55 protein-coding genes and 1 tRNA gene (2 of these 56 only partly in view) are annotated in these 57095 nt (G+C 62.6%); 20 read left to right on the top strand and 36 right to left on the bottom strand.

From position 1 onward, the window contains the following. From ABHM97_RS08835 to argS, 24 genes are all read right to left on the bottom strand, one after another. Positions 1 to 769, bottom strand: partial view of an alpha/beta hydrolase gene (locus tag ABHM97_RS08835; protein ID WP_349470351.1) — the 5' portion only. 530 nt of this gene lie to the left of the window's left edge; the window shows 769 of its 1299 coding nt (coding positions 1-769); its start codon is at positions 767 to 769; the stop codon falls past the left edge of the window. Positions 770 to 774: 5 nt separating this feature from the next. Continuing rightward, positions 775 to 1206 (bottom strand): DUF2550 domain-containing protein, encoded by a 432-nt coding sequence (locus ABHM97_RS08830; protein WP_235521603.1) that lies wholly within the window; start codon positions 1204 to 1206, stop codon positions 775 to 777. 10 nt (positions 1207 to 1216) lie between these two features. Further along, positions 1217 to 1501 (bottom strand): F0F1 ATP synthase subunit epsilon, encoded by a 285-nt coding sequence (locus ABHM97_RS08825; protein ID WP_026540143.1) that lies wholly within the window; start codon positions 1499 to 1501, stop codon positions 1217 to 1219. 1 nt (position 1502) lies between these two features. Then, entirely contained in the window at positions 1503 to 2954 is a 1452-nt protein-coding gene (gene atpD, locus ABHM97_RS08820; RefSeq protein WP_014922173.1) for a F0F1 ATP synthase subunit beta, read from the bottom strand. Between the two features lie 84 nt (positions 2955 to 3038). Continuing rightward, positions 3039 to 3929: a F0F1 ATP synthase subunit gamma gene (locus ABHM97_RS08815; RefSeq protein WP_211711548.1), complete on the bottom strand. Its 891-nt coding sequence runs from the start codon at positions 3927 to 3929 to the stop codon at positions 3039 to 3041. Positions 3930 to 4005: 76 nt separating this feature from the next. Beyond that, complete coding sequence (gene atpA / locus ABHM97_RS08810; RefSeq protein WP_211711786.1) at positions 4006 to 5643, bottom strand: F0F1 ATP synthase subunit alpha; 1638 nt, start codon at positions 5641 to 5643, stop codon at positions 4006 to 4008. Between the two features lie 86 nt (positions 5644 to 5729). Next, complete coding sequence (locus ABHM97_RS08805) at positions 5730 to 6557, bottom strand: F0F1 ATP synthase subunit delta (protein WP_349470350.1); 828 nt, start codon at positions 6555 to 6557, stop codon at positions 5730 to 5732. Then, complete coding sequence (locus ABHM97_RS08800; protein WP_349470349.1) at positions 6557 to 7114, bottom strand: F0F1 ATP synthase subunit B; 558 nt, start codon at positions 7112 to 7114, stop codon at positions 6557 to 6559. The genes ABHM97_RS08805 and ABHM97_RS08800 overlap by 1 nt, the downstream gene beginning before the upstream one ends. 50 nt (positions 7115 to 7164) lie before the next feature. After that, positions 7165 to 7383 (bottom strand): ATP synthase F0 subunit C, encoded by a 219-nt coding sequence (gene atpE / locus ABHM97_RS08795; protein WP_011775261.1) that lies wholly within the window; start codon positions 7381 to 7383, stop codon positions 7165 to 7167. Positions 7384 to 7463: 80 nt separating this feature from the next. After that, entirely contained in the window at positions 7464 to 8264 is an 801-nt protein-coding gene (atpB, locus tag ABHM97_RS08790) for a F0F1 ATP synthase subunit A (protein WP_235521606.1), read from the bottom strand. Between the two features lie 81 nt (positions 8265 to 8345). Further along, on the bottom strand, positions 8346 to 8681 hold the full coding sequence (locus ABHM97_RS08785) for a hypothetical protein (protein ID WP_235521607.1): 336 nt from the start codon (positions 8679 to 8681) through the stop codon (positions 8346 to 8348). Then, positions 8668 to 9159 (bottom strand): Cg1360 family ATP-synthase-associated protein, encoded by a 492-nt coding sequence (locus tag ABHM97_RS08780; protein WP_235521608.1) that lies wholly within the window; start codon positions 9157 to 9159, stop codon positions 8668 to 8670. Before ABHM97_RS08780 ends, ABHM97_RS08785 begins: the two co-directional genes overlap by 14 nt. Before the next feature lie 118 nt (positions 9160 to 9277). Next, complete coding sequence (locus ABHM97_RS08775; protein WP_235521609.1) at positions 9278 to 10393, bottom strand: MraY family glycosyltransferase; 1116 nt, start codon at positions 10391 to 10393, stop codon at positions 9278 to 9280. A 279-nt stretch (positions 10394 to 10672) separates the two neighbouring features. After that, positions 10673 to 11632 (bottom strand): glycosyltransferase, encoded by a 960-nt coding sequence (locus ABHM97_RS08770; protein ID WP_349470348.1) that lies wholly within the window; start codon positions 11630 to 11632, stop codon positions 10673 to 10675. Continuing rightward, positions 11633 to 12418, bottom strand: coding sequence for a WecB/TagA/CpsF family glycosyltransferase (locus ABHM97_RS08765; protein ID WP_349470346.1), 786 nt, complete (start codon positions 12416 to 12418; stop codon positions 11633 to 11635). Then, a complete protein-coding gene (locus ABHM97_RS08760; RefSeq protein ID WP_349470345.1) occupies positions 12415 to 13230 on the bottom strand; it encodes an L-threonylcarbamoyladenylate synthase in 816 nt (271 codons plus the stop codon). The genes ABHM97_RS08765 and ABHM97_RS08760 overlap by 4 nt, the downstream gene beginning before the upstream one ends. A 12-nt stretch (positions 13231 to 13242) precedes the next feature. Next, the gene (gene prmC / locus ABHM97_RS08755) at positions 13243 to 14115 is read right to left on the bottom strand and encodes a peptide chain release factor N(5)-glutamine methyltransferase (RefSeq protein ID WP_349470344.1); all 873 of its coding nucleotides are present in this window, start codon (positions 14113 to 14115) and stop codon (positions 13243 to 13245) included. 33 nt (positions 14116 to 14148) lie between these two features. After that, a complete protein-coding gene (gene prfA / locus ABHM97_RS08750; RefSeq protein ID WP_235521614.1) occupies positions 14149 to 15222 on the bottom strand; it encodes a peptide chain release factor 1 in 1074 nt (357 codons plus the stop codon). Positions 15223 to 15475: 253 nt separating this feature from the next. Next, positions 15476 to 17620, bottom strand: a complete 2145-nt coding sequence (gene rho, locus ABHM97_RS08745; protein WP_349470342.1) for a transcription termination factor Rho — start codon at positions 17618 to 17620, stop codon at positions 15476 to 15478. Between the two features lie 300 nt (positions 17621 to 17920). Further along, on the bottom strand, positions 17921 to 18895 hold the full coding sequence (thrB, locus tag ABHM97_RS08740; protein WP_235521616.1) for a homoserine kinase: 975 nt from the start codon (positions 18893 to 18895) through the stop codon (positions 17921 to 17923). 2 nt (positions 18896 to 18897) lie between these two features. After that, the gene (gene thrC / locus ABHM97_RS08735) at positions 18898 to 20001 is read right to left on the bottom strand and encodes a threonine synthase (protein ID WP_235521617.1); all 1104 of its coding nucleotides are present in this window, start codon (positions 19999 to 20001) and stop codon (positions 18898 to 18900) included. Further along, positions 20002 to 21318 (bottom strand): homoserine dehydrogenase, encoded by a 1317-nt coding sequence (locus tag ABHM97_RS08730; RefSeq protein WP_235521618.1) that lies wholly within the window; start codon positions 21316 to 21318, stop codon positions 20002 to 20004. Continuing rightward, positions 21311 to 22783, bottom strand: a complete 1473-nt coding sequence (gene lysA, locus ABHM97_RS08725) for a diaminopimelate decarboxylase (protein WP_349470340.1) — start codon at positions 22781 to 22783, stop codon at positions 21311 to 21313. The genes ABHM97_RS08730 and lysA overlap by 8 nt, the downstream gene beginning before the upstream one ends. Positions 22784 to 22786: 3 nt before the next feature. After that, positions 22787 to 24436, bottom strand: coding sequence for an arginine--tRNA ligase (argS, locus tag ABHM97_RS08720; RefSeq protein WP_349470339.1), 1650 nt, complete (start codon positions 24434 to 24436; stop codon positions 22787 to 22789). 245 nt (positions 24437 to 24681) lie between these two features. Here argS and ABHM97_RS08715 point away from each other — a divergent pair, with 245 nt between their 5' ends. From ABHM97_RS08715 to ABHM97_RS08690, 6 genes are all read left to right on the top strand, one after another. Then, on the top strand, positions 24682 to 25158 hold the full coding sequence (locus tag ABHM97_RS08715; RefSeq protein WP_235521621.1) for an FMN-binding protein: 477 nt from the start codon (positions 24682 to 24684) through the stop codon (positions 25156 to 25158). 5 nt (positions 25159 to 25163) lie between these two features. Continuing rightward, complete coding sequence (locus ABHM97_RS08710) at positions 25164 to 26036, top strand: FAD:protein FMN transferase (protein ID WP_349470338.1); 873 nt, start codon at positions 25164 to 25166, stop codon at positions 26034 to 26036. Continuing rightward, positions 26033 to 27538, top strand: a complete 1506-nt coding sequence (locus tag ABHM97_RS08705; protein ID WP_349470336.1) for an FAD-dependent oxidoreductase — start codon at positions 26033 to 26035, stop codon at positions 27536 to 27538. The genes ABHM97_RS08710 and ABHM97_RS08705 overlap by 4 nt, the downstream gene beginning before the upstream one ends. A 108-nt stretch (positions 27539 to 27646) precedes the next feature. Next, positions 27647 to 27719 (top strand) — tRNA-Arg (locus ABHM97_RS08700). A 156-nt stretch (positions 27720 to 27875) separates the two neighbouring features. Further along, positions 27876 to 28919, top strand: coding sequence for a M4 family metallopeptidase (locus ABHM97_RS08695; RefSeq protein WP_349470335.1), 1044 nt, complete (start codon positions 27876 to 27878; stop codon positions 28917 to 28919). Between the two features lie 79 nt (positions 28920 to 28998). After that, positions 28999 to 29301: a protealysin inhibitor emfourin gene (locus tag ABHM97_RS08690; protein ID WP_235521624.1), complete on the top strand. Its 303-nt coding sequence runs from the start codon at positions 28999 to 29001 to the stop codon at positions 29299 to 29301. Between the two features lie 3 nt (positions 29302 to 29304). Here the strand turns inward: ABHM97_RS08690 and ABHM97_RS08685 are convergent, their stop codons facing one another. Beyond that, complete coding sequence (locus tag ABHM97_RS08685; protein WP_349470334.1) at positions 29305 to 30273, bottom strand: GlxA family transcriptional regulator; 969 nt, start codon at positions 30271 to 30273, stop codon at positions 29305 to 29307. A gap of 81 nt (positions 30274 to 30354) precedes the next feature. Between ABHM97_RS08685 and ABHM97_RS08680 the strand changes: the two genes are divergently transcribed. The 3 genes from ABHM97_RS08680 to hrpA are packed head-to-tail and all read left to right on the top strand — an operon-like array spanning position 30355 to position 35512. Beyond that, complete coding sequence (locus ABHM97_RS08680) at positions 30355 to 30525, top strand: hypothetical protein (protein WP_349470333.1); 171 nt, start codon at positions 30355 to 30357, stop codon at positions 30523 to 30525. 33 nt (positions 30526 to 30558) lie between these two features. Beyond that, positions 30559 to 31551: a helix-turn-helix transcriptional regulator gene (locus tag ABHM97_RS08675; protein ID WP_349470332.1), complete on the top strand. Its 993-nt coding sequence runs from the start codon at positions 30559 to 30561 to the stop codon at positions 31549 to 31551. 13 nt (positions 31552 to 31564) lie between these two features. Continuing rightward, positions 31565 to 35512, top strand: coding sequence for an ATP-dependent RNA helicase HrpA (gene hrpA / locus ABHM97_RS08670; RefSeq protein ID WP_349470331.1), 3948 nt, complete (start codon positions 31565 to 31567; stop codon positions 35510 to 35512). A gap of 61 nt (positions 35513 to 35573) precedes the next feature. Here the strand turns inward: hrpA and ABHM97_RS08665 are convergent, their stop codons facing one another. From ABHM97_RS08665 to ABHM97_RS08655, 3 genes are read right to left on the bottom strand one after another with little or no spacing between them, the layout of a single operon-like run. Then, positions 35574 to 36002 carry an HIT family protein gene (locus tag ABHM97_RS08665; RefSeq protein WP_257369159.1) on the bottom strand — a complete coding sequence of 143 codons (429 nt, stop codon included), beginning with the start codon at positions 36000 to 36002 and terminating at the stop codon, positions 35574 to 35576. Beyond that, the gene (locus tag ABHM97_RS08660) at positions 35999 to 37153 is read right to left on the bottom strand and encodes an NAD(P)-dependent alcohol dehydrogenase (protein WP_235520554.1); all 1155 of its coding nucleotides are present in this window, start codon (positions 37151 to 37153) and stop codon (positions 35999 to 36001) included. The genes ABHM97_RS08665 and ABHM97_RS08660 overlap by 4 nt, the downstream gene beginning before the upstream one ends. Then, positions 37150 to 38067 (bottom strand): sulfurtransferase, encoded by a 918-nt coding sequence (locus ABHM97_RS08655; protein ID WP_349470330.1) that lies wholly within the window; start codon positions 38065 to 38067, stop codon positions 37150 to 37152. Before ABHM97_RS08655 ends, ABHM97_RS08660 begins: the two co-directional genes overlap by 4 nt. A 71-nt stretch (positions 38068 to 38138) precedes the next feature. On the opposite strand from ABHM97_RS08655, the gene cds1 reads away from it, so the two are divergent. Next, a complete protein-coding gene (gene cds1, locus ABHM97_RS08650; protein ID WP_349470329.1) occupies positions 38139 to 39221 on the top strand; it encodes an L-cysteine desulfhydrase Cds1 in 1083 nt (360 codons plus the stop codon). On the opposite strand, the gene ABHM97_RS08645 is transcribed toward cds1, so the two are convergent. Beyond that, a complete protein-coding gene (locus ABHM97_RS08645) occupies positions 39218 to 39871 on the bottom strand; it encodes an MBL fold metallo-hydrolase (RefSeq protein ID WP_349470328.1) in 654 nt (217 codons plus the stop codon). The genes cds1 and ABHM97_RS08645 overlap by 4 nt on opposite strands. Before the next feature lie 94 nt (positions 39872 to 39965). Here ABHM97_RS08645 and ABHM97_RS08640 point away from each other — a divergent pair, with 94 nt between their 5' ends. Further along, positions 39966 to 40433, top strand: coding sequence for a Fur family transcriptional regulator (locus ABHM97_RS08640; protein WP_349470536.1), 468 nt, complete (start codon positions 39966 to 39968; stop codon positions 40431 to 40433). On the opposite strand, the gene ABHM97_RS08635 is transcribed toward ABHM97_RS08640, so the two are convergent. From ABHM97_RS08635 to ABHM97_RS08615, 5 genes are all read right to left on the bottom strand, one after another. Beyond that, complete coding sequence (locus tag ABHM97_RS08635) at positions 40430 to 41320, bottom strand: metal ABC transporter permease (RefSeq protein ID WP_349470327.1); 891 nt, start codon at positions 41318 to 41320, stop codon at positions 40430 to 40432. The two genes, ABHM97_RS08640 and ABHM97_RS08635, sit on opposite strands and share 4 nt — an antisense overlap. After that, positions 41321 to 42136, bottom strand: a complete 816-nt coding sequence (locus tag ABHM97_RS08630; RefSeq protein ID WP_349470326.1) for a metal ABC transporter ATP-binding protein — start codon at positions 42134 to 42136, stop codon at positions 41321 to 41323. It abuts the gene before it with no gap. 141 nt (positions 42137 to 42277) lie between these two features. Continuing rightward, positions 42278 to 43279 carry a metal ABC transporter solute-binding protein, Zn/Mn family gene (locus tag ABHM97_RS08625; protein WP_349470325.1) on the bottom strand — a complete coding sequence of 334 codons (1002 nt, stop codon included), beginning with the start codon at positions 43277 to 43279 and terminating at the stop codon, positions 42278 to 42280. Positions 43280 to 43395: 116 nt separating this feature from the next. Beyond that, entirely contained in the window at positions 43396 to 44457 is a 1062-nt protein-coding gene (locus ABHM97_RS08620; protein ID WP_235520561.1) for a hemolysin family protein, read from the bottom strand. Continuing rightward, the gene (locus tag ABHM97_RS08615) at positions 44454 to 45806 is read right to left on the bottom strand and encodes a hemolysin family protein (RefSeq protein ID WP_235520562.1); all 1353 of its coding nucleotides are present in this window, start codon (positions 45804 to 45806) and stop codon (positions 44454 to 44456) included. Before ABHM97_RS08615 ends, ABHM97_RS08620 begins: the two co-directional genes overlap by 4 nt. Before the next feature lie 483 nt (positions 45807 to 46289). Here ABHM97_RS08615 and ABHM97_RS08610 point away from each other — a divergent pair, with 483 nt between their 5' ends. From ABHM97_RS08610 to ABHM97_RS21475, 5 genes are all read left to right on the top strand, one after another. Then, a complete protein-coding gene (locus tag ABHM97_RS08610; protein ID WP_284987016.1) occupies positions 46290 to 50084 on the top strand; it encodes a multifunctional oxoglutarate decarboxylase/oxoglutarate dehydrogenase thiamine pyrophosphate-binding subunit/dihydrolipoyllysine-residue succinyltransferase subunit in 3795 nt (1264 codons plus the stop codon). Between the two features lie 138 nt (positions 50085 to 50222). Next, the gene (locus ABHM97_RS08605) at positions 50223 to 50822 is read left to right on the top strand and encodes a GDSL-type esterase/lipase family protein (protein WP_014922202.1); all 600 of its coding nucleotides are present in this window, start codon (positions 50223 to 50225) and stop codon (positions 50820 to 50822) included. A 108-nt stretch (positions 50823 to 50930) separates the two neighbouring features. Then, positions 50931 to 51779 (top strand): DUF4097 family beta strand repeat-containing protein, encoded by an 849-nt coding sequence (locus ABHM97_RS08600; protein ID WP_349470323.1) that lies wholly within the window; start codon positions 50931 to 50933, stop codon positions 51777 to 51779. Beyond that, entirely contained in the window at positions 51779 to 52393 is a 615-nt protein-coding gene (locus ABHM97_RS08595) for a PadR family transcriptional regulator (protein WP_349470322.1), read from the top strand. The genes ABHM97_RS08600 and ABHM97_RS08595 overlap by 1 nt, the downstream gene beginning before the upstream one ends. Positions 52394 to 52496: 103 nt before the next feature. Beyond that, on the top strand, positions 52497 to 52571 hold the full coding sequence (locus ABHM97_RS21475; RefSeq protein WP_369299106.1) for a 50S ribosomal protein bL37: 75 nt from the start codon (positions 52497 to 52499) through the stop codon (positions 52569 to 52571). Between the two features lie 95 nt (positions 52572 to 52666). On the opposite strand, the gene rsrA is transcribed toward ABHM97_RS21475, so the two are convergent. Together rsrA and ABHM97_RS08585 are read right to left on the bottom strand one after the other, a co-directional pair. Then, entirely contained in the window at positions 52667 to 52927 is a 261-nt protein-coding gene (gene rsrA / locus ABHM97_RS08590; RefSeq protein WP_235520566.1) for a mycothiol system anti-sigma-R factor, read from the bottom strand. Continuing rightward, a complete protein-coding gene (locus ABHM97_RS08585; protein WP_235520567.1) occupies positions 52924 to 53727 on the bottom strand; it encodes a sigma-70 family RNA polymerase sigma factor in 804 nt (267 codons plus the stop codon). The genes rsrA and ABHM97_RS08585 overlap by 4 nt, the downstream gene beginning before the upstream one ends. A gap of 180 nt (positions 53728 to 53907) precedes the next feature. On the opposite strand from ABHM97_RS08585, the gene ABHM97_RS08580 reads away from it, so the two are divergent. The 4 genes in view from ABHM97_RS08580 to hisN are tightly spaced (at most 54 nt apart) and all read left to right on the top strand, a layout consistent with a single transcriptional unit that may run on beyond the window. Further along, positions 53908 to 54423: a DoxX family membrane protein gene (locus ABHM97_RS08580; RefSeq protein WP_235520568.1), complete on the top strand. Its 516-nt coding sequence runs from the start codon at positions 53908 to 53910 to the stop codon at positions 54421 to 54423. 6 nt (positions 54424 to 54429) lie between these two features. Continuing rightward, positions 54430 to 55800 (top strand): 3-phosphoshikimate 1-carboxyvinyltransferase, encoded by a 1371-nt coding sequence (gene aroA / locus ABHM97_RS08575; RefSeq protein WP_235520569.1) that lies wholly within the window; start codon positions 54430 to 54432, stop codon positions 55798 to 55800. Positions 55801 to 55802: 2 nt separating this feature from the next. Then, on the top strand, positions 55803 to 56918 hold the full coding sequence (gene rsgA / locus ABHM97_RS08570) for a ribosome small subunit-dependent GTPase A (protein WP_235520570.1): 1116 nt from the start codon (positions 55803 to 55805) through the stop codon (positions 56916 to 56918). 54 nt (positions 56919 to 56972) lie between these two features. Further along, positions 56973 to 57095, top strand: partial view of a histidinol-phosphatase gene (gene hisN / locus ABHM97_RS08565; RefSeq protein WP_211711505.1) — the start only. The gene runs 690 nt beyond the window's last position; the window shows 123 of its 813 coding nt (coding positions 1-123); the start codon lies at positions 56973 to 56975; its stop codon lies off the right edge, out of view.

Below are 57095 nucleotides of genomic sequence, written 5' to 3'. Positions count from 1 at the left end.
CGTTGGCCGACCCATTGGGATCCACCACTACCGTCACGGGCGCCAATCCCCCGTGGTCCTCGGCGAAGCGGTCCAGGAGCGCCCGGAGCCGCCCGCCACTCAGCCAGTCGGTAGGACCACCGGGCTGTCCCGCATAAAGAATGAGAACAGGCAGACTGGGCCGCGGCGTCGACAAGTAGGCAGGCGGAAGATAAATGTAAGCGTCCCGGGCATCGAAGCCTGAAGCCGTACCGGGAATGTGGGCTTTGCGGAGGACTCCGCCTCCAGGCAGGGAATCAGGAGCTTTCCATGCACTCAGCGACGGGCCGGGCACACTGCCCGCTGACCGTTGGAGACTTGGCTCCAGCGGCTGTATCCGCGCCACGGCCGTGCCTAGCAAATCGGCCACAGTCTTGTTGAGTCCAAAGTAAAGATTTACCTGGGCAACGCACAGGAGAACCACGCCCAACATCGCCACACAACCCAGCAAGCGACTTTTGGCGCCGTTTCGTGGAAGGCGCGCAATACTCAGGAGCAGGGCTGTGACTGCAATGACAGACCAGACCAACGTCTCAAATGGCAGGTTCTCCGAGAACGATGCCATGAGGTCAATCAGGATCCAATGGACCAGGGCCACTACACCTACGGACAGGAGAAGGCAGGCCAGGACTACGACAGGCCAGGACCGCTGGCGGCGCCACAGCAGGTACAAGCCCCCAACAGCCCCGAATCCGACGCAGAACCACATGAAGGGCCCATCAACCAGGCTGACATCCGAAAGGAAGTCCATGTCGCCTATCGCCAGGTTCCCACGCCGATGACCGGACCGGCCTCCAGCCAGGACGAAAGTCCTGCATAGGCATCAAAGTTCATGGCAAGCATGAACTTGGTGCCTTCATACTGCAGTTCGACGACCACGACGCCGGGTTGAACCCTCACGAGTTCGTCCTCAGTCGGCTGGCGCCGCCCGAGCAGCTCCAGTGAGCTGCGGGTGAACTTGTACTTGGGAATCACACTGAGCGACATTAAGCGGAACCACTCAAGCTCATTGTCCTGATAACGACAAACCCCCATCTGCCAGCTGTTTCCAGCCATGCAAATGGAGGCGTCTACCGTGCCGAGGGCACGCCGCAGATTGAAGCGGCGCACCCCCAGAAGGCACAGTGAAATGATCAGCAACGTAAACGCTGTTGCCAGGGCGATGAACGGAAAAAGGGAATCGTCCATCAAGGTCGTGCTATCGGATCCCCGCTGTAGCCGCTTCGCCCAGTTTGGCGTTGTCAGCAACAATGACCACGCGATCGTTGTCCACGGAGAAGAATCCACCGTCAACAACTACAGCGATCCGGTCACCGGAAACCGGCTGGATTGCCAGCTCGCCCTCGGCCAGGATGGCCAGAAGGGGCGAGTGGCCCGGCAGGATTCCGATTTCACCATCGCTGGTGCGGGCCTTCACCATCTTGGCCGCCCCGGACCACACGAAGTGGTCCGCTGCGACAATCTCAACCTCGAGCTCAGCCATACTACTTGGTCTGTTCCTGGATCTTGGCCCAGTTGCGCTCGACATCATCCAGGCCGCCGACGTTGAAGAACGCCTGCTCTGCGATGTGGTCCAGCTCGCCGTCGCAGATAGCGGTGAAGCCTTCAACAGTGTCCTTGATGGACACGGTGGAGCCTTCGACGCCGGTGAACTGCTTGGCGGTGTAGGTGTTCTGGGAGAGGAACTGCTGGATACGACGTGCACGCGACACGACGATCTTGTCCTCTTCGGACAGTTCGTCAACACCAAGGATGGCGATGATGTCCTGGAGTTCCTTGTTCTTCTGCAGGATCTGCTTAACACGGACAGCCGTGTTGTAGTGGTCCTTACCGATGTACTGGGGGTCCAGGATGCGGGAGGTCGACGTCAGCGGGTCAACGGCCGGGTACAGACCACGGGATGCGATTTCACGGGAAAGTTCCGTGGTCGCGTCGAGGTGTGCGAAGGTCGTTGCCGGAGCCGGGTCGGTGTAGTCATCAGCGGGCACGTAGATGGCCTGCATCGACGTGATGGAGTGACCCTTGGTGGAGGTGATGCGCTCCTGGAGCAGACCCATCTCATCAGCAAGGTTCGGCTGGTAACCCACAGCGGACGGCATGCGGCCGAGCAGCGTGGAAACTTCCGAACCTGCCTGCGTGAAGCGGAAGATGTTGTCAATGAAGAGCAGCACGTCCTGGTTCTGGACATCGCGGAAGTACTCCGCCATGGTCAGGGCGGACAGGGCCACGCGCAGACGCGTTCCCGGCGGCTCATCCATCTGGCCGAATACAAGGGCGGTGTCCTTAAGAACGCCTGCCTCTTCCATTTCAACCCAGAGGTCGTTACCTTCACGGGTACGCTCGCCGACACCGGCGAAAACGGAAGTACCACCGAAGTTGCGGGCAACACGTGTGATCATTTCCTGGATCAGAACGGTCTTGCCGACGCCGGCGCCACCGAACAGACCGATCTTTCCACCCTTGATGTACGGGGTGAGAAGGTCGATGACCTTGATGCCGGTCTCGAGCATCTCCGTGGAGCCCTCGAGGGAAGCGAAGGACGGAGCCTTGCGGTGGATCGGCCAGTAAGCGTCAGCCTTGATCTCGGACTCTTCAACGTCGAGGGGCTTGCCCAACACGTTGAAGATGTGGCCCTTGACGCCGTCGCCAACAGGAACGGAGATCGGAGCGCCGGAGTCCTGCACGGTGGTACCGCGGACAAGTCCGTCGGTAGCCTGCAGGGAGATGGCGCGAACGAGGTTGTCACCCAGGTGCTGGGAGGTCTCGAACGTGATGGTCTTGGTCTGCCCATTGAGGGTGATCTCAGTGGTCAGAGCGTTGTAAATCGACGGGATTGCGTCAGCCGGGAATTCGACGTCGACAACCGGACCAATAACACGGGCAATGCGGCCGGTGGCACCGGCCGTTGCTACGTGTTCGGTAGCAGTGGCAGTCATCTCTCTCACTTCACTCAGTAGATGGCGTGGGGTTAAGTTTATCTGTTGTTGCAGGTAAGGCTTTACAACCGAAACAGCTGCGGGCTAGGACGCGAGAGCGTCGGCGCCGGCCACGATTTCGGAAAGCTCCTGCGTAATTTCGGCCTGGCGGGCCGTGTTGCGAAGGCGCGTGTACTTCTTGATCAGATCCGTAGCGTTGTCACCGGCCGACTTCATGGCACGCTGGCGGGCAGCGAGCTCGGAAGCTGCAGCCTGCAGCATTGCTGCGAAGATGCGGGATTCGATGTAACGCGGGAGCAGTGCATCAAGCACCTGCTCGGTTTCCGGTTCGAATTCGTACAGCGGCAACAGCTCCGACTCCGAGGCTGCTTCCTCTTCGACGACCTCCAGCGGGAGCAAACGGATAACCGTGGGTTCCTGCGTCACCATGGACTTGAAGCGGGTGTAGACGACGTGGATCTCGTCCACGCCTCCCTCTTCGAAGTCTGTGGAGAAGTCTTCCAAAAGTGCAGCGCCGACTTCCTGGGCGGTTTCGAATTCCGGTGCGTCCGTGCCGCCGGTCCATACGCGGGAGTATGACCGGTTGCGGAAATCGAAGTACGCCTGCGCCTTGCGGCCAACCAGGTACGCTTTGACTTCCTTGCCTTCTGCGTGAAGAAGCTCGAAGAGACCTTCAGCCTGCTTGAGCACGCTGGCCGAGTAGGATCCTGCAAGGCCGCGGTCTGAAGTAATAATCAGGACAGCGGCACGGCGGATCTGCTCCGGTTCCGTGGTCAGAGGGTGATCGATTTCGCTCTGAGTTGCGACAGCAGAAACGGCGCGGGTAATCGCGTTCGCGTAAGGCAGTGAAGCTGCTACGCGTGCGCGGGCCTTACCGATGCGCGAGGTAGCGATCAGTTCCATCGCCTTGAAGATCTTGCGCATCGACGTCGTCGAGCTGATCTTCTGACGGTAGACCCGAATCTGGGCTCCCATACTTATCCTTTCCTATGTTCCCGATGTGCTGCCCTGCCGGGGCCCTTGCGGACCCCGGCAGGGCAGGTTATCGAAACTAGCGCTTCTGCTTGACGATCTTTTCCTGGTCGACGTCGCCGCCGGCGATCGCTGCGTGCTCTTCGTGGCCTGCGCCAACCAAGTGGTTGTCGCCCTGGCCGAAGAAGCCCTTCTTGAAGGAAACGATGGCTTCCTTCAGTGCAGCAGCGGTGTCGTCATCCAGGACGTTGGTCTGGGCCAGCGTGGTCAGGATGGAGGACTGGTGCTTGAGGTGCTCCAGGAACTCGGACTCGAAACGGCTGATGTCCTCAACCGGAACGTCATCCAGGTAGCCGTTGGTACCAGCCCAGATGGACACAACCTGGTTCTCGACCGGGAACGGCGAGTACTGGCCCTGCTTGAGCAGTTCCATCAGGCGGGCACCACGGGTCAGCTGCTGACGGGAAGCAGCGTCAAGGTCGGATGCGAACATGGCGAAGGCCTGCATGTCGCGGTACTGGGCCAGGTCCAGCTTCAAAGTACCGGAGACCTTCTTCATGGACTTGACCTGTGCGGCACCACCAACGCGGGACACAGACACACCAACGTCAACAGCAGGACGCTGGTTGGCGTTGAAGAGGTCCGACTGGAGGAAGATCTGGCCATCGGTGATGGAGATCACGTTGGTCGGGATGTAGGCGGAAACGTCGTTCGCCTTCGTCTCAACGATCGGAAGACCGGTCATCGAACCCGCGCCGAGCTCGTCGGAGAGCTTTGCACAACGCTCCAGCAGGCGGGAGTGCAAGTAGAAGACGTCGCCCGGGTAGGCTTCGCGTCCCGGCGGACGGCGCAGCAACAGGGACACGGCGCGGTAAGCCTCGGCCTGCTTGGACAGGTCATCGAAGATCACCAGGACGTGCTTGCCGCCGTACATCCAGTGCTGGCCGATGGCAGAACCTGCGTAAGGTGCCAGGTACTTGAAGCCAGCGGGGTCGGATGCCGGGGACGCCACGATGGTGGTGTACTCCAGTGCGCCGTGGTCCTCAAGGGTCTGGCGTACGGCTGCGATGGTGGAAGCCTTCTGGCCAACACCAACGTAGACACAACGGACCTGCTTGGTGACATCTCCCGAAGCCCAGTTGGCCTTCTGGTTGATGATGGTGTCCACTGCGATTGCGGTCTTACCGGTCTGGCGGTCACCAATGATCAGCTGACGCTGGCCACGGCCGATCGGGATCATGGCGTCGATAGCCTTGAGGCCGGTCTGCATCGGTTCGTGAACCGACTTGCGCTCGGTAACGCCCGGTGCCTGGAGTTCCAGTGCACGGGTGCCCTCTGCCTTGATCTCGCCAAGGTCGTCGATCGGCTGGCCCAGGGGGTCGACAACGCGACCCAGGAAGGCATCGCCAACCGGAACGGACAGGATTTCACCGGTGCGGTGAACTTCCTGGCCTTCTTCAATACCGGTGAAGTCACCGAGGATAATGACACCGATCTCGCGGACGTCGAGGTTCTGGGCGAGGCCCAGCGTGCCATCTTCGAAGCGAAGCAGCTCGTTCGCCATGACCGAGGGAAGACCCTCAACACGGGCGATGCCGTCACTTGCGGTGGTCACACGACCAACCTCTACGCGCTCTGCGTTACCGGGTTCGTAGGACGCCGCGAACTCGTTCAACGCATTACGGACGTCGTCGGCGTTGATGGTCAATTCGGCCATCTGCAGTCCCTGCTCTCCTGTTTTCGTGATCATCGTTGCTCACGATGACCGGGATTTATATCAGTTAAGTTGTGCTTTGTCTTTGCTTAGCCAGCGAGCTGGCGGCGAAGTTCGGTCAGGCGGGCTATGACCGAAGCGTCAAGCACTTCGTCACCTACCTGGACGCGGACTCCGCCGATCAGTGCCGGTTCGACATTGACGTTGACCTTCAGTTCGCGGCCGTAAAGGGCGTTCAGCCCGGCCTGCAGACGGCTGGCCTGCGTTTCCGTCAACGGACGGGTAACGCTGACGGTTGCAATCCAGCGCTGCTGGCGCTTGGCTGCAAGCTTGGCGAAGGACTCGACAAGCTTGCTCGGCTTGACACCCCGCGGATGCGTCACTGCCTGGCTGATGAGAACCTTGGCTTCCTCGCTGATGCCAGGAACAAGCTTCTCGACCAGTGCGATCTTTGCCGCGGGCGACGCCTGCGGCTCAGACAAAGCACGTTGTACTTCGTGGCTGGAAGCGACGGCCTGGTTGAAAGCAAACAGATCGTTTTCCAGCTCTTCCAGCCCCGTGATACCAGAGGCAGAAACGGCCGACTTGTTTTCAGCTACAGCAATGACCACCGTGGCGGCAAGGGTCTCGAGTGCATCGCCGATATCGCGTGCAGATGCCCAGCGTGAGCCAGCCAACCCGCCCGCAATCTCAGCAGCATCAGCGGAGACTTTCCCGCCAACCAGCTGCTTGACCAGCGCCGACTTCTCGTCTCCGGTACGGGACGGGTCAGTCAGGGCGCGGCGCAAGCCAGCCGAGCTGTCCACCGTTCCCAGGATTCCGAAGAGGTCCTTAGCCAACTGCAGCGAGGCGAAGGGAAGCTTGGCTTCCAACTGCGCCAGCGCTGTGGTCAGCGATTCGCTCGATATACCTGCCATTACTTAGCTGCACCTGCGCTCTGGGTCTCCAGATCTGCAAGGAAGCGGTCCACAACGCGTGCAGCGCGCTCCTCATCGGTGAGTGCTTCACCAACGATGCGGCCGGCAAGCGTCGTTGCCAGGGTGCCAACCTCGGAGCGGAGCGAGACAACTGCTGCCTGGCGCTCCGATTCGATAGCGGCGTGTGCCTGCTCGGTGATCCTGGCAGACTCGGCAGCGGCCTTGGCCTTCAGGTCCGCGAGGATCTGGGCGCCTTCGGCACGTGCTTCTTCGCGGATGCGGTTGGCTTCGGCGCGGGCATCGGTGAGCTGCTGCTTGTACTCTTCGAGTGCTGCAGATGCTTCCGCCTGTGCCGCCTCGGCCTTGGCAATGCCACCTTCGATCGCTTCGGCGCGCTCCGCGAAGGTCTTCTCGAACATCGGGACAACAAACTTGACCACGATGTACAGGAGGACTGCGAAGCCAACGAGGACGACACCCATTTCCCAGATATTGGGAACGAGCGGGTTGGTGCCCTTTTCGCCTTCAGTGGCGGCTGAGATGATCAGCTGATTCATATTTCACCCGTCCTATCTACTCGTGCTTGGGATTCGCTTGGTTCTAAGGACTAGGAAAGAACGAAAGCGAAGACCAGGCCGAGGATGGCAAGAGCTTCAGTCAGTGCCAGACCAAGGAACGCGATCGGCTGCAGCACACGCTGAGCTTCCGGCTGACGTGCAACACCGTTGATGTAAGCGGCGAACACGAGACCCACACCGATACCACCGCCGATGGCCGAAAGACCGTAGCCGATGAGGTTGAGGGAGCCGTTGATGGTGCCTTCCATTTTTTCTTCCTTTCAAGATGCCGCCCGTGCGGCAGGTTGTTTGGGTTGCTTCATCCCCGCAAGGGGAAGTGTTGTGAGCCTTAGTGGCTGTCGGCGTGCAGGGCGCCTTCGATGTAGATCGCGGTCAGCAAAGTGAACACGTATGCCTGCAGGGCCATGATCAGGGCCTCGAGCATGTACATGGCGATCGCACCAACCAGAACCAGGACCGATGCACCCTTGAGCAGTACGTTCTCCTGCATGACAAGGAACTCGATGCCGGAACCGGCAAGCATCACGATCAGGTGGCCGGCCAGCATGGTCGCGAACAGACGGAGGCTGTGCGTGACGGGGCGGACCAGGAAGTTGGAGATGATTTCGATCGGTACGACGATCAGCAGGATGTACCACGGGATTCCCGACGGCACGGTTGCGAGCTTGAAGTATTTCAGGCCGTTCTTCTTGACACCGATTGCGATCCAGGTGAAGAAGACGATGCCTGCCAGCACGTACGCTCCACCAACGTGGGAGAAGCTTGGCAGCTGGATGACGGGGATCGCGCCATAGATGTTGTTGACCAAAATGAAGAAGAACAAGCTGAACAACAGCGGGACATACTTGATGAAGTCCTTGCCGCCGATGATGTCCTTGGCGATGCTGTTGCGGACGAAGCCGTAGGCCATCTCGCCTGCGAACTGCAGCTTGCCGGGAACCAGCTGCTGCTTACGTGCAGCGAGGATAAAGAATGTAGCAATAATGACGACCGATAGGATCACCAGCAGCATCTGCTTGGAGAAGCCATCGTGCGCACCCCAAGGCAGGATTGCCGGCAGGTGCATTTCGTCGATTCCGGGTGGGGTGAAGGACCCCGAATCCTGGGCGGGGAGCGCAAGCGCGATCAACGCGTTTCCTCTCTGCTGTGTCCATCATTGGGCATTGGTTGGAGTCCGGACGCGTTGGACGCATTCGTCATCCGTGTGAAATTATTTGGCATTACTGTCCCCGTCCGTGGACGGACCGCTGTCTGCGTTACTCTCGCCAGGAGTGGTGCTTTGCCTGGTGAGGCCATGCATATGGGAAAGATAGAACCCTCCTGCGGCTCCCAGCAGAGCGCCAAGGAGCACAATCCAGCGGGTCCCCCACAGATTATCCAGACCCCAGCCTACCAAACTCCAGACAATGATCCCGCCAATGATGTAGCTGAAGACAGCCATACCGGCGTTATATCCGCCGTCGTTTCCGTCGTTGCCGGTTTCGTTGCCGCTGGCAGGCTGCTGGGCAGTAAGGGACGGGCGTGAATAGCGCTTACGCGGAGACATCCGGACCATCCTTCTGCTCGGCTGGGTCGTTGTAGATCTGGAGGCGGGCCTTGCTGAAGCCGTAGATTTCTGCAGCCTGCCAGAAGACAACGGCAACCACAGCACCAATCAGGAACCAGCGGTGGTGGAGCCAGTCCGGAGCGCCGAGCACAAAGAGCACCACGGCGAATCCGATCACTTTGATGAAATACGTGGCAACAAAGAGCCCGACTGCGCCGGAAGGGTTGTCACGGCCAACAAAATGGCCGATCAGGAGGCTGATTCCGAAGAAGAGCATGACCAAGGCGGAGCCAAACGCTGCTGAAAGAGCGCCCTGCCCGCCGTTCATGAAGGCCGCGATGACGCAGGTTATGGCTGTTGCTGCCACCGCTGCTGCGGCACTGAGCATGAGCAACCGGAGCCACAACGAAGACTGGCCGCCAACAGATCCAACACCACGTTTACCGGACGGTCGTCCGGTTTCGGCGTTGGATGTCATGGGGATACCAATCCTTGTGGCACAGGTGCCATCTTCTCAAAGGGGGATTTACGGGCGAGTGACTGTCCGCAGTAAGAATTCTACATGAGATAGAACTGTGACTCTAACCAGACTTCATCTACTGCTCCCCCGGCCGCGTCGAGTTCCGGGTGAAGTAGGGCCACGCCGTGACTGCCGCCATGACGAGCGCTGCCGCGATGACAACGATGAGTACCACCTGCCACGGGAAGACCGCGAAGGCGACGCCGCCGAACGCAAGGATGCAGGTCCACACATACAGCATGACGACGGCGGTGCGGTGCGAGTACCCCAGGTCGACCAGCTTGTGATGGAGGTGCCCACGGTCGGCGGACCATGGTGACTGTCCCCTTGCCGTCCTCCGGATCACCGCCATTCCCAGATCCAGGAGTGGAAGGGACAGGACCGCGAAGGGCAGGAGGATGGGAACCACTGTGGGGATACCGTTGGCGCGGTCGTAGAGGCCGGACCCGATCTGTCCCGTCGCCACGACGCCGGCGGATGCCATGAGCAGCCCGATCAGCATGGCTCCCGAATCCCCCATGAAGATCTTTGCCGGGAACCAGTTATGGGGCAGGAAGCCGATGCAGCTGCCGACCAGGATGGCCATCAGGAGTGTCGCCAGGTCTGAATTGTCGGTGGAGGGGTTGTTGCGGTGGACCCAGTAGGCGGTGAGGAAGAACGCTCCCCCGCCAATGGTTGCGACCCCTGCTGCCAGTCCATCGAGCCCGTCGATAAAGTTCACAGCGTTCATGGTGGTGACAATCAGGCCCGCGGTGAGGACAATCTGGACCACCTCGGAGCCCAGGAAGATCGGTTCGGGGATGAACGGGACGACGGACATCCGGACTCCCCAGACAGCCACAATGAGCGCAGCCGCTCCTTGTCCCAGCAGTTTGATCCACCAGCGAATGTCCAGGATGTCGTCCGCAACTCCAACCGCCACGATGACGACGGCGCCCGCGAGAATCCCCCATGGAGCATCGTTGTGCCTGAAAATGTCCCTGACGAAGAAGGAATTGCTGGCAACAACCAACGCGACGAAGAAGCCGGCGAAAATGCCCAGGCCGCCCAGCTTGGAAATCAGCACGGAGTGCATGTCGCGGCTCCGGATGGGCCGGTAGAGCCGCAGCTTGTTCCCTGCCACGCGTGCGCCCCACGTCCCCGCGTAGGACACCACGGCAGCCGTAAGCGCCATCAGCAGATACATGATCATGCTGCGGCTCCCGGAAGTTGTCCGCCGGTTGGATCGGAAGCGCTTGTCAGCGAACGTGGCCGGATCCCCGCCTGGATGCCGGGGAATCCCGGGCAGCTCAAGGTGTGGAATTCTGTCTGTGGATAAATGGAACTACTCCGTCGCCATGCCTGCACCGGCTCTGCCGAATGTTGCGGGATTTTCGTGGACTCTTGTCACGATACTAATGCCATCGGCCGTGACCAGCCTGTGACGCAGCCGCAGTACCCCAAGTTGTTTAGCTGCCTTAGCACCGCTTTTTTACTGCCGGACGGGCTGCCGGACATCACGCAGCGCGTAGATACCGGCCAACACTTCGGCGTTGGGTCGCGGGGCCTTAAGGCCGTCCCGGAGGCCATTGAAAAGTCCTGCCAACAGTACTTTCCGGTTCTTGGAAGCGATGATCGTCCGGGTCCAGTTTCTCAGTGAAGCACCGGTGAAGAGCACCTTTTCCCACGGCGCCAGTGCGTTGGACCGCGTGTAGACCCACACCTTGTTGCGCACCTCGTAATAGAAGCGGGGGCCCGGGTCGGCGCCGGCGTCACCAAAGACTTTCGTGTGGTGGTTGGCAACCGACGCGTTGGTGCTCAGTGCGATGCCCTTGCGGGAAACCCTGGCGGTGTACTCCAGGTCATCGTTCCAGATGAAGTAGTCCGCTATGGGCAGTCCGTGGCGCCTGATTTCCGCTGCTTGGATGAGGACCGAAACGAACGAAGCGCTGCGGATTTGCGTGGCACCGAGTCGGGCAGCGGCGCTTCGGGATTCTTCGCTTGCGCCCATCCGGGGGCGCATGCGGTTCATGGGATGGTCGCGACCATCAGTCCACACCACGCGGCTGGCGATGAAACCAGGGACGTCTCCTGTGTCCTGCCCATATGCCTGGGCAAGGTCCAGTGCTTCCTGCAGCGCCGGGCGCTGGGGCTCAGTGTCGTCATCCATGATCCACACGTGGTCTGCGCGATGGTCAAGGACTGCGCGTTCCATGCCGACTGCGAAGCCTCCTGCGCCGCCTACGTTGGTATTCAACGTCACCACGTCCGTGGTCACCGGCCCCTGGTAGGTCCGCAGGAACTCCGCTGTTCCGTCCGTGGAGGCGTTGTCGACGACGACGACGACGTCCGGCACCCGGGTGCCAGAGGCGATCCCCGCCAAGGTTGTCAGGAGAAGTTCACGCCGGTTATAGGTCACCACGACGGCGACCACAATGGGTTGGGAGGTCATTCACTGGCCTTCGGTCTTGGATGGTTGGAAGCGGCGGCGAATCAAGAGGCCTGCCAGCTTCCACGGTTCAACAAATACCCTGTAGGCAACCCGCCCCGGATGGAGCAGCAGTCGCCAGGCCCATTCCAGGCCCAGGCGCCCCAGCCAGCGCGGAGCAAGTTTCTGGACGCCTGCAACCTGTTCAATGGCCCCTCCAACTGCGCAGTACACAGCCGGTGGCAACTCCGCGAGTCGTCGCCGGAGGACAGCTTCCTGAAGGGGCATCCCCAAACCCAGGAGCACCAGCTGGGGACGGAAGTCGCTGAGCCAGTTCACTACGGCGGCCTCCGTGGCGCCATCCCAGTCTTCACCCGGCATTCCGTCAACGGTTACGCCGCGCGCAATGGACCGCAACCGCATGACGGCCTTCGTGTTGGCCTCACGACCAGCACCAACCACTGCCACGCGCTGCAAGCCGGGCACTTTCCCGAGGTCAGGAATCCAATCCATTGACCCAAGCCGGTAGGCCATGGCTCCTTGGCCGAGTGGATGTAATTGCTTCCTGTGGGCCAGGCCCCACAGCAAGGCCACGGGCGCGCCGTCCAGCAGGACAATGGAACTGTCCCGGTAGAGGGAGCGGAACTCCGGGCAGGAGTGGAAAAGCGTAATGCTGTGGAGGTTGTGACCCAGCACCGTGGCGGTGGTGCCCGCTGCAATGAGGCCGCCCATGGCATTGATGAGCTCATCAACGCGCAGCGGAGTGGCGTCGACGTCAAGGACGGGGACGCGTTGGCGGTCGGGAATCATTCGGGCTTGGATTGGACTGGAGCGCCTGGTTCCGCGATGTCGGCCGCAGGTCCCTGTTCGACGGCGGCAGGTTCCGATACGTCCGCCTGCGCGTCACCGGAGGCGGTTTCCTCGGGTTCGGCCTGCGGTCCCGGGACCTCAGCCCCGAGGGTTTCCCCAAAACCAAGGATGGACGGAACGATTTCGCGCAGGCGTTCGAGCTCGATGGCGCCTTGGCGAACCACACGGAATGGCGTGGACGTGGCATCGACGATCGTGGACGGCAGCGCTGCGGTGCCCTTGACGGGCCGGAACCCGCCTTCCAGGTAGACCTCCACCGATTCAGCCAGCTGGAGGCGGGCCTCGGAAGCTGTCTGGGCCGCCTCCTGGCCTGTGCGGTTGGCGGAGGAGACTGCGAGCGGGCCGGTCAGGCTCAGGAGGTCCAATGCGATCTCGTCGTCTGGCATCCTGAGGGCTACGGTGCCTTTGGTATCGCCCAAATCCCAGTCCAGGGATGGCTGGGCGTGCAGAATGAGGGTCAGTCCACCGGGCCAGAAAGCCTGCGCGAGTGCCCGGGCATCCGCCGGTACATCGGTGGCCAGCCCATCCAGGGCATTGATCCGGGGAATCAGCACCGGCGGAGGCATCTGGCGGCTGCGGCCCTTGGAAGCGAGCAGCAGGGTGACGGCCAGGGGTGAAAAGGCGTCCGCACCAATGCCGTAAACAGTGTCAGTGGGAAGCACGATGCACTTCTTTTCGCTGATGGCGCGCTGGGCGTGCTGAAGGCCTTCAGTCCGCTGGTCATCGGAAGTGCAATTGTAGGTTGTGGTCACAGCCCTATTCTTTCACTCATCAGGAGCGGCGCTTGCCAGCACTGCGCTGGTGGCACGTTCCTTGCCGTTCAGGTCAAAGTGCGTGGTGACGTCATTCCAACGTCCCGTTCCCCGGAGCATCCCCGCGATCCACGCCGCCTGGACTTCAGCGTGTTCCATCACAAAGTAGCCGCCTGGTTTCAGGAGCCGCGCCGCAGAGGCTGCTGCCGCCGTCGGGAGTTCCATGCCGTCCGCTCCCCCACCGTACAGTGCCTCGGGTGGATCGTGGAGTGCAACTTCCGGTTCTGTGGGTATCGCCTCCGCCGGGATGTACGGGGGGTTGGAAACGACGACGTCGAAGGTTCCGTTATGTTCGGGCAGCGCATCTCTGAGATCACCCTGCAGGAGCGTGACCCCCAAGGGTTCCAGGTTCTTCGCGGCCCACGCGTGCGCAAAAGTACTGAACTCAACCGCGTGGACTTCGGCACCCGGGACCTCGTGGGCAATCGAGCCGGCGATCGCGCCGGATCCGGTGCCAAGGTCCACTACTTTGGGATGTGGCATTCCTGCCAGGTGGTCGATGACCAACTGGACCACCGATTCCGTTTCAGGCCGGGGTATGAACACACCGGGGCCAACGCGCAGTTCAAGGTACCGGAAATACGCGACGCCGGTGATGTGCTGCAACGGCACCCGCCCGGCACGTTCGGCCACCAGGTCCGCATAGCCTTCAGGCGCAGGATCCCTGCCGAGGAGCATCGCGCGAAGACGGCCAAGGCCGACTCCCAGGAGGTGCTCCGCGAGAAGTTCCGCGTCCACGCGCGGCGTGGGCACGCCCGCCTCGGTAAGAATGGCAGTAGCCTCGCGAACTGCGTCCGCGAGGCTCTGGCCTGGGTAAAACGTCATGGATCTACTCTGCTGTTGGAGTGCGGCAGGGTGCTATTCGCCGATGGCGTCCAGGCGCGCCTGTTCGTCAGCCTCAATGGCCGACTGGATGACGGGCTCAAGATCGCCGTTCATCACGGCATCTAGGTTGTAGGCCTTATAACCCGTGCGGTGGTCCGCAATCCGGTTTTCCGGGAAGTTGTACGTGCGGATGCGCTCCGAACGGTCCATGGTGCGGATCTGCGACTTGCGCTGTTCCGAGTTGGCGGCGTCGATCTGCTCCTGCTGGTGGGCAAGGAGCCGGGCACGAAGAACGCGCATGCCGGCTTCACGGTTCTGCAGCTGCGACTTCTCGTTCTGCATCGCCACAACAATGCCCGTGGGCAAGTGGGTGATGCGGACGGCGGAGTCAGTGGTGTTCACGGACTGGCCACCGGGACCTGAAGAACGGTAAACGTCGATCTTGAGGTCGTTCTGGTTGATTTCAAGCTCTTCGGGCTCATCCACTTCGGGAAGAACCAGGACACCTGCAGCGGAGGTGTGGATACGACCCTGCGATTCGGTCACGGGAACGCGCTGCACACGGTGGACGCCGCCCTCAAACTTCAACCTGGCGAAGACACCTTCAGCGGGATCGTTGGAGTTTCCCTTGATCGCGACGGAGACGTCCTTGTAACCACCGAGGTCAGATTCGGTGGCCGAGATCATTTCGGTCTTCCAGCCACGGGATTCGGCGTAGCGCATGTACATGCGCAGGAGGTCGCCGGCGAACAACGCAGCTTCATCGCCACCTTCGCCACCCTTGACTTCCAGGATCACGTTGCGGGCATCATCAGGATCACGCGGGATCAGCAGCCGGCGAAGACGCTCCTCAGCGGCGGGGATCTGCTCTTCCAACTGCACTACTTCAGCGGCGAACTCGGGATCCTCGTCAGCCATCTCCTTGGCAGCCTCAAGATCATCGTTGAGCCCGCGCCACTTGTTGTAAGCCTCCACAATGCCCTGAAGCTGAGCAGACCGCCGCCCCAACTTCCTGGCCGCAGACTGATCAGCGTAAACGGCAGGATCACTCAACTGCGCCTGAATAGCAGCATGCTCATCAAGCAATCCCTGTACGGACTCAAACATTCTCAAACCTCTTTCGACTTCTACAAGTCTAATAACTGCATCGTGTGGTCACGCACAGCCCATTTGGGGGCCCACTGGGCCGTCTCTGACCTCACGTGGTGTCGGGCCAAGGATTCCTTAAACAAAGACCGCTCAAAATATGCCGGCCAGGGAGTGGCTTCGGGCCTGCCGGAGCCGGGTAGCTTCCGATCGCAGATCGGAAGCTACCCGGCGTAGGGGCGGGGCCGGCATATTTTGAGCGGTTAGAGCACAGCTACTTGTCGTTATCCGACTTCGCTCCGAGCGTCGTCTTCTGAACCTGCATGAGGAACTCGACGTTGCTCTGTGTCTCCCGGATCTTGTTGGTCAGCAGCTCAAGGCTCTGCTGCTGCTCCAGTCCGGAGAGGACGCGGCGCAGCTTCCACATGATCTTGACTTCTTCAGGCGAGAGCAGGTTCTCTTCGCGGCGCGTGCCGGACGCGTTGACGTCCACAGCCGGGAAGATTCGCTTGTCAGCCAGCTGGCGGGACAGGCGGAGCTCCATGTTGCCGGTGCCCTTGAACTCTTCGAAGATCACTTCGTCCATCTTGGAGCCGGTCTCCACGAGAGCCGTTGCCAGGATGGTGAGCGAGCCGCCGTTTTCGATGTTGCGGGCAGCACCGAAGAAGCGCTTGGGCGGGTACAGAGCTGCGGAGTCGACACCACCGGACAGGATGCGGCCGGAGGCCGGTGCTGCCAGGTTGTAGGCGCGGCCCAGGCGGGTCATGGAGTCCAGGAGGACTACCACGTCCATGCCCATTTCCACGAGGCGCTTGGCGCGCTCGATGGAGAGCTCGGCAACGGTGGTGTGGTCGTCTGCGGGACGGTCGAAGGTGGAGGCAATGACCTCACCCTTGACTGTGCGCTGCATGTCCGTGACTTCTTCGGGACGTTCGTCAACGAGCACCATCATGAGGTGGACCTCAGGATTGTTGGTGGTGATGGCGTTGGCGATGGACTGCAGGATGAGGGTCTTACCAGCCTTGGGCGGGGAGACAATCAGGCCACGCTGGCCCTTGCCGATCGGAGCCACGAGGTCGATGACACGCGGGCCGATCTTCTTGGGGTCGGTTTCCAGGCGGAGGCGCTCGGACGGGTACAGCGGAACGAGCTTTGCGAACTCGACGCGGTCCTTGAGCTCTTCGGGAGTCTTGCCGTTGACGGAAGTGACGCGGACAAGCGCGTTGAACTTCTGGCGGGCGGACTGCTGGCTGCGGTCTTCGCCATCACGCGGTGCGCGGATGGCACCCACGACGGCGTCGCCCTTACGGAGGTTGTACTTCTTGACCTGTGCCAGCGAAACGTAGACGTCGTTGGCACCGGGGAGGTAACCGGACGTACGGATGAACGCGTAGTTCTCCAGGACGTCCAGGATGCCGGCTACGGGCAGCAGCACATCGTCCTCGGTGACCTCGACGTCGTCAACGTCCGGTCCCTGGGCGCGGCCACGGCGGCGTTCGTTGCGGTCACGGAAACGGTCGCTGCGGGTGTTCCCGTCACGACTGTCCTGACCGCCGCGGCGATCGCTGCGGTCGTTCTGGTCGTTGCGGTCACGACGGTTCCGGCGGTTACGACGGTTGCCCGTGTCTTCGCCGTCGTTGTTGTCATCGCGGCGGCCACGGGTGTTGTCGCGGCGGTCGCGCTGCTCGCCGGAATCGGACTGCTCGCGCTGTTCAGTGCGCTGCTCCCGCTGTTCGGTGCGGTCGCCGCGCTGTTCGCGCTGCTCGGTGCGGTCGCCGCGCTGTTCGCGCTGCTCGGTGCGGTCGGCACGCTGTTCGCGCTGATCGGTGCGCTGCTCAGCGGCCGGAGCCTCCGGTGCCTCAGCGGGGGCTGCGGCTGCTTCGCCACGGCGGCGGTTACGGGTGCGCGGCTGGCGGCGTTCAGTGCCTGCCTCCGGCGTTTCCACTGAAGCAGGTGCATCAGCAACCGGTGCAGCTACGGGCTCGGCCGGAGCCGATGCGGCTTCAGCCGCCGCTACGACGCCGTCACTGGTGGCGCGGCGGCTTCGACCACGTCCACGGGCACGCGGGGCTTCCTGGGCCGGGGCTTCAGCCGACTCGGCAGAGGCGCCGTTGTCCGAGGCCTTGACCTCCGCAGCCGGAGCTTCCTTGGCTACGGCAGCGTTGGCCTTGACCGGGGCTGAGGCCTTGGCGGGAGCCTTCGTGGTGGAAGTACCTGCGCGGTGGGCCGAAATGGCCGTGACCAAGTCCCCCTTGCGCATGCGCGATCCCCCGGAAATGCCCAGCTGGCTCGCGAGAGCCTGAAGCTGGGCAAGCTTAAGGCCCGCAAGCCCGCTGCTCTTGGTGGTTGCTGCCGTTGACGACTCGGCAGCAGAAGATGTTGTGTCCACAGCTGAAGACAGCTCAGTGGTTTCTGTCACGAAGGATCCTTCCCCCTCGACGGCGTCCAGAGCGAGAGCTGGACGCGATGATTTGTTCTGGGCTGCAGTTCAGATCTGCAGCCTGCGATTTGGCCGTGCCTGATGGATTGTGGCCACCAGGGCCGGATACTGATCGTCATCACTGGATCCAGTTACCCGGACAGCCGGCCAATTGATCAGGAACAGAGAAAGATCTGCGGCACCTGAGGCCGGAAAGAGACGGCACCACCAACGTTGGCACAGTTGACGAAAGGTACGGCAAAGGTGCCGCAATCCAAAATCAGGGAACTGCCCGCGGTTTTACCGGCGGTGCACTTCCACTCTAGCACCTTGAACGTCTACAGCCAGCGTCATCACACGCCAACCGACGTCGGGTGTGTTGGACGCCGTGTACGCCTCGATGAATTCAGTAACAACCGCGGCTTCTTGTTCGCCATGGGCCAGCACCATCACGGTGGGTCCGGCGCCCGAGACGACAGCTGCATGTCCGGCGGAACGGAGCGCCGCAATGAGGTCCGCACTGGGACGCATGGCCTGGGCCCGGTAACTCTGGTGAAGGTAGTCTTCGGTGCCCGGCAGCAACAACTCAGGCTGCGCTGTCAGAGCGTGGATGAGCAGGGCTGCGCGTCCGGAGTTCATGGCTGCCGCGTGATGGCCAACGGATGCAGGAAGCAGTCCGCGGGCAGTTTCCGTGGACAGCTCGTAGTCGGGCACAGCCACCACGGGGATAACCTCGGGCGCCACATCGGCGCGGGTGCTGCTGTACTGCTCGCTGTCCTGCCATGACAGCGCCAGTCCGCCGAAAATCGCCGGTGCGACGTTGTCCGGGTGACCTTCGATCTCACTGGTCAACTGGAGGACCCAGTCGAGGCCCTGCCGGGATTCCTCCGGAACCAAGGCGTTGGCAGCAGTAACTGCCGCCACAACAGCCGACGCGGACGAACCGAGCCCCCGGCCATGGGGATTGACGTTTTCAGCCGTAATTTTCAGGCCCGAGCGCTGAAAGCCAAGGCGATCCAGCGCCAGGTCGATCGCCCGCACCACCAAATGGCTGGCATCGCGGGGGAGGGTATCTGCCCCCTCACCGGAGAGCTCGAACTCGAGCTCTCCGGTGCCAAGGGTTTCAACCGTCAAAGTGTCATAGATGGACAGGGCCAAGCCAAGGCTGTCGTAACCGGGGCCCAGGTTGGCACTCGTACCGGGGACCTTGACGGTCAGCCGCTGGCCTGCCGCGACGAGTGCACGATCGGTCGCGGTGGGCTGCGTTGATTCCACTCTTAGTTTTCTTCCAGTCCCAGTTCCGCGGCAACGGTGACGACGTCGTTCGGCACCTTGACGGGCTGGACATCACTGCCATCTTCGGTGCGAAGTGCCCACTGCGGATCCTTGAGGCCATGTCCGGTGACCGTGATGACGATGGTCTTTCCCGAAGGAACCTCGCCGGCCGCGTGCTTCTTGATGAGGCCGGCAACACCAGCGGCTGAGCCGGGCTCGACGAAGACACCCTCCTTGGCGGACAACCAACGGTGGGCCGCCAGGATCTCGTCATCGGTGACTGCCTCGATCAGTCCGCCTGATTCGTCACGGGCCGCGACAGCGGTATCCCACGATGCCGGGTTGCCGATGCGGATGGCAGTGGCGATGGTGTCAGGCTCGGTGATGGGGTGCCCTGCCACGAAGGGCGCGGCACCTGCTGCCTGGAAGCCCCACATGATCGGGGTCTTGGTGGAGACGGCGGGAAGCGTTCCGTTGGCACTCTCAAACGGTGCGGAGTACTCCTTGTAGCCCTTCCAGTAGGCGCTGATGTTGCCGGCGTTGCCGACGGGCAGCACGTGGATGTCGGGAGCGTCACCCAGCGAGTCAACAACTTCGAAAGCACCGGTCTTCTGGCCTTGGATACGTGCCGGATTGACGGAGTTCACCAGGAACACCGGGTAAGCCTCGCCGAGCTTGCGGGCGATGTCCAGGCAGTTGTCGAAGTTGCCATCCACCTGAAGCAAGGTGGCGCCATGCGCGATGGCCTGGCTCAGCTTGCCCATGGAAATTTTACCTTCGGGGACAAGCACTGCGCACTTGAGTCCCGCCGCGGTTGCGTAGGCAGCCGCAGAAGCGGAGGTGTTGCCGGTGGAGGCACAGACAACGGCCTTCGCGCCGGCTTCCACGGCCGCAGTCATGGCCATGGTCATGCCACGGTCCTTGAAGGAACCCGTGGGGTTCATGCCCTCCACCTTGAGGTATACCTCGGAGCCCGTGAGCTCGGAGAGCTTCTGCGCGTGGACGAGCGGCGTACCGCCCTCGCCGAGGGTGATGACCTTGGTGGCTTCCGTTACGGGCAAACGATCAGCGTATTCGCGGATTACTCCGCGCCATTGGTGAGCCACTTAGACCCCTTCTACCCGCAGTACGGATGTCACAGAATTGATGACGTCAAGGCCCTTCACGGCCTCGACGGTTGCTGCGAGTGCAGCTTCGGATGCACGGTGCGTCACGATTTTCAGCTCCGCCGACTCGACCTTGGAGGCAGCGTCGCGGTGGATTGTCTGGCGCATTGTCTCGATGGACACGGCGTGCTCGGCAAAGATGTGCGCGATGCGGGCCAGGACGCCGGCCTGGTCGGCGACGTCCAGGCCAATGTAGTAGCTCGTGTTGGATGCATCGACGGGCAGCGCAGGGACATGGCCTGTGGTGGTTTCCGTACGACCCGGGCCGCCCAGCACGAGTCGGCGGGCCGCGGAGACCAGATCGCCCAAAACGGCAGAGGCTGTGGGGGTACCCCCCGCACCCTGGCCGTAGAACATCAGTTCCCCAGCGTTTTCGGCCTCAATGAACACCGCGTTGAAGGCACCGCGAACTGCAGCCAGCGGGTGCTCGCGGGGCAGGAGGGTGGGGTGGACCCGCACCGAAATGCCGCTGCCGTTATCCGAAGATTCGATCTTTTCGGCAATGGCGAGCAACTTGATGACAAAGCCCGCTTCCTTGGCCGAAGCGATGTCCGCAGCGCTGACCTTCGTGATGCCTTCGCAGTAGACGTCGTCCAGGGAGAAGCGCGTGTGGAAGGAAAGGGACGCGAGGATGGCAGCCTTGGCCGCGGCGTCGTGTCCTTCGATGTCGGCAGTAGGATCCGCTTCTGCGTACCCGAGCCGCTGGGCTTCGGCGAGGGCGTCAGCGAACTGTGCGCCTGTGGTGTCCATCTGGTCGAGGATGAAGTTGGTGGTGCCATTGACGATGCCCAGGACACGGGTGATGCGGTCGCCTGACAGGCTGTCGCGGATGGGACGCAGGATGGGAATCGCTCCCGCAACGGCCGCTTCATACGAGAGCTGGACGCCTGCCTTGTCAGCCTCTTCATAAAGAGTGGGGCCGTCCTGGGCGAGCAATGCCTTGTTGCCGGTAACCACGCAGGCACCGTTCTGGATGGCCGTCAGGATCAAGGAGCGGGCGGGCTCGATGCCGCCCATGAGCTCGATGACGAGGTCCGCATCCTTGACCAGGGTGTCGGCATCGGTAGTGAACAGTTCGCGGGGCAGCTCGACGTCGCGGGGTGCATCGATGGTGCGCACGGCAATGCCCGAAAGTTCCAGACGGGCTCCGGTGCGGGCAGCCAAAGCTTCGGCGTCGTCAATCAGAATCCGCGCAACCTGGGCCCCAACGTTGCCACAGCCCAGCAGGGCCACCTTCAAGGTTTGCACTTCAGACATTCGCCACTCCCATGTCGCGGTTCAAGAGATCTTCTTCGGTTTCCCCGCGGACAATCAGCCGGGCGGCTCCGTCGCGTACAGCGACAACGCCAGGCCGGGCCAGGTAGTTGTAGTTGCTGGAGAGGGCCCAGCAGTAGGCGCCGGTACCCGGTACTGCGAGCAAATCACCGGCTGCCACATCCGCGGGCAGATATACATCTCTAACAACTATGTCGCCGCTCTCGCAATGTTTGCCCACTACGCGGGACAGCTGCGGAACGGCCGTGGAGTCGCGTGAAGCCAAAATTGCCGAATAATCCGCGTCGTACAGCACCGGACGGGCGTTGTCGCTCATCCCGCCGTCCACCGACACATAGCGCCGCGGATACGTAACGTTCTTGTCCTCCGTTTCGCCCTCCGGGACGTCGACGCGGACCGTTTTGAGCGTGCCAACCTCGTAGAGGGTGAAGGTGCTGCTCCCCACGATCGCGCGGCCTGGTTCGATGGAGATCCGGGGTGCGGTGATGCCCAGTGCGGCACACGTGGAACGAACGACGTCGGCCATGGCTTGCGCGATCTCGGCAGGCGGCCGGGGAGTGTCCACCGGCGTGTAGGCGATGCCGTAACCGCCGCCGAGGTCCAGCTCGGGAAGGTTGATGGAGTATTTCGCCTGCATGGCAGCAAGGAATCCCAGGAGTTTCTCCGCTGCCAAGGCAAAGCCGTCAGGCTCGAAAATCTGTGAGCCGATATGGCAGTGCAAGCCCAGCAGTTCGATGCTGTCGTAGGCGGTGGCAGCAGCCACGGCCTCTTCTGCTGCCGAGAGCCCGGCTTCGTCGGTGGAATCGCCTGCCATCGAGAGGCCGAACTTCTGGTCCTCGTGGGCCGTGGCGATGAATTCGTGGGTGTGGGCGTGAACGCCAGGGGTCAGCCGCAACATGACTTTGGCTGTTTCGCCCCGGCTGGAGGCGATCTTTGCCACCCGTTCCAGTTCGTCGAGGCTGTCCACCACGATCCGGCCAAGGGACATATCCAAGGCACGGTTGATTTCCGCGTCGGATTTGTTGTTGCCGTGCAGGCCAAGGTTGGCACCCGGGATCCCCGCACGTGCAGCGACCGCAAGTTCACCGCCGGAGCAGGTGTCCAGGCGGAGGCCCTCGTCGGCCACCCAGCTGGCCACTGCGGTGCACAGGAAGGACTTACCTGCGTAGTAGACGTCCACTCCCCCGCAGATGTCCGCGAAAGCTTCGTCGAACGCGTCCTTGAACGCCCGGGCGCGGGACCGGAAGTCCGACTCGCTCATGACAAAGAGCGGCGTTCCGTATTGTTCCTTCAGCTCACTGACAGTAATGCCGTCAATGGCGACCTCACCGGCGTCGTTCTTCCCAACGCCGGCGGCCCACATGGGCGACTGCAGGGCGTTGAGGTTCTCGGGAACTGCCAGCCAATCAGGAGCGAGCGGAGAAGCATGTGCTGCGTTGGTGTTCATGGCCTACATCCGTTCCGGCGCTGACACGCCCAGCAGTTCGAGTCCGTTGGCGAGCACCTGGCTGGTGGCGTCGTTCAGCCACAGGCGGGTGCGGTTAACGTCCTGGACGGGTTCCTCACCCTGGGGCGAGACCCGGCAGGCGTCGTACCAACGGTGGTAAGCACCGGCGATGACCTCAAGGTGGCGGGCCACCCGGTGGGGTTCCCGCAGCTCGGCAGCTTTGGCAACGATGGACGGGTAGCTGCCCAAATAGGAGAGCAACTCGTTTTCCGTGGGGTGATCCAGCAGCGACGCATCGAAGACTGAACGGTCCACGCCGGCCTCTTCGGCGTTCCGTGCAGTGCCGCGGGAACGGGCATGCGCGTACTGCACGTAGAACACAGGGTTCTCGTTGCTGTGCTTTTTCAACAGTTCCGGGTCCAGGGTCAGCGGGGAATCTGCGGGGAAGCGGGCCAACGAGTAACGGACAGCGTCCTTGCCGAGCCAGGAAATCAGGTCCTTGAGCTCGATGATGTTGCCCGCGCGCTTGGACAGCTTGGCACCGTTGACCGACACCAGCTGACCGATCAGGACCTCAATGTTGACCTCGGGATCGTCACCGGCACACGCGGCAATGGCCTTCAGGCGGTTGATGTAGCCGTGGTGGTCCGCGCCGAGGAGGTAGATCTTCTCAGTGAATCCGCGGTCCTTCTTGGACAAGTAATAGGCGGCATCCGCTGCAAAGTAGGTCGGTTCGCCGTTTGCACGGATCATGACGCGGTCTTTATCGTCGCCGAAGTCGGTAGTGCGCAACCAGACAGCACCGCCGTCGTCGAACACGTGGCCCTGCTCGCGGAGGCGGGCGACGGCAGATTCGATCGCACCGGCGTCGTGCAGTTCCTTCTCGGAGAAGAAGACATCAAACTCCACGCCAAATCCGGCCAGCGTGGCCTTGATGTCAGCCATCTGGGCCTCGTAGGCTGCCGCACGGATGACCGGCAGCGCTGCCTCGTCCGTCAGTTCGCGGACATCCGGGTGGGCCCTCAGGACTTCGTCGCCGAGTTCCCGGATGTACTCGCCCGGGTACCCGCCTTCGGGGACTCCCCGTCCATGCAGCCGCGACAGCACGGAGTTGGCGAAGACGTTCATCTGCGAACCGGCGTCGTTGATGTAGTACTCAGCAGTGACGTCTGCGCCCGAAGCACGCAGGACGCGGGCAATCGAATCACCCAGGGCAGCCCAGCGCGTGTGCCCGATGTGCAGCGGACCGGTGGGGTTGGCGGAAACGAATTCCATGTTGACCACGCGGCCAGCGAGGGCCTGGTTTGTACCGTAGCTGGAACCGGCTTCGACAATGGCCTTGGCCAGGGCGCCGGCTGCAGCAGCATCGACTGTGATGTTCAGGAAGCCGGGACCGGCGATATCCACGCCCGTGACACCGGGAATGGCCTGCAACCGGTTACTGAGGATACCGGCGAATTCGCGGGGATTCATGCCTGCTTGCTTGGACAACTGCAAGGCAATATTGGTGGCCCAGTCTCCGTGGTCCCGGTTCTTGGGTCGCTCCACGCGCACGGCGTCTGGCACGGACGTTTCCGTCAACGCGATTTCGCCGGCAGAGACGGCGTCCATGAGGCAGGCGGATATGGCAGCAGAGAGTTCTTCGGGAGTCACGGATCTAGCCTACCGGGGGCCCGCAAAGTCGCGGAATTGAGGCTGCCGTATGTGGATACTTTTGACACAGCCCCTGCACAGGCCCGGCTGGCGGCCGGCACAGCCTGAACCATTAGGCTCATTTCAACGTTATGAACACGTAAGGGGACGGCATGAGCGGCCACCCCGGACAGGCAAGGACTTTGCAGTCATTGCCCCTAATGCAAACCGGTCCCGTCGAACGCCCAGTTGAAACGAGCAGAACCATGACTACGCCACTCCGCAAGAGCCTCTACGTTGGATTTGCCGGCCTCTCCATCATCGGGACGGCTGCGGCCTGCGCCCCCAAGGCCGAATCGCCGGCCGTGGAGACTCCCGCTGCCCAGAACGGTGGCCAGGTCTCCACCACCGCTCCCTCGTCCCAGGGATCCGCAGCCAACGGGGCATCCGGTTACAAGGACGGCACCTACAGCGCTGACGGCACCTACACCTCGCCCAACGGCCAGGAAACGGTAGGCGTAGAGCTGACGTTGGCTGCGGATAAGGTCACTGCGGTCAACATCACAACCCATCCCTCCAATCCGAACACCAAGAAGTTCCAAGGCGAATTTGCCAGTGGCATCGCAGCCCAGATTGTCGGCAAGGACATCGATGAGCTGAACGTCTCGAAAGTGGCTGGCTCCTCGCTGACGTCCGGCGGTTTCAACGATGCCGTGCAACAGATCAAGTCCCAGGCCAAGTAGCAGCCATGCCGCACCCTGGCTGGAGCCTGTTCGACTTCGAGGGGATCGGTACACGGTGGGAAATTTCGACGCCGGACACCCTGGGTGCTGGGCTCCGGGGCCAACTGCTTGACACCGTGTCCGCGTACGACAAGGCGTGGTCGCGGTTCCGGATGGACTCGTTGGTGGCCACCCTGTCGCGCGGCCCCGGGCACATCACCCTTCCGGACCACGCACCTGACCTGCAAAAGATCTATGCGGCCCTGTACCGACTCAGCGGTGGAAGGATGACGCCACTGATCGGGAGCAGCCTCGAGCGGCTCGGCTACGACGCAAACTACGCCTTGGCCAGCCAGGGCAGCCCGGAGGCGCCACCCCCGTGGGAAGGCACCCTTGAGTGGACAGGCACGGAGCTGATGGTTACCAAAGCGGTGGTCCTGGATATCGGCGCCGCCGGGAAAGGCCAGTTGGTTGACCTTCTGGGCGACGTCCTGCGGGCTGCCGAACACACCGATTTCCTGGTGGACGGCAGCGGCGACATGCTGCATTCCGGTACGCATCCGATCGTTGTCGCCTTGGAACACCCCTACAACCCGAAGCAGGCCATTGGCACCGTGGAACTGGCCAACTCCGCGCTGTGTGCCTCGGCATCCAACCGGCGAGCCTGGGGCGATGGGCTGCACCATGTACTCGATGGCGCCACCGGCCAGCCCATCGAAACCACTGTTGCCACCTGGACCATGGCTGCGAGCGCCTTGGAGGCCGATGCGCTGGCCACGGCATTGTTCATGATGGATCCGGGGCCGTTGGAGGATGAGTTCGAGTTCTCGTGGCTCAAGGTGTCATCGGCTGGTGCTGCCACGTATTCGGCGGCATTTGAGGGGAGACTGTTTTCATGATTGCCGTTAAGTCCCGTCTGGATACCTGGCTGGGCCGCTTCACGATGTACCGCCTGATTCTCTGGGTCCTTGCCATCCTGGTGGCCTACAGCATGGTTCTCGACGTGCTGGGTTGGCTGACGTTCGGTATCCCGGAGATGCTGGTGCACCTGGCGCTCTGCGTTGGCTTGACGTACTTGTCGAGCCGCTTGCTGGCCCTGGTGTTCCGGGTCAGGCCGCACTCGGAGTCTTCGCTCATTACGGGGCTGCTGCTCTACTTCCTGTTCTGGCCGGCGTTCGGGGCGGCTGACATGGCCGGCGTGGCACTGGCCTGCGTGTTGGCGAGCGTTTCCAAGTACGCGCTGGCGTTCCGTGGCCGGCACATCTTCAACCCGGCCGCGGCCGGGGCTTTCCTGACTGGCCTGACGGGCCTGAACATTGCGACCTGGTGGGCTGCGACACCGGCGATGCTGTGGCTGCTGGTGCCCGGGGTGCTGGTTGTCCTTTACCGCACCCGGAAGATGCTCATGGCAGCGGTGTTCATGGTAACCGCCACCGGCATCATCACCACCGAACTCCTGAACCGGGGCATGACGTTCGGACAGGCCCTGTGGCAGCCCCTGGCCCAGCGTCCTTTGCTCTTTTTTGTCGGCTTCATGCTTTCCGAGCCGCTCACCCTGCCTCCCCGGCGCTGGCAGCAGTTGGCGCTTGCCGCCGTCGTCGGTGTTGTCTTCGCTGTCCCCTATAACCTCGGATTCGTCGCGAATTCCCCGGAACTGGCGCTGCTGCTTGGCAACCTGATTGCGTTCTTCCTTGGCCAGCGGGGTGGTGTGGAGCTGGTCTTCAAGGGCTCCCGGCCTTTGACACCTGGAAGTACGGAGTTCAGGTTCGAACCACAGCGTCCTGTCCGGTTCGCGGCCGGCCAGTTCATGGAGTTGAACCTGCCGCATTCCGGCTCCGATGGGAAGGGCCGCCGTCGTGTCTTCAGCATGACCAATCCGCCCGGTGCGGCGGAGGTGACGTTCGGAGTCGGCACGGCAGAGCCGCTGTCCACTGCCAAGAGGGCATTGTTGGCGCTCCACCCCGGGGATACCGTCTCGGCCACCGCGGTGGGCGGTGATTTCCTGCTCCCGCACGACGCCGGCAAACCCGTCCTGCTGATAGCGGCTGGAATCGGCATCACGCCTTTCCTGTCGCAGCTTGCGTCCGACTCCCGCGGGAGTCGGGACACGGTGGTGCTGTACCTCGCCAAAAGCCGCACCGAGCTGGCCGGAACAGGCGAGTTGGAAGCCTCACGGGCGAAAGTCATTGCCCGGCTCGCGGACGGCTCCACTCCCCCGGACTTCATGCACGACGCCGGAAAGTCGCGGATCGATGCAGGGCGCCTGAAGGAGTTGGTGCCGGATATTGCCGAACGTGAGGTGTTTGTCTCCGGTTCGCCCTCCAGCGTGGACTCCTTGCGGGCGGCAGCCCGAGGCGCAGGTGCACGACGGGTTCATGTGGACTCTTTCGCGGGGTACTGAACAACCTGCTGAACAACCTGCTGAAGGAAGTGTGTTGCAGTTTTCATTTGCGGCTCAGTGGCTGCTAAGCTCTAGGACGTCCCACCGGCAACGGAGGGATCCCTGGATGCCCTCGTAGCTCAGGGGATAGAGCGTCTGCCTCCGGAGCAGAAGGCCGTAGGTTCGAATCCTATCGAGGGCACAATGAAATACCCCGCCAGCCTTGCTGGCGGGGTATTTTTGTCTCCTGGTCAGCCGCTATCACTTCGGGGCTTGCCGGGCCTCCAACACTATTTTGTCCGCCCCTGCTCCTAGGCTGATCCCAAAGGGTCCTCGTCCGTAGCCAAAGGGGTTTGCCGTGATTTGCTCAATCGTCCCGCCGTACATGCTCCGCAGGATTGCTGCCCAGAATGAACCGCGCCTGCGGGCAGTTGCCAGGGCGGCCAAGGAATCCTTGCTGCACGTCAAAGGCCTGCAGGCCCTTCGGACGGCACCCCTTCCAGAAGCACCGCCCAGCGCGCGGCAGGCCAAGCCGGGCCCTCCGAAGCGGACCATCTACGATGCCGGGAGCCTGGAAACGCTGCCGGGCCGTCTCGTCCGGAAAGAAGGCGCCCCCGCCGTCGGGGATCCCGCAGCGGATGAGGCCTATGACGGCTTGGGGAACACCCACCGGCTGTACGGCGAGATCTTCGGCCGGGACTCCATCGATGGCGCCGGTCTCCCCCTCGACGCGTCCGTTCATTACGGCAAGCTGTATGACAACGCCTTCTGGGACGGAAGCCAAATGGTCTTCGGCGACGGAGACGGCCAGATCTTCCAGCGCTTCACCAAGTCCGTGAGCGTCATCGGCCACGAACTGGCCCACGGCGTGACCCAATACACCGCCAATCTCGCCTACCGCAACCAAGCGGGGGCCCTCAATGAGTCGATGTCGGACGTCTTCGGAGTCCTCGTGGAGCAGTACGCGAAACAGGAATCGGTTGAGCAGGCGAGCTGGCTGATCGGCGAAGGACTCTTCACCGATCAGGTCCAGGGCGCCGCCCTTCGCTCCATGAAAGCCCCCGGAACCGCGTACGACGACGACGTCCTGGGCAAAGACCCCCAGCCCGATTCCTTGGACACCTACGTCAGGACCAGTGCCGACAACGGCGGTGTGCACATCAACTCGGGTATCCCCAACAGGGCCTTCTACCTGGTCAGCGCCACCCTGGGCGGCAATGCCTGGGAGGCTCCGGGACAGATCTGGTACGGCACCCTGACCAGTGGGGCCTTGCCCGCGGCCTGCACCTTTGGGAAGTTCGCCAGGACCACGGTTGCTACGGCCGAAGAACTGTACGGTGCGGGCTCCGCGGAGCATGACGCCGTCCTGAAGGCGTGGGACACTGTGAAGGTCAAGGTTTAGTCAGTTGGCGGGACCCACGGCCGTGTTCGGACCCGCCGGGTGACTGGCATCCGAGGGTGGAACGAGAAACAGCCGGGTCATGAAGATCACCGTCCAACGCAGTGGAGGAATCGCAGCGATGACGCGCGTTTGGATCGTCGAAGCCATCTCTTCCGAGGAGAAGGAACGTTGGGTTCCCATCGTTGAGGCGTGCCCGTGGGACGAGGCACAGGGCATGGACCGCACGCTGAACGAACCGGATCGCTTCATGTACTCAATCCGGGCCGGCCAACGCCGCGCAACACTTCCCGAGCGGGCCATTACAGGTCCGTGGCAGGAACTGGTGGAGTGCGCCAAGGCGGAGGGCTCGGAGTTGCGGGGAAAATCGGGCAGTCGGCGCTGACGCCTAGATTGCCTCGGCCAGCTGTCCGCGGAACGCCCGGCGATAGCTCTGTGGGCTGGTAGAGAGGACCTTGGTGAAGTGGTGCCGAAGGAGCACTGAATGCCCAAAACCTGCCTCGCGGGCAATTTCGTCGATGTTCAGTTCCGTACTCTCCAAGAGTTCCTGGGCCCTTATTACCCGCTGCGAGTTCAGCCATGCGGCGGGTGTTGTTCCGGTTTCAGCACGGAATCGGCGCGCGAACGTCCGGGGGGACATGTGCAGCCGGGCCGCCAGCTCGTTGACGCTGTGCTCCTGGTCAAGGTGCTGCACCATCCAGCGCAGGAGTTCCTCCATGGGCGCTGATCCGCATTGCGGCATGGGGCGGTCGATGAACTGGGCCTGTCCGCCGTCACGGTGCGGCGGCACCACCATGTCGCGGGCTAGGGCCGCTGCGACGTTGGCTCCCAGTTCAACCCGGACCAAATGCAGGCACGCGTCGATTCCCGCAGCCGTGCCTGCACTGGTGATGATGGTTCCGTCCTGGACGTAAAGGACGTTCTCGTCCACGATGATCTCCGGGTAGCGCGCTGCAAGGTCATGCGAGTAGTGCCAGTGGGTGGTGCAGCGGCGCCCGTCCAACAATCCGGCGCGGGCCAGCGCGTAGGCCCCTGAGCAGATGGACATGACCCATGCTCCCCGCTCGTGTGCTGCGCGCAGGGCCTCCAGGACGGACTCGGGCAGCTCCTGGTCCCTGCCGAAGGGGGTCATGATCACAAGGTCCGCGTCCGCGGTTGCCTCAAGTCCGTTCTCCACGTGCAGGGAGAGCCCCGACTTCATCCGGATATCACCCGGTTCCGGGGCGCAGACCCGGAAGTCGAAGCCCGGAACTCCGCCGTCCCTGTCAGTCCTGTCGATGCCGAAGACTTCGAAAGCCGTGCCGAATTCGAAGATCGAGAAGTTGGGAACAACGATCACCGCCACTGATTTCAACATACATCCAGTGTGGCAGAAAATTATCTAAATGGGGCATTCCTGCCACTGTTTCTTGACCTGCCACAGGAGCAGGCTGGAGGCATGGAAATCTTCGGAATCATCCTCTTCATCGTCCTCATCACCGCCGTTGCAGCTACCGTTTCAGCCCTCTTGAAGGATGGCCGCGGCCACAACCCGCCCATCAACTCCAAGGAACCGTGGAGCGCTTTCGATGTTCCGAGCAGCCCCTACTGGAATCCGCGCATCTACTGAGGAATCGCCCGGCCATGGACTAGATTCGCTTGCATGATCCAAACCTCGGCCCGGCTCCTTCAACTCTTGTCCCTGTTGCAGGTTCGCCGGGAATGGACCGGACCAGACCTGGCTGACCGCATGGGCGTCACCGAACGGACGGTGCGCCGCGACATCGACAAGCTTCGCAACCTTGGCTACCCCATTCACGCCACCCCCGGGATCGCCGGCGGCTACCAACTTGGCGCTGGCGCGCAGCTTCCGCCCCTCCTCCTTGACGATAACGAAGCTTTGGCCGTCGCCCTGGGCCTGAATTCCGTCGCGGCGGGCCCGGTGGCGGGAATCGGGGAGGCCTCCGTGCGGGCGTTGGCAAAGCTGGAACAGGTCCTGCCTTCCCGGCTTCGCCCTAAGTTCGCCATATTGAAAGCTGCCGTGACCACCCTACCCACCAATGCAGCAAGAGTTGATCCGCAACAGTTAACGGTGGTTTCGGCGGCGATATCCGACAGGCGGCAGATCTCCTTCGAGTACGTCAGGTCCGACGGCGACTCCGCTCGCCGGCTGGTGGAACCCTACAGGCTGGTGGACACCGGCCGGCGCTGGTACTTGGTGGCGTGGGACCTGGAGCGGGAAGGCTGGCGGACGTTCCGGGCCGACCGCTTTGCTTCCCTGCCTTCGGAACGCAGGAAGTACACTCCACGGCCGTTGCCGGCAGAGGACCTTGCAGCGTACGTACAGCAATCAATTACGCGTTCGCCCTACAGGTTCGACGTCGTCGTGCGGCTCCGCGCGCCCCTCGCCGAGGTAGCCGCCGTCGTAAGTTCCCAGTACGCGACCCTAACGGCCGACGGCGACCAGGCCGCGATCCTGCGGTCCGGATGGGACAGCCTGGCCTCAGCGGGGGCCTATCTGGCCTCGCTGGACATGAATTTCGAGATCATCGAGCCGGAGGAATTCAGGACCTTCGCCTTGGACCTTTCCCATCGCCTCCGTGCAGCGGCCGGGACTGTGTCGGAGGTCGCGGACGCCGGAACCAAGCCACAGTAGACTGGCAGCAGCCATGACACTTCATATTTCCTACCCCGCAGAGCTGCCCGTATCCGAGCGCCGCGAGGATCTGATGGCGGCCATCGCGGCCAACCAGGTAACCATCATTGCCGGCGAAACCGGCTCTGGTAAGACCACCCAGATCCCCAAGATGTGCCTCGAGTTAGGCCTTGGAGACAAGGGCCTGATCGGCCACACCCAGCCGCGCCGCCTTGCGGCGCGCACTGTTGCCGAACGCATAGCCTCCGAACTTGGCGTCGAAATCGGCCAGGAAGTGGGTTTCCAGGTCCGTTTCACCGGCGAGGTGGGCGCGTCCACCAAAATCAAGCTGATGACCGACGGCATCCTGCTTGCGGAGATCCAGCGGGACAAACTCCTGCGGAAATACAGCACGATCATCATCGATGAGGCGCACGAACGAAGCCTCAACATCGACTTCATCCTGGGCTATCTCAAGCGGATCCTTCCCCAGCGCCCGGACCTCAAGGTCATCATCACCTCCGCCACCATCGACCCCCAGCGCTTCGCCAAGCACTTCGGTACCGATGAAGATCCGGCACCGATCATTGAAGTTTCCGGGCGGACCTACCCGGTGGAAATCCGGTACCGCCCACTGTCTCAGCCGGCGGGCGGGGACGAGGACGATTCGGACGACGAGCTCGAAGAGGACCGCGATCCCCTCGATGCCGTGTGCGACGCCGTTGACGAGCTCGCCAAGGAAGCCCCGGGCGACATCCTCATCTTCTTCTCCGGCGAGCGCGAAATCCGTGACGCTGCAGAGGCCATCAATGGCCGTATCCAAACGAACCGCCGCCTTGCCGGGGCGGAAGTGCTTCCCCTCTTCGCCCGCCTGAGCCTCCAGGAACAACACAAGGTCTTCAACCCGGGCGGCAAACGGCGCATCATCCTGGCTACCAACGTGGCCGAAACATCGTTGACCGTACCGGGAATCAAGTATGTTATCGACACCGGCACGGCCCGGATCTCCCGGTACTCGCACCGGACCAAGGTCCAGCGCCTTCCCATCGAACGCGTCTCCCAGGCCTCGGCCAACCAGCGCTCAGGACGTTGTGGGCGTGTGTCCGAAGGCATAGCCATCCGTCTTTATTCGGAAGAGGACTTCGAGTCGCGTCCGCAGTTCACGGACCCCGAGATCCTGCGTACCAACCTCGCGGCCGTCATCCTCCAGATGACAGCAATGGGGGTTGCGCGCGGTCCAAAGGACGTCGAGAACTTCCCCTTCGTGGAGCCTCCGGAGTCACGTGCCATCAACGACGGCGTCACTCTCCTCCGCGAACTCGGCGCCTTGCGTGCCTCCAAGCCTGCAGACGCTGGCGGCAACGGCCGAAACGGTGGTGGCCTGACCGCCGTCGGCCATCAACTTGCCCAATTGCCGGTTGATCCCAGGCTGGGCCGCATGATTGTGGAGGCCGGCAAGCGCGGCTGCGTCCGGGAAGTCATGATCCTCGCCGCGGCTTTGACCATCCAGGACCCCAGGGAGAGGCCCACGGACAAGCAGCAGCTCGCCGCGGAGAAACACGCACGTTTCCGCGATGAGATCTCGGACTTCACAGGCTTCCTCAATCTCTGGAATTACATCCAGGAAAAACAGCGTGAGCTCTCCTCCACCCAATTCCGCAGGCTGTGCCGCAATGAGTTCATCAACTACCTGCGCGTCCGCGAGTGGCAGGATCTCTTCACACAGCTCCGGCAAATGTCCAAGCCTTTGGGCATCACCCTGGACAACAAGCGCGAAGCGGACCCCGTGGGCAACTATGAGGGCATCCACATCAGCCTGCTGTCAGGGTTGCTCAGCCACATCGGCCTCCTGGATGAGCGCAAGCGCGAATACGCCGGCGCGCGGGGCACCCGGTTCGCGATCTTCCCCGGGTCAGCACTGTTCAAGAAGCCGCCGGCCTTTGTCATGGCCGCCGAGTTGGTGGAAACCAGCCGGCTCTGGGCCCGCGTTGCCGCGAAGTTCGACCCCCTGTGGGCCGAACAGGTGGCACCGGACCTGGTGAAGCGCTCCTATAGCGAACCGCACTGGTCCTCGCGCCAGGGCGCCGTACTGGCCCACGAAAAAGTCACCTTGTATGGTGTGCCGATCATTCCCAACCGCAGGGTCAATTACGGGCGCATCGACCCCGAACTGTCCCGGGAACTGTTCATTCGTCACGCTTTGGTGGAAGGTGAGTGGAAGACCCACCACAAATTCTTCCACCGTAACCGTGCCCTGTTGCAGGAAATCGAAGAACTCGAAACGCGCATGCGTCGGCGCGACATCCTGGTGGATGACCAGACGCTCTTTGAGTTCTACGACGCCCGCGTAGGCAAGGACGTGGTTTCCGAACGGCACTTTGATAAGTGGTGGAAAGACGCCCGCCAATCGGACCCCGCCCTTCTGGACTTCGACCAGTCCCTGCTGATGAGTGAAGAAGCCGAGTCCTTGGATGACTCCGCGTACCCAAAGACGTGGATGCACAAGGGCTTTGAACTCCCCCTGAGCTACGAGTTCCACCCCGTGGCGCCGGGATCGGCTCCCAACCCGTCCGACGGCGTGACCGCTGAGGTTCCGGTGTTGTTCCTTAACCAGTTGGACGACGCCCCGTTCCGTTGGCAAATACCCGGCCAACGCGCAGAGCTCGTCACGGCCCTCATCAAATCCCTGCCCAAGCAGGTACGCAAGAACTTCGTTCCGGCACCGGACGTCGCCAGGCAGGCAACCGCAGCCCTTGAAGCTGACTTCGATCCCGCAACCGACGAGCTCGAGCCTTCCCTGGAGCTCGTACTGCGCCGGCTGCGAGGGCATGTCATACCTCCGGGCTCGTGGAACTGGGATGCCGTCCCTGCACACCTGCGCGTGAGCTTCAAGGTAGTGGACAGCAAAGGCAAGGTACTGGACGAGGGCAAGGACCTCGCTGAGCTCCAGGAGAAGCTGGCACCGGCCACCCGTCGCGCCATTGCCGAGTCGCTCGGAGCTACCCCGGCCACGACGTCCCGCGCCAAGAACGGAGCGGGAGCCGGCACAGCTGGCACGACTACCGGCCAGCACACAGCCCCCGGCACTTCAGCGGCCGGTGATGGTGCGGTGGCAGAGAAGAGCGGCATCACGGAATGGGATTTTGGCACAGTGGAACGCCAGGTCACGCGGACCGTCAAGGGCCATGCCGTCACCGGTTTCCCCGCCCTGGTGGATGAGGGCAAGTCCGTGGCGCTCCGGGTCTTCCAGACCCGGGCGGAACAGGAGGCCGCCATGCGCGGTGGAGTCATCCGGCTCCTGGCATTGCGTATTCCACCCCCCGACCGTTACGTGCTGGAGCACCTGAGCAACATGGAGAAGCTCACGTTCAGCCAGAACCCGCACGGATCCGTCAGCGCCCTGATTGCGGACTGCGCCCTCGCTGCGATCGATAAGTTGACGCCGCAGGAACTTCCGTGGGACCGACAGTCGTTTGATGCACTGTATGAAGTAGTCCGGGCAGACCTGATCGACACCGTGTTCACGGTGACCGCCGTCGTCGAGCGTATTTTGTCGAGCACCCGCCGCATCCAGAAGGAACTGAAGTCCAACGCGAGCCTGCCCTTGATCAGTGCGCTCAATGACATGAAGAGCCAGCTGGAACAGTTGGTCTTCCCGGGTTTTGTGGCACGGACGGGCTACGCGCAACTGAGCCAGATGCCGCGGTACCTGCAGGCCATTGAGAAGCGCCTGGAGAAGTTGCCCGGCAACGTCCAACGCGACAGCCTCAACATGGCAGTCGTGCAAGGCCTCGAAGACGACTACGACGACGCCGTTTCCGCACTGCTGCCCGGACGCCGGGCAGGCACCGAGTTAACCCGGGTGCGCTGGATGATCGAAGAGCTGCGGGTCAGCCTGTTCGCCGTGGAGCTCGGAACCGCCTACTCCGTGTCGGAGAAGCGCATCCGTACCGTCCTCAACCAGGCGCTTGCCCCGGCATAACCGCCAACAAGAAACCCGGCGGCGCTGATTCAGCACCGCCGGGTTAACTCTTGAAAGGGTCTCAGTCTGCCGGAACGGCGTCCCCGTGCCCTGCAGACCGCAGGGCTGCACGGAGTTTCACCGCAGTAGCGTCCATGACCGCCGGATCCGGGTTGTGGTCCACGTTGTGCACTTCGAAGTCCGCAGTGGAGTAGGCCGGCCACACGTGCACGTGCAGGTGCTCCACTTCGAAGCCTTCCATCAGGACGCCCACGCGCTTGGCGTCAAAGAGCTCCTCCTGTACTTTCCCGATGCTCTGGGCGACGTCCATGACCTTGGCCAGCAACTCCGGGCTTGCATGCGTCCACGAGTCAACCTCTTCACGCGGCACCACCAATGTGTGGCCCTGTGTAAGCGGTGCGATGGTCAGGAAGGCGACCACTTCATCGTCCTTCCAGACGAAGCGGCCGGGAATCTCCCCGTCAATGATCCTGGTGAACAGCGTGCTCATGCGTCTGCCCTTTCCGATGGTTCCTGGAGTGTTGCGGTATCCAGAACGAAACGGTACTTCACGTCGCCGGCCACCATGCGGTCGTACGCTTCGTTCAGTTGTTCGGCTCCCACGATCTCGATGTCGCTGGCGACACCGTGTTCGGCACAGAAGTCCAGCATTTCCTGTGTTTCCGCGATGCCTCCGATCAGCGAACCCGCGTAGGCGAGCCGTCGCCGGATCAACAGGGCGGGGCTGACCGGCGGCATGTCGTCGGCAGGAAGGCCCAACTGGAAGAGGGCACCGTCCAGGCGGAGCGTCCGGAAATAGGGGTTGAGGTCGTGGGGTGCAGCGACCGTGTCGATGATGACGTCGATGCTGCGGTTGGCTGCTTCCATGGCCTCGGAGTCCTTGGAAAGAACCACGTGGTCGGCTCCGAGTTCACGGGCTGCGTCGAACTTGGACTCGGAGGTAGTGAACACCGTGACTTCCGCGCCCATGGCCTTGGCGATCTTGACGGCCATGTGACCCAGTCCGCCCAAGCCCACAACACCTACGGTGTCGCCCTCTTCGACGTCGAAGTACCGCAGCGGGGAATACGTAGTGATACCGGCACACAACAGCGGTGCTGCCGCTGCGGGATCCAGGGCGTCGGGGATCCTCAGCACGAACCGGCGGTCAACCACCACCGACGTCGAGTATCCGCCTTGGGTGACAGCGTCACCGTGCCGGGGGTCCGGGGCACCATAGGTGCCGATGTTGCCCCGCTCGCAGTATTGTTCCAGGCCGTCGAGGCAGCTTTCGCATTCGCGGCACGAATCCACCATGCAACCAACGCCAACGTGGTCGCCCGGCGCGAAATCCTGCACGGCGGAGCCCACACGGGTCACCCGTCCCACGATTTCGTGCCCGGGTACCAGCGGATACGGCGGAACGCGCCATTCCCCACGCGTGGCATGGACGTCCGAATGGCAGAGCCCACAGAATTCGATCGCGATCTCCACGTCGTCTTCCGTGGGGATCCGGCGTGCCACCGTCAGGGGCACCAGCCCGCTGTCAGGCGCCGTTGCGCCGTAGGCTGCGGCCAGCGTACTGGAGCCGGCTCCGGTCCAGTCCGGATCAGGGGTGATGGTCTTGGCAAGTGGCGGGGGCACAGGGCGTCCGGGTGTCATCCTTCGACGCTACTCCCGGCAGTGGCGCTGGTGCCACTCCGACCAGCGTGACGGCCTTCACTCCCAGCCCCGGCCTCGAACGGTTCAGCTCCTACCGCCACGGGATTACCGGAGTTGTTGGACCACTGCGAGAAAGATCCCGGAAAAAGCGATGCCGTGAATCCAGCGACATGAAGAGCGGCAATCTCGTGCGACGCCGTCACGCCGGAACCGCAATAGACGGCAACGTCGCTGGAATCTTCCAGGCCCAGGTCTTCGAAGCGTCGGCGGAGCTGTTCTGCCGGCAGGAACGTACCGTCGGCTGCCAGGTTTTCCGTGGTTGGAGCACTCACGGCCCCCGGAATGTGTCCTGCCCTGGGGTCGATAGGCTCCACTTCACCCCGGTAACGCTCCCCGGCCCGGGCATCCAGCAACGTCCCGTGCTGCGGCCACTCTGCGGCTTCCGCTTCGGTAACGACCGGCATGACGCCGTCGCCCAAAGTGACGTTTCCGACGGCGGGCCGCACCTCCCCTTCCTCCACCGGGTAACCTCCCGCATGCCAGGCGGAAAGGCCGCCGTCGAGAAGATAGACCGAGCCGAAACCGGCGTTCCGCAGCATCCACCACACGCGGGCCGCCGCCATGCTGCCGCTGTTGTCGTACGCCACCACCGTGTCGCCGTCGTTAATCCCCCAGCTGCGCGCGGCCGCCTGGAAGCGTTCCGGGGAAGGCAACGGGTGGCGGCCCCGCTCGGGCAGCGCGTGGTCTGCGAGCTCTGATGGGAGGTCCACAAAAACAGCACCCGGCAGATGGGCGGCCAGGTACTCGCTGTGCCCATCGCTGCGCCCCAGAACCCAACGTACGTCCAGGAGCACAGTCCGCTCGCCCGATTCCTGGCGCTTGCGAAGCCCTGCAGCGCTGATCAGAGTGTCCATGGGTTCTCCTTCGGTCCGACGGCACGGGCACCGTTGCTGTCGGCGCCCGGATTCCAGCCTAGGCTTATCCAGTGAGCAATTCGTGTATTCAGGACAGGGCTTGGGCCAGCGAGGCCATCCGCAAAATCGAGGCGGAGAACAACCGTTCGGCTGACACCCACCTTTACGCAGTGCCGTTACCGGAGCACTGGGGCGTGCAGTTGTATTTGAAGGACGAGTCGACGCACCGGTCAGGCAGCCTCAAGCACCGTCTGGCACGCTCACTGTTCCTCTACGGCCTGGTCAACGGGTGGATCACCGAAGGCACCACCATCGTCGAAGCTTCCAGCGGCAGCACGGCGGTTTCCGAGGCGTACTTTGCGCGGCTGATCGGCCTGCCGTTCATCGCGGTCATGACCAGGACAACCAGCCCCGAAAAGATCGCGTTGATCGAAGACTTCGGCGGCACGTGCCTGTTCGTGGACCACGCGTCCGAGGTTTACGCGGTGGCCGAAGAGACCGCGAAGACGTGCGGCGGCTACTACATGGACCAGTTCACCCACGCAGAACGGGCCACCGACTGGAGGGGCAACAACAACATTGCCGAATCCATCTTTGAACAGCTGTCCCTTGAAGAGCACCCTGTGCCCGAATGGATCGTGGTGGGAGCCGGCACCGGCGGCACCAGTGCCACGATCGGCCGCTACCTCCGCTACAACCGCTACAGCACCCGCCTTGCCGTAGTTGATCCCGAAAATTCGGCCTTCTACCCGGCATGGCGGGACGGCGACGCCTCCACAGCCACAGGATTGCCCTCCCGCATTGAAGGCATCGGCCGTCCGCGCTCCGAGCCGAGTTTCATTCCGGCGGTGATAGACCACATGATCCAGGTCCCCGATGCCGCGTCCGTAGCCGCCATGCGGCATCTCCGCAAACTCACCGGCCTGCACGCGGGACCCTCCACCGGCACCAATCTCTGGGGCGTTTGGCAACTGGTGGCAGCCATGATCGCCGAAGGACGGCAAGGCAGCATCGTTTCGCTCATGTGCGACGGCGGCGACCGCTACGCGGGCAGCTACAACGACGCCGGGTGGCTTGCCTCGCACGGCCTGGATCCCGCGCCGCATGAAGCGGTGTTGAAGTACTTCCACGACACGGGAACCTGGACCGGCTAGACCTCTACGGAGTCCCGCGGCGCCAGCGACTGGTACGTGGTCCCGTAACGGGAGCCAATCCGTGTGACATGGCCTTCAACGAGGCCCCGTCCCATATCGTTGAGCAGCGCATCATGGACCGGAAACGCCTTGGGAGCACGCACGGAGATCACGAAGTCCAGGACCTCGCCCACTTTGGACCACGGCGCATGGATGGGTACCAGGAGTGTCTTGACGTCCAGTCCATCCGGGACCACGAAGGAATCTCCCGGGTGGAACACGTTCCCGTCCACCAGGTATCCGATGTTCGCCACGACCGGAATCTGGTGATGGATCACTGCGTGTTGGCCGCCGAAGGTTTTAATGCCAAAGCCGGCGGCCTGGAAGTCAGAGCCGGGCTCGGCGACGTGCACACGGGCAGCGATGTCGCTGTTTTCCTTGAGTGCGGTGGCGACACCGGCCGGGGCGTGGACTACCAGCGAATCGTTGCTCCGCAGGGCTGCTAGAACGGCGGGTGAGTCGATATGGTCGTTATGCTCATGCGTGATGAGTACTGCGTGCGCCCCCTTCAACGCTTCTTCGGCCTCAGAGAAGGCCCCGGGGTCGATGACAAGGACGTTTCCGTCCTTCTCCAAGCGGACACATGCGTGGGTGTACTTGGTGAGCTTCATGGGGACAGCCTAGGGGCGGCCCCTGAGAGTTTCCAAGGTTCCCCTGCTGGTAAAATTGGGGTTCGCCAGGATCCCCACGGAAGTGAGTCAGTCAATGCCACAAGGCACCGGTTCCACCACGACAGGCCCGGCCACGCCGGCCTCCGGCGGGGTGAAGGAGCAACGTGTCACCAAGCAACGCTTGGCTGTCAGCGCCGCCCTGGATGAATTGGACGACTTTGTCAGCACCCAGGAGCTGTACCGGCTGATGCAAAACAAGGGCATCTCGGTGTCCCTTGCCACCGCGTACCGCATCCTGCAGTCCCTGGCGGATGACGGACTGATTGATGTCCTGCGCAACGGCGAAGGCGAGGCCGTCTACCGTCGATGCGCAGTCACCGGCCACCACCACCATCTGCTGTGCCGCAACTGCGGAAAAGCGGTCGAGGTGGAGGCCCCCGCGGTCGAGACCTGGGCTGCCCGCACGGCCGCGGAACATGGCTTCACCGAGGTCGCGCACACGGTCGAGATCTTCGGGCTCTGCCCTGAGTGCACTGCGAAGAAAGCCGCGGGAAAGCTCTAGAGCGCTCCCGCAGGCTGTTCCCGCGACACCCGCCCATTGAGGCCTCTCTTGGCGCGGACGCGTCCTATCACCCGGCACACCACGTAGATCAGGAACGACAACGTGGTGACGTAGGGGCTGATGGGGATACGGCTTCCCAGGGCCAGAAGGATGCCACCCACGGTGGCAGTCATGGCAAAGGCAACGCTGAGCACCACCACCAACTTGGGCGAGGTTGTCACTTTCAGCGCAGCCGCAGCGGGGGTAATGAGCAAGGCAAGCACCAACAGTGCGCCAACAATCTGGATGGACAGCGCCACGCTGACACCCAACAGAACCATGAAGCCAATCGCGAGACCCCGCACCGGGACACCGCGTGCCTCAGCCATTTCAGGGTCCACGCTGGCGAAGCTCAGTGGCCGCCAGATGGCCACCAACGCAATCATCACCACGACGGCGGTCCCGGCAAGAACCTGTAGCTGAACGGTATCCACGGACACAATCTGCCCCGTCAACAGCCCGAACTTGTTGGCTGCCCGGCCCTCATACAGCGCCAGGAACAGGATCCCCAGGCCCAGGCCAAAGGGCATGATGACGCCGATAATCGAATTCTTATCCCGGGCCCGGACGCCCATGAAGCCCAGCAGAACGGCTGCGGCCACCGAACCGATCAAGGACCCGAAGATGATGTCCGCGCCAATCAGCAACGCAAAAGCCGCGCCGGCAAAGGACAGTTCCGAGATTCCGTGAACAGCGAATGCGAGATCGCGTTTCATCACGAACGTGCCAACCAGGCCGCCCAGCAGCCCCAGAACCGCCCCGGCCCAGATGGAGTTCTGGACCAGGACCAGAAGCTCGGAGTAGTTCTCAAAATTGAAGATGGTCTGAAAAACAGTAGCGAGATCCACTTAGAGCTCCTCCCCGACGCTGGCGTGGGCATCGTCATGGAAGTGCGTGGTTGCGTCGGGAAGACCGACGACGACGATCCTTCCGTTGGTATGGATGACTTCCACGTGGCTGTTGTACAGCTCCGAAAGAACTTCCGTGGTCATCACTTCCTGTGGCGTCCCCACACGGAATTGCCCACCTGCCAGGTAGAGCACGCGATCCACATAATCGAACACCGGGTTGATTTCGTGGGTCACGAAAACCACCGCACTGTCCCTCTCGTGGCATTGTTTATTGATCAGAGCACTGACGCCCTGCTGGTGATGCAGGTCCAATGAGAGCAACGGCTCGTCGCACAGGAGGACCTGCGGCTCGGAGGCCAGCGCCTGGGCCACCCTAAGCCGCTGTTGCTCACCGCCGGACAGCTGGCCCACGGGGACCTTGGCGTAATCGGAGGCCCCTACCTGCTCCAGCAAGTCATCGATCCGTTGGTTTACCTTGCGCGAGGACAACCTGATTCCCCAGCGGTGCCCGTCGATCCCCAGCCCCACCAGGTCGCGGGCACGCAGCGGGGTATCTGGCGCGAACGCCTTCTGCTGTGGAATGTAGCCGATCCGTTTGCTGCCACGTTCCACGGGGTGGCCGCCCAGGGAAACGGTACCGGACTGGAGTTCCTGCAACCCGAGGAGCACCTTAAGGAAGCTCGTCTTACCGCTGCCGTTGGGCCCCAGGACGGCAAAGAACTCTCCCGGGTTGATGTCGAGGTCCAGGTCCCGCCATAGCGTCCTCTTGCCGAACTGCAGGCTGGCGCCGCGGAGGCTCACTACCGGTGTCAAAAGTTGTCCTCGATCCAAGCGCTGCTGGGAACGCAATAGTTCTGGTGCTGTTGTGCAGGGGGCAGGAAAGGCCCCGTAGCCATCCTGAACATCTTAGGACGCCAACGGGACCCTTCACCCCAGCCAGGTCCTTGGGTAAGGCTACTTCTTCAAGGCCGAGGCGATGGACTCCACGTTGTCGGCCATCCACTGGACGTAGTCTTTGCCCTCCGGCAGCGTCTCGGTGAAGTTCAGTACCGGCACGCCGGAGGCTTCTGCCGCGCGCTTGACCGTTTCGGTCTGCGGGCCCTCCGTCTGCTCGTTGTAGGCAAGGAGCCGCACCGACTTGGAACCGAGGAGGTCCGTGGTCTCTTTCAGTACCGATGCCGGCACGTCGGTCCCCTCTTCGACGGCAGCGCTGTAAGCCTCGGGTGTCTTGTTCTCCAGGCCGGCCGCTTCAAGGAGGTATAGGGGAACCGGTTCAGTGATGGCGACGGGTTGGTGCTCGTTCGCCGCCTTGAGAGTATTCAACGTGCCGGACAGCCCAGCGAGTTTTGCTTTGAAAGCATCCGCGTTGCCAGTGAAAGTCGCAGCGGAACCGGCATCCAGGCTGACAAGCTTGGCCGCAACGGCATCAGCGAGCTTGCCCATGGCATCCAGGTTGTACCAGACGTGCTCATTGAAGCTGCCGTGATCGTGGGCGTGGGGCTCGTCGCTGTGGGCGTCCGCGCTGGGGGATTCCCCCTCGGGAGCGAGGCCTGAGATATCGACAGCGCTGATCATGTTCTCGTGACCGATCTTGGTCTCATCAGCGATTTTGTGCAGGAAATCGTCGTACCCGCCGCCGTTCTCCACCACCAGCTTGGCTTTGGAAATGACCAGCTTGTCCTGGGCGCTGGCCTCGTAGGAGTGCGGGTCCTGGCTGGTCTTGGTAATGATTGCCTTGACGTCCACCTTGTCCCCGCCGATGGCCCTGACGATGTCGCCGTAGACGTTCGTCGAGGTGACGACCTCTATAGCACCCGACGGTGACTGGCTGTCAGTCGCTGAGGGGCCGGCACAGGAGGACAGCAGGAGCGCGGCAAGGCCTGCAGAGGCGGCCAGGGACAGGCGGGCGGCGGTAAGACGCACGAAGACCTCGGATCTACTCAAAATGAGAATCAAACACAATTGCGGACGGACTTCAGTGTAGCCCTAAATAGGAATGATTCCTATTTAGACAGATCTGGCGCCGACCGAAATGATCGACGCCAGACCCGGCTCACTGTCCTTTATTTGACCTACTGGCCACCATAGCGGCGGATACCCGTTGCTTGGGTAGCGTCCCGGATCTCTCCAACCAGCTGCTCGATGACGTCCTCGAGGAACAACACGCCTTGGGTGTCGCCACCGGCGCCCACCACCCGCGCCAGGTGTGATCCCGTGCGTTGCATGACAGACATGGCCTGCTCGATTTCGTCATCCGGTGCCAGGTTTGCCAACGAGCGGATGCGGCCCTCGGCAATAGGGTGCTTCCGACCTTCCTCCGGGATGGACAGGATGTCCTTCACGTGCAGGTAGCCGGCGAGTTCGCCGTCGTCGTCCACCATCGGGAACCGTGAGAAACCCGTGCGGCTGACGGCCTTCTCCAGGTCCACGGGCGTGGAAGCCGTCTTGAGCACCATGAGCTTGTCCAGCGGGACCATGATGTGGGCCGCCGTGTGCTCGGAGAACTCCAGGGCTCCACTCAACAGGCCCGCGTCATCGTCCACCAATCCGTGGCGCGTGGACTCCTGGACAATCGATTGGACCTCTTCCAGGGTGAAGGAGGAAGAGACCTCGTCCTTGGGCTCGATTTTCATCAACCGCAGGATGTGATTGGCCAGCCAGTTGAGGGTCCAAATGACTGGGTTGACCATGCGGGCAATGAACATCAGCGGCGGAGCCAACAGCAGCGCCGCCTTGTCGGCCACGGACACCGAGATGTTCTTCGGAACCATTTCGCCAAAGGTGACGTGCAGGAATGTTACGAACAGCAAGGCGATCGCGAAGGCGATGATGTCCGCCAACTCAACCGGAACACCTACAAGCTCGAGGGGTTCAGCGAGCAAATGGTGGATAGCGGGCTCGGCCACCTGGAGAATAAGGAGCGAGCAAACGGTGATGCCCAATTGGGCGCAAGCCAGCATGAGCGAGACGTTTTCCATGGCACGCAATGTTGTCTGCGCACGTTTGGAGCCCGCCTCAGCCAGTGGTTCTATCTGGCTGCGCCGTGCCGACATGACCGCGAATTCCGCACCCACGAAGAACGCGTTTCCGATCAGGAGCACGACCAGCCAGACAATTCCTACCCAGTCGCTCATAGGGCACCTGCTTCGTGATGGGCGCCTTCAGCGTCTTCGGGTGACGATTCATCCGTCTCCACGTGATGGAAGCAGATCCTGTCAATCCTGCGGCCGTCCATCCTGGTCACCGTCAACGTGCCGCCGACCGCGTCCACGACGTCGCCTGTCTTGGCGATGCGTCCCAGCTGGCTCATGACATACCCGCCCACGGTTTCATAGGCAGATTCGTCGGGGACAACCAAGTTGGGGATTTGCTCGGTTACTTCGTCGGGCCGGAGAAGGCCCGGGAAATACCAGTCCCCTGATGCGCTCTGCAGAACGCCGGGGCGGACCTTGTCGTGCTCGTCCGCCACTTCGCCTACGATCTCTTCCACGAGGTCCTCGAGGGTGGCGATGCCGGCCGTGCCACCGTATTCGTCCAGGACAACCGCCAGCTGCAGATTCCCTTCACGCAGTTCGGACAGGAGCGCATCCAAGTGGATGGTCTCCGGAACCTGGAGGACGTCGGTCATGATCGCACCGGCCTGGAGCTTCGAACGACGCTCAGCCGGTACGGCCACAGCTTTCTTGACATGGACCACCCCGCGGATATCATCCGTGGAATCGCCGATGACGGGGAACCGCGAGTAACCGGTTCGACGTGCGGCGTCGAGGATATCGGCCACCGACTGGTCGGCGTCGATTGTTTCCATCCGGATTCGCGGCGTCATGACGTCCGCCGCCGTGCGTCCGGAAAAGTTCAGGGTTCTCGCCACGAAGTTGGCCGTGCCGGCATCCAGCGTCCCGAGTTCAGCGGAGCGCCGGACCAACGAAGCGAGTTCCGCGGGAGTCCGTGCCCCTGAGATCTCTTCCTTGGCCTCAAGGCCAAAAAGGTTCAGCACCTTGTTCGAGAAACCATTGAGAACCACAATCGCCGGTTTGAACACTGCAGTGAACATCAGCTGCGGACGGGCGAGCCGCTTGCCCAACGGAAAAGCGAGGGCGATGGCCATGTTCTTGGGAACCAACTCACCGATCAGCATGGACAGGAGCGTCGCGAAGACCATCGCAACGATCAACGCCACCGAATGCACCACCTCGGAGGGAAGGCCCAACAAGCCCAAAGGACCCAACAGCAACTGACCAACGGAGGGCTCCATCACGAAACCGGTCAGCAACGTGGTCAGCGTGATGCCGAGCTGGCAGCTGGAGAGCTGCGTTGAGAGCGATTTGAGGCATTTCAACAGGGGGGCCGCTGCTTGGTCTCCGTTGTCGACCGCACGCTGGACACTGGATTGGTCCAGAGCCACCAAGGAAAACTCAACTGCTACGAAAAAGCCGGTGCCAAGAATCAGGGCAAAGCCGGCAAGGAGAAGAATCCATTCCACTTAGCGCATCACCCCAAGGGTGGGCGCGTGCAATGGGGATAACGCCATCGGCCAGGGAATTCGGCCCGGCGGAGGCTGGTCGGGCGCCGCGGACGCATGGTCTGCGGCACCACCGGCAGAAAACGCCGGCGCGTGATGGGCATGTGAACGGGTGTTGCCGGCTCGACGGGCACGCTGTGCGGAGTTGCCAGTTTGGCTCCCCCGACAGTTCCCAGGCCGGCACCTAGATTTACTGTCCATAAGACTTTCAGTCTACAGTCCGCCGGCAGGGCACCCACACTCGGGTTACCGCACATTAATGGACGCCTTGGTCCACTAAGTCAGCTCCAACATGATTTAGGTCACCACTATTGGCAGTTAACCAACGATCCTAACTAGACTGTCAGGGGTCTGAGTTCGCGGGACCCGGACCCTGTCCCATCGTTGCGGAAAAGCAACCTTGGCCAGCGGGAAAACAACACTCATGGAAGAGGCGTATTTCAAGTGCCAGAGCAGCCCAGCCACCGTCTACCAGAGGAATTTGGCGGAAACGAGTGGCTCGTTGACGAACTGTACGAGCGGTACCAACAGGACAAGAATTCGGTCGACGCCAAGTGGTGGCCGCTCTTCGAATCCTTTGCCTCCGCTGACGGCACTTCTTCCAACGGAACCTCCGCAGCTCCAGCAGCTGCCAATCCCCCAACCCAAGTACTTCCCGTAGTGGCTCCGGCCGCAGCGGCCCCGGCACCGGCGCCGGCCGCTCCCGCAGCTGCCACGGAGACTGCCCCTGCAGCACCGGCTCCGGCCAAGAAAGAACCGGCCACGATTGCCCGGGACGGAGCAAAGAAGCCCGCCGGCGGCAACGCAACGCAGCCCATTCCGGCCCAGCTGCCCAAGAACACCAAGGCACCCACCGCGCCGGAAGAAGACGTCGTCTCCGTCCTGCGTGGCCCGGCCAAGGCCATCGCCACCAACATGGTCACCAGCCTGGAAGTACCCACAGCCACCAGCGTCCGGGCAGTTCCCGCCAAGCTGCTGATCGACAACCGCGTGGTGATCAACTCCAACCTTGCCCGCGCACGTGGCGGCAAGGTGTCCTTCACGCACCTCATCGGGTACGCCGTTGTCCGTGCGCTTTCCCAGTTCCCCTCGATGAACGTCTACTACGACGAGATCGACGGCAAGCCGAGCGCCGTGCAGCCCGCGCACGTCAACTTCGGCATTGCCATTGACATGCCCAAGCCCGATGGCACGCGCCTCCTGATGGTTCCGAACATCAAGAAGGCCGAGACCATGGACTTCGCTGAGTTCTGGCACACCTACGAGGACCTGATCAAGCGCGCCCGCAATGGCAAGCTCACGGCCGATGACCACGCAGGCACCACGGTTTCGCTGACCAACCCCGGCGGCATCGGCACTGTCCACTCCGTGCCGCGCCTTTCCAAGGGCCAGGCCGCCATCATCGGCGTCGGTGCCCTCGACTACCCGGCGGAGTTCCAGGGTGCCAGCGAGAAGATCATCGCCCAGAACGCCATCAGCAAGATCCTGACGCTGACCTCCACCTACGATCACCGCGTGATCCAGGGCGCAGGCAGTGGCGAGTTCCTCAAGCTGGTCCACCAGCTCCTCCTCGGCGCGCAGAACTTCTACGACGAGATCTTCGAAGCCCTGCGCATCCCGTACGAGCCCGTGCGCTGGAGCCCGGACCTGCAGGTTGATCCGGCCGACGAGATCAACAAGGTCGCCCGCATCCAGCAGCTGATCCACTCCTACCGCGTGCGCGGCCACCTCATGGCCGACACCGACCCCCTGGAGTACGTCCAGCGCAAGCACCCGGACCTCGATGTCCTGACCTACGGCCTGACGCTGTGGGACCTTGACCGTGAATGGCCCACGGGTGGTTTTGGCGGCAAGCCGATGCTGAAGTTCCGTGACATCCTTGGCGTGCTGCGCGATGCGTACTGCCGCACCACCGGTATCGAGTACATGCACATCCAGGAACCTGCAGAACGCAAGTGGTTCCAGGACCAGCTCGAGCACCCGTACTCCAAGCCGAGCCGTGAAGAGCAGCTCCGCATTGTCTCCAAGCTCAACGCGGCAGAGGCTTTCGAGACGTTCCTGCAGACCAAGTTCGTCGGCCAGAAGCGCTTCTCCCTGGAGGGTGGCGAGTCGCTGATTCCGCTGCTCGACGCCGTCATCTCAGATGCAGCCGACGACGGCCTGGATGAGGTTGCCATCGGCATGGCCCACCGTGGCCGCCTCAACGTGCTGACCAACATCGCAGGCAAGACCTACGCCCAGGTCTTCCGCGAATTCGAAGGCACCCAGGACCCACGCTCGGTCCAGGGCTCCGGTGACGTCAAGTACCACCTCGGCACCGAAGGCACCTTCACCTCGGACAACGGCAAGCAGACCAAGGTCTACCTCGCCGCGAACCCGTCGCACCTCGAGGCAGTGGACTCCGTCCTCGAAGGCATCGTCCGCGCCAAGCAGGACCGCCTGGACCAGGGTGAGTCCTTCCCTGTCCTGCCCATCATGGTCCACGGTGACGCAGCTTTCGCGGGCCAGGGGGTTGTGGCTGAAACCCTCAACCTCTCGCAGCTGCGCGGCTACCGCACCGGTGGCACCATCCACGTGATCGTCAACAACCAGGTTGGCTTCACCACGGCCCCGTCCTCGTCGCGTTCGTCCACGTACTCCACGGATGTCGCCAAGATGATCCAGGCTCCGGTCTTCCACGTGAACGGCGACGATCCCGAAGCCGTGGTCCGCGTGGCGCAGCTCGCCTACGAGTTCCGTCAGCGTTTCCACAAGGATGTCGTCATCGACATGGTCTGCTACCGCCGTCGCGGCCACAACGAGGGCGACGACCCCTCGATGACCCAGCCGCTCATGTACAACCTGATCGAAGCCAAGCGCTCCGTCCGCAAGCTGTACACCGAGTCGCTGATCGGCCGTGGCGACATCACCGAGGAAGAAGCAGAGCAACTGCTCCGCGACTACCAGGAACGCCTCGAGCGCGTCTTCGCTGAAACCCACGCTGCCCAGACGTCGCCGATTCCGATCATCACTGCGGACTCCGCAGCTGTCTCGGACATCGAGCGGCCGATCGCACAGCAGGCCGATTTCGGGACCAACTCCCCCGCATCCACGGCAATTTCCGCTGAGACCCTTGCCCGCATCGGCAAGGCCCACCTGGAAATTCCGGAAGGCTTCACCGTCCACTCCAAGCTCAAGCAGCTGTTGGAGAAGCGTGAGCAGATGTCCCGTGAAGGCGGCATCGACTGGGGCTTCGGCGAGATCGCAGCTTTCGGCTCATTGATCATGGAGGGCGTGCCCGTTCGTTTGGCAGGCCAGGACTCCCGCCGCGGTACGTTCGTCCAGCGCCACGCCGTCTTCCATGACCGCGCCAATGGCAACGAATGGCTCCCGCTGGGTAACCTTTCGGACGACCAGGCCAAGCTGTGGATCTACGATTCCCTGTTGTCCGAATACGCCGCAATGGGCTTCGAATACGGCTACTCGGTAGAGCGTCCCGACGCCCTGGTCCTGTGGGAAGCCCAGTTCGGTGACTTCGTCAACGGTGCGCAGACCATCATTGACGAATTCATCTCCTCGGCTGAGCAGAAGTGGGGCCAGCGTTCCTCATTGGTACTCATGCTGCCGCACGGCTACGAAGGCCAGGGTCCGGACCACTCCTCGGCACGTATTGAGCGCTTCCTGCAGATGTGCGCCGAGGACAACATGATCGTGGCGAACCCCACCACGGCCGCTTCGCACTTCCACCTGCTCCGCCGCCAGGCTTACAGCCGTCCGCGCAAGCCGTTGATCATCTTCACGCCCAAGCAGCTCCTGCGCCTCAAGGGCGCCGCTTCCGCCGTCGAGGACTTCACGAACGGCGGCTTCAGGCCGGTCATCAGCGATCCCGAGATGCAGCCCGCGAACGTTGACCGCGTCATCCTGGTCTCGGGCCGTTTGTACTACGACCTCCTGTCCAACCGGCAGAAGTCCGGCGATACCTCAACAGCGATCATTCGCGTTGAGCAGCTGTACCCGCTGCCCAAGGCGGAGATTGAAGCGGAGCTCGCCAAGTACCCGAACGCTGACGTCGTCTGGGCGCAGGACGAACCTGCCAACCAGGGTCCTTGGCCGTTCATGGGCTTGAACCTGGCACCGGAGCTCGATCGTAAGCTCCGCCTGGTGTCGCGTCCGGCCTCTGCGTCCACGGCTGCAGGTTCCATGAAGCGCCACGCTGCTGAGCAGGATGCCCTGATCAAGCAGGCGTTCGAACGCAAGTAAAACCGAAACTGCCCGGCCCGAGGAGCGATAAGCGCGCCTCAGGCCGGGCAGTTCTGTTTAATGGGACAGGTACCGGTTCCCGAACCGGCTGTTGAGCCTGGACCGTGCAAGGACCGTAACGAGTGTGAAGAGGTAACCGTGGAAGACAGGAAGCTGCGCATCGCAGCTGTAGGAGATGAACTGCTGGCGGGCCTGGGGGATCCCCGCGCATTGGGTTGGCTCGGACGAGTGCTGGCCCGTACACCCCAGGACTCCGTCGTAGTGGAGAGTTTCCCGCTGCCCTGTCCCATGGAGGGTACTGAGGGGCTGGCCGCCCGTTGGCAGGATGAAGCGGGCAGGCGTTTCAGCGACACGCACGAGAACCGCCTGGTCATCGGCCTGTCGGGGCGCGACCTGGAGTTCGGCTTGTCCACGGCACGGAGCAGGTTGAACCTTGCCAACATCCTGGACGGCGCCTCGCACAGCAGCGTTGAGGTATTTGTGGTCGGCCCGCCGCCTACACTTGACCCAGCACGGAACAAGCGGCTCGCCGAACTCAACACAGCGTTTGCCGATGTCACCACCCGGCGGAACCACCACTACGTGGACACGTTTTCGCCCTTGCTCAACCACGAGCAGTGGAGGACTGACCTGGCCGCCAATGGAGGAACCCCCGGGCAGGCCGGCTACGGCTTGATCGCGTGGCTCGTCCTGCACCGCGGCTGGTTCCAGTGGTTGAACATCGCACAGCCCGAGTAGTTGCGAGGCAGCCTTGCCGGCCCTCTGATCAGGCTAACCATTGCGCCCCTCCAAATCGCGATATATCGTGAAATTATTCAACGCGATATATCGCAATCTGGAGGGGACATGTCAGAGGAGCTATGGACCGTCACCGGTCCGCAAACCATCGAAGTGGACCACGTCCGCTCGCTGAAGCTGGGAATCGTCAAGGGCCGCTTCGACGTGGTGTCCCACGACGAGGACTTTGTCCGGATCGAAATCAGCGAAATCACCGGCGACCCGCTGACCGTCACCTTGGTGGATGGCCGCTTGGAAGTCCGGCATCAGCTACAGGGTCCGCAAGGCTGGTTCCGGAACCTGATGGGCACGGTCAACAACACCAGCACCAACTCCGTGGTAGTGGGAATCGCCCTCCCCCACGGCGTCGATGTCGAAGCCGGAACGGTGAGCGGGGACGGCATGGTGTCCGGCACCGACGCCCGCACCCGGCTGAACACCGTCTCCGGCTCAGTCATGGCGGACGGAACCAGCGGCGAACTTCATGTCAACACGGTCAGCGGCGAGGTCATCGCCAGAAACCACGACGGCGTCCTGACCGCCAAAAGCGTCTCCGGCGAAGTTACTGCGTCCGGCACGTTCAAGAACGTCCGGGCGAACACTGTCAGCGGCGACCTCAGCTTCGACCTCCTGGACTACACGAACGACCTCGGGGTCAACTCCGTGTCCGGCGACCTGACCATCCGGCTGCCCCATAACGTCGGCCTGGACATCGTTGCGAAGTCCGCCAGCGGATCAGTGGTAATCGACGATCAGATCTACGCCCAGCCCGGAAACAACGTGCACACCATCGTAGGACCAGACGAGCGGCTGATGCTGGTCCGCACCAACACGGTGTCCGGCAAGACGTACATCATGCATGCCTCAGCGCCCACAACGGACCACGAGCACCCCGCCGGCGGGGAAGCAGGCCTCTGATGCCCCCGGTCTTCGCCCACGGGGCACTGCGCCTCTACCTGCTTGCCTTGCTCGAGGTAGGCCCGAAACACGGCTATGAGCTGATCAAGGCCCTGGGTGACCGTTTTGGCGGTACCTACTCCCCCAGCGCCGGCACCATCTACCCCCGCCTGGGCAAGCTGGAAGAAGAAGGACTTGTTGCCACCGAAACCGAGGGCAGGCGCACCAAGTACTTCATCACCGACGCCGGCCGCGCCGAGCTGGACGGCCGGCGAGCGGAACTGGCCGATGTGGAAGACACCATCTCTGCCTCGGTCAGGCGGCTGGCCGACAACCTGCGGGAGGACATCAGGACCAACATGCGCGGCCTGCGGGCGGACCTCGCGGCAACCGCGGAGGCCGCACGCAGCAGCGCTTCGTCGGCCCCGTCCAGAAGCCACACCGGCGGCCACACACCGGAGAGCCAGCGGATCCTGAAGGAAGCTGAGCTGATGGTCCAGTCGTTCAGGGATGACATCCGGGTTGAATTGCGCCAGCACGGCGCTTCGCATCCCTTGACGCCTGTGGCCCTGGAAACTGTCCGTGCCGTGCTGGACCAAGCACGTATTTCGATCCGTAATTCGCTGCGAAACTGAGCGCCTTTTCCCTTCCCGGTCCCGCCGGTTCGCGGCCCGGCACCCGGGTGTGCGAAACTGGAGGGCAGCTTTATTGAGTATCAATCCTTGAAGGAGGCCAGCTATGAGCAAGCGTGCACGTAAGCGTCGTGACCGTAAGCGTGGCGGCGCGAACCACGGCAAGCGTCCCAACACCTAAGCCAGCGGCTTAGTGTCACATGCCTAAAAGCGAGGGCCCCGGAAACCATTCGGTTTCCGGGGCCCTCGACGCTTAATACCTTTTGCCGGGACGGATCAGGCGTCCACGGGCTTGATGGAGTGAATCCTGTCAAGAATGGAATTCTTGAGGTTCTCCGGTGCTGACTCAGTACACGAACGCTTGACCATGGTGCGGATGAGGCACTCGAGGTCATACTGCTCAGCGCATTCCCCGCACGTATCCAGGTGCTGCTTGATTTCACTGAGGTCATCACGGGTCAACGCACCGTCGAGATACTCATAAATCCGTTGCATACGTGTATCGTCGCAATCGCCCAATCCCTGGCAGTCGCTCATTTCTCTTTCTCCTGATTGTTGCTTCCGGCCGCGGCCTGATCTTCGGTATGGGCCCTGAAGCCCCGTTCGGCGGCATAGTCCGCCAGCATGTCCCGCAGCATTTTCCTGCCGCGGTGCAACCGCGACATCACCGTGCCGATGGGAGTGTTCATAATTTCTGAGATCTGCTTGTACGCATATCCCTCGACGTCCGCGAAGTAGACCGCCAACCGGAACTCCTCCGGGATGGCTTGCAACGCGTTCTTGACGTCGGAGTCCGGCAGATGGTCCAACGCCTCGGCTTCCGCGGACCGCAGCCCTGCGGAGGTGTGGGACTCTGCCTTGGCCAACTGCCAATCCTCAATCGTGTCCGAATTGGACTGCAGGGGTTCCCGCTGCCGCTTTCGGTAGAGATTGATGTAGGTGTTGGTCAGGATGCGGTACAACCATGCCTTGAGGTTGGTTCCGGGCTTGTATTGGTGGAAGGCGGAAAAGGCCTTGGTGTAGGCCTCCTGGACCAGGTCTTCCGCGTCCGAAGGGTTCCGCGCCATCCTCATCGCTGCCGAGTACAGCTGGTCCACATACTGCATGGCGTCGCGCTCGAATCGGGCACGCCGCTGCTCGGACGTCTCAGAGGAGACGTCGACGGCGGCCGTCGCCTCCGCAGTGCCCTCTGCGGACGATTCGGCTGCTTCATACATGGCCGCTGCGGCCGGTTCAATGGTGCTCATCGTTGCCAAGTCTACTGTCAGCTTGGGTGAAACCAGCTGTGAACCGTACCCCGGCTCTGACAGGACCGCCCGGTCCTTAACCAAAGTCAAAAAACCAACTCCGTTCAGCGAAGCGGCAACACCATGCCGCGGTCCGGTCTCCCCCGCACCTGTTGTTCACAACGGCCGCCGCTGGGTAAATATTCCGCAAAGGTGCAAGACTAGAGCAGACTGCACCCCGTGAACACAACACTCATCCAATAGTGTGGCAAGCCATCCAGGAGGCAAGACATGTCTGTTATCCGTTTTCTCGCGCGTCCCATGCTCGCGTCCAGCTTCGTCGTCGCAGGTCTGGAAAAGCTACGGAACGCGGACGACACCGCGAAGCAACTCTCGCCTGTACTGCGCCGCGCATCGGAGTCCCTGCCCTTCAAGGCAGACGAGAAAACCCTTGCCCGTGTTATCGGCGGTGCCCAGCTGGGCGCCGGGACATTGCTCGGCCTGGGCAAGCTTTCCCGTTTCGCCGCAACCGTGCTGGTTGTGACCTCGGCCCTTAACTCCTACGTCGAGTGGCGCTCAGCAGACATCAGCACCAAGGAAGGCCGGATTGCCCGCAAGGCCCGGCTCCTCAAGAACATTTCCCTCACAGGAGGCGTCCTGCTTGCTTCCGTTGACACCGCGGGCCGGCCAAGCATCGCATGGCGGGCCGAGCACCTCGCGGCCGACGCCAGGAAGGTCACCGGCAAGCAGATCAAGCGCGCCGACAAAGCAGTTCGCAAGGCCGTAGACAACGCAGTTGGAGCATAAGGAAGCATGACAGGCACCACCCCCGCCAACACCGACCCAGCAGCTACCGAAACCGCGCTTCCGCTATGGTCCGCCCCATACGCCCGAGGCCCTGTGGATGCGACGGTGACGGTCCCGGGTTCGAAGTCGCTGACCAACCGGTACCTGGTGCTTGCAGCTTTGGCGGATGGGCCGTCACGCCTGCGGGCCCCCCTGCATTCCCGCGACTCCGCCCTCATGATCCAGGCCCTTCGGCAGCTTGGTGCCACAGTCACTGAAGAACCCGGCGACGGCGACTACGGACCCGACCTCCTGATCACGCCGCTGGATCCCCGGGCTACAAGCGCAGAAACCGCCATCGATTGCGGGCTGGCTGGAACTGTGATGCGTTTTGTTCCGCCGCTCGCGGCGTTGCGCCGCGGGGCTACCGTGTTCGACGGCGATCCTCATGCCCGCAACCGACCCATGGGCACCATCATCGAGGCCTTGGTTGCCCTGGGGGTTCCTGTCGCCGCTGAAGGCGGCAGGACGCCGTCGGCCCTTCCGTTCACGGTGGAAGGCACCGGGGAGGTGCGCGGGGGGCACCTGGTGATCGATGCCAGCGCTTCGTCGCAGTTCGTATCTGCCTTGCTGCTGGTGGGTGCGCGTTTCACCGAGGGCCTGCACCTGGAGCACGTGGGCAAGCCCGTTCCGAGCCTTGACCACATCTCGATGACGGTGGCGACCCTTCGCAGCGTCGGGGTCTCGGTGGACGATTCGGTGCCGAACCACTGGCGGGTATCCCCCGGTCCCATAAGCGCCTTTGACCAACGGATTGAGCAGGACCTCTCCAACGCCGGCCCCTTCCTGGCAGCTGCGCTGGCTACCAAGGGAACCGTCCGCATTCCCAATTGGCCCTCCGGCACCACCCAGGTGGGCGACATGTGGCGGAGTATCCTCGCCACGATGGGAGCGGAAGTCACTCTTCAGGACGGGACACTGACCGTCACCGGCGGGCAGCAGATCAAGGGCGCGGACTTCGACGAAACCAGCGAACTCGCACCCACCGTTGCCGCTCTCTGCGCACTGGCAGCCGGGCCTTCGCGCCTCACGGGCATTGCCCACCTGCGTGGCCACGAGACTGACCGTCTCGCGGCCCTGGTGGCCGAGATCAACAGGCTGGGTGGTGACGCTGAGGAAACGGCTGACGGCCTGGTCATCCGGCCGGCAGCCCTGCACGCCGGCGTGGTGCACAGCTACGCGGACCACCGCATGGCCACAGCGGGTGCCATCCTTGGGCTCGCCGTCGAAGGCGTCAGGGTCGAAGACATCGCCACGACGTCGAAGACCATGCCGGAGTTCCCGGACATGTGGGTTCGAATGCTCGGGACTGCCGGCGCGGAAGAGGCCGGCAACTGACCATGGCCCGTGACGCACGCTCCTGGGACGAGTCCGATGTCCGTATCCGTCCCAACAAAAAAGGGTCACGCCCCAGGACCAAGGACCGCCCAAGCCACGATGACGCCGTCATTGGGCGCATCATCACAGTAGACCGGGGACGGTACCGGGCAATTGTCGGGGAAGACACCGACAACGAGCGCCTGGTCATCGCAGCGCGGGCCCGTGAACTGCGGCGTAACCCCGTGGTCCCGGGTGACTTCGTCGCCCTGGTCGGAGATGTCTCCGGAGACCCGGATACCCTCGCCCGCCTGGTCCGGGTGGAGGAGCGCAGGACGCTCCTGCGCCGCAGTGCCGACGACACCGATCCGATCGAACGTGTGGTCGTGGCCAATGCCGATCAACTCGTGGTGGTGGTGGCGGCCGCGAACCCCGAGCCCCGGACCGGATTCATCGACCGTGCCCTGGTGGCCGCGTATGACGCCGGCATCGAGCCGCTGCTGCTCATCACCAAGGCGGACGTCAAGGACCCGGCGGAACTGCTGGCGAACTACCTCAGCCTGGACTTCCCCGTAATCATCAGCCGGACCGCCGATTCAGGGGCCGGCGGCATTGACGCGCGTTCCGACGACGGCCTGTCTGCCCGCCTGGACCGGGATGCCGTCGCGCAGCTCCGCTCCCACCTCGGCGGAAAAGTAACTGTCATGCTCGGCCATTCCGGTGTGGGCAAGTCCACCATGGTCAACGCCCTGACGGGTGCCGAACGCGCCACTGGCGGCGTGAACGCCGTGACGGGCCGCGGCAGGCACACCTCCTCGTCGGCCCTGGCCCTTAAACTCGATGACGCCCCCACGGGAAGCTGGATCATCGATACTCCCGGCATCCGCTCCTTCGGTTTGGCCCATGTGGACCCGGACCGGATTCTGCGCTCCTTCCCCGACTTGGAGCCCGGCACGGATGGCTGCGAACGCGGCTGCAAACACGACGCAACCGCCATCAATTGCGGACTGGATGCGTGGGTCAACGAAGGCCATGCCGGACCCTCAGGCGTCGCCCGCCTTGCCTCGCTGCGTCGCTTGCTTGGGGCCGATCCCCGGCTCGAAGCGAAAGAGGCCAAGGAATTGGGCACGGTCAACTGATCGTGGCGGCTTCACGTCCCCACTGCGGCCATTGATTCAGGATAGTTTGGTGGCATGACCCATCCCGTTTCCACCTACAACGATGACTTGCGTCTCGCCCACGTCCTCGCAGACTCAGTAGATGCCCAGACCATGGATCGCTTCAAGGCACTGGACCTGCAGATCGAAACCAAGCCG

This window comes from Paenarthrobacter sp. CAP02 (genome assembly GCF_040137855.1).
Taxonomy (GTDB): Bacteria; Actinomycetota; Actinomycetes; order Actinomycetales; family Micrococcaceae; genus Arthrobacter.
This window is presented reverse-complemented; position numbering and strand designations above follow the sequence as displayed.

Coding starts and splice junctions, on each gene's coding strand:
- ABHM97_RS08580 (WP_235520568.1), top strand. CDS start 53,908: ATGTCTGTTATCCGTTTTCTCGCGCGTCCCATGCTCGCGTCCAGCTTC.
- ABHM97_RS08825 (WP_026540143.1), bottom strand. CDS start 1,501: ATGGCTGAGCTCGAGGTTGAGATTGTCGCAGCGGACCACTTCGTGTGG.
- ABHM97_RS08785 (WP_235521607.1), bottom strand. CDS start 8,681: ATGTCTCCGCGTAAGCGCTATTCACGCCCGTCCCTTACTGCCCAGCAG.
- ABHM97_RS08595 (WP_349470322.1), top strand. CDS start 51,779: ATGCCCCCGGTCTTCGCCCACGGGGCACTGCGCCTCTACCTGCTTGCC.
- lysA (WP_349470340.1), bottom strand. CDS start 22,783: ATGAACACCAACGCAGCACATGCTTCTCCGCTCGCTCCTGATTGGCTG.
- ABHM97_RS08775 (WP_235521609.1), bottom strand. CDS start 10,393: ATGATCATGTATCTGCTGATGGCGCTTACGGCTGCCGTGGTGTCCTAC.
- ABHM97_RS08730 (WP_235521618.1), bottom strand. CDS start 21,318: ATGTCTGAAGTGCAAACCTTGAAGGTGGCCCTGCTGGGCTGTGGCAAC.
- ABHM97_RS08640 (WP_349470536.1), top strand. CDS start 39,966: ATGCCACAAGGCACCGGTTCCACCACGACAGGCCCGGCCACGCCGGCC.
- ABHM97_RS08675 (WP_349470332.1), top strand. CDS start 30,559: ATGATCCAAACCTCGGCCCGGCTCCTTCAACTCTTGTCCCTGTTGCAG.
- ABHM97_RS08770 (WP_349470348.1), bottom strand. CDS start 11,632: ATGACCTCCCAACCCATTGTGGTCGCCGTCGTGGTGACCTATAACCGG.
- ABHM97_RS08715 (WP_235521621.1), top strand. CDS start 24,682: ATGACTACGCCACTCCGCAAGAGCCTCTACGTTGGATTTGCCGGCCTC.
- ABHM97_RS08655 (WP_349470330.1), bottom strand. CDS start 38,067: ATGGACACTCTGATCAGCGCTGCAGGGCTTCGCAAGCGCCAGGAATCG.
- ABHM97_RS08765 (WP_349470346.1), bottom strand. CDS start 12,418: ATGATTCCCGACCGCCAACGCGTCCCCGTCCTTGACGTCGACGCCACT.
- atpA (WP_211711786.1), bottom strand. CDS start 5,643: ATGGCCGAATTGACCATCAACGCCGACGACGTCCGTAATGCGTTGAAC.
- ABHM97_RS08620 (WP_235520561.1), bottom strand. CDS start 44,457: ATGAGCGACTGGGTAGGAATTGTCTGGCTGGTCGTGCTCCTGATCGGA.
- ABHM97_RS08805 (WP_349470350.1), bottom strand. CDS start 6,557: ATGGCAGGTATATCGAGCGAATCGCTGACCACAGCGCTGGCGCAGTTG.
- ABHM97_RS08800 (WP_349470349.1), bottom strand. CDS start 7,114: ATGAATCAGCTGATCATCTCAGCCGCCACTGAAGGCGAAAAGGGCACC.
- ABHM97_RS08685 (WP_349470334.1), bottom strand. CDS start 30,273: ATGTTGAAATCAGTGGCGGTGATCGTTGTTCCCAACTTCTCGATCTTC.
- ABHM97_RS08705 (WP_349470336.1), top strand. CDS start 26,033: ATGATTGCCGTTAAGTCCCGTCTGGATACCTGGCTGGGCCGCTTCACG.
- ABHM97_RS08710 (WP_349470338.1), top strand. CDS start 25,164: ATGCCGCACCCTGGCTGGAGCCTGTTCGACTTCGAGGGGATCGGTACA.
- aroA (WP_235520569.1), top strand. CDS start 54,430: ATGACAGGCACCACCCCCGCCAACACCGACCCAGCAGCTACCGAAACC.
- ABHM97_RS08645 (WP_349470328.1), bottom strand. CDS start 39,871: ATGAAGCTCACCAAGTACACCCACGCATGTGTCCGCTTGGAGAAGGAC.
- rsgA (WP_235520570.1), top strand. CDS start 55,803: ATGGCCCGTGACGCACGCTCCTGGGACGAGTCCGATGTCCGTATCCGT.
- ABHM97_RS08690 (WP_235521624.1), top strand. CDS start 28,999: ATGAAGATCACCGTCCAACGCAGTGGAGGAATCGCAGCGATGACGCGC.
- ABHM97_RS08600 (WP_349470323.1), top strand. CDS start 50,931: ATGTCAGAGGAGCTATGGACCGTCACCGGTCCGCAAACCATCGAAGTG.
- ABHM97_RS08660 (WP_235520554.1), bottom strand. CDS start 37,153: ATGACACCCGGACGCCCTGTGCCCCCGCCACTTGCCAAGACCATCACC.
- ABHM97_RS08680 (WP_349470333.1), top strand. CDS start 30,355: ATGGAAATCTTCGGAATCATCCTCTTCATCGTCCTCATCACCGCCGTT.
- ABHM97_RS08815 (WP_211711548.1), bottom strand. CDS start 3,929: ATGGGAGCCCAGATTCGGGTCTACCGTCAGAAGATCAGCTCGACGACG.
- ABHM97_RS08780 (WP_235521608.1), bottom strand. CDS start 9,159: ATGACATCCAACGCCGAAACCGGACGACCGTCCGGTAAACGTGGTGTT.
- ABHM97_RS08665 (WP_257369159.1), bottom strand. CDS start 36,002: ATGAGCACGCTGTTCACCAGGATCATTGACGGGGAGATTCCCGGCCGC.
- hrpA (WP_349470331.1), top strand. CDS start 31,565: ATGACACTTCATATTTCCTACCCCGCAGAGCTGCCCGTATCCGAGCGC.
- atpE (WP_011775261.1), bottom strand. CDS start 7,383: ATGGAAGGCACCATCAACGGCTCCCTCAACCTCATCGGCTACGGTCTT.
- prmC (WP_349470344.1), bottom strand. CDS start 14,115: ATGACGTTTTACCCAGGCCAGAGCCTCGCGGACGCAGTTCGCGAGGCT.
- rsrA (WP_235520566.1), bottom strand. CDS start 52,927: ATGAGCGACTGCCAGGGATTGGGCGATTGCGACGATACACGTATGCAA.
- prfA (WP_235521614.1), bottom strand. CDS start 15,222: ATGTTTGAGTCCGTACAGGGATTGCTTGATGAGCATGCTGCTATTCAG.
- atpD (WP_014922173.1), bottom strand. CDS start 2,954: ATGACTGCCACTGCTACCGAACACGTAGCAACGGCCGGTGCCACCGGC.
- ABHM97_RS08830 (WP_235521603.1), bottom strand. CDS start 1,206: ATGGACGATTCCCTTTTTCCGTTCATCGCCCTGGCAACAGCGTTTACG.